Genomic DNA, 57,671 nt, shown 5'->3' on the forward strand with positions numbered 1-57,671 from the left:
CAATGATCCAAACTTTGATAATTATTACCGTTTTCAAGGATATCAGGTTTATCAGTTGTTGAATGATGATGTGTCTTCTACTGATTTGGGTGACTTGAGTTTGGCGCGTTTGGTTTTTCAATGTGATGTAAAAGATACTATTTCAAAATTGGTAAACTATACCTATGATAGTGATATGGGCGCTTCAATTCCTACCGTAATGGTTGATGGAAACAATGAAGGAATTCGTCATTCATTTAATGTAACAGAAGATTTGTTTGCTACCGGAGACCGAACTCTGGTGAATTTCAAAACCTATTATTACATGGTGATCGCGTATGCTTCAAATCAATTTAAAAAATATGATCCAACAGATCCTCTTTATCTGAACGGACAAAAAATTCCTTATCTCGCAAGTAGAAAAGCATCCATTGGAGAAATTAAAGTATATGAAGCCATGCCACATCATCCTGCATCAGAAAATGGAGGAACAATTTTTAGCGTGCCTTATGGATATGAATTGCCTGTAACACGCATTGATGGTTGGGGAAACGGTGGTTTATGGACGAATATCACACCAGAGTCAGAAGCTGAAATTTTAGAAAATAATCAAGTGAATGAACTGAGTTATACCACCGGTGCGGGTCCGGTTAAAATTACGGTGATTGATCCGCTGAATTTACCTGCGGCTGATTTTGAATTATATTTTCAGCATGATGCATCCGGAGATTTAGATTCTGCCAATTGGTACATTATTCAAAGCGGTACAACAGATACTATTCATTCTGATCATCCAATTCATTTTGCTAATGAGCAAATAATTCCTGAATGGGGTATTTCAGTTTCAATAGAACAAATTGCTTATGAAGATGGAAATATGTCTTACATGAATTGGAAAACAAAACCCATTGATGCGCGCATAGAATTTGCAGACTCATCAAAGCGGTGGTTGATGGGGGTGCCGGATGATGATCAATATTATCCAACAAACTGGATTAGGTCAGGCACCTACATTCCGCAAGATGATGAATGTATTGGAGGTGAGTTGTACAATCCATGTTACTACAAAGACAAAAATTTGGACGCAGATGAAAACTATGAAAAATTGTTGGGCGGCACTGTGGCGCCCTTTAAACTGGTAGGGTCTGAATTCATTGGTATGCCACTTGGATATCCTGATGTGTCTTATGATACAGAGGTGAATCCAACATCTTGGTTTACGCCGGCTGTTGCACAAAATCAAACCAGTTTTGCAGATGTGCATGGTGTAGACATTGTGATCACAGCAGATAAATCAAAATGGACCCGTTGTCCGGTGATTGAGACTTGTCATGTTTCAGGTCAGGCTTATGGAGGCTCATCTATTTGCAAACTGCGTTATTCAAATTCGGTTGATCAAAATGGAAATCAAGAAAGCGGAACAGGTATGGGTTGGTTTCCCGGTTACGCGATTGATGTTGAAACAGGTCAGCGCCTCAACATGGCATTTGGTGAAAATTCGTGGCTCAATGGATCAAACGGAGAAGATATGATGTGGAACCCAACAGATGAATTTTTTGATAATATAGGAGAACCACTTTTTGGTGGCAGTCATGCCATTTATGTTTTTGGCGTTGATGTTGGCGGTAGTGATATGCCGGTTTATGATGAGGGAGAATGGCTTTACGCGCAACTACAAAATGAAACGGCATCATCCTACATTAAAGCATGGAAAAATTGCCAGTGGATTATGATGCCAATCGTGATGCCCGGACATGATTTGCTTGAAACTGACGTGAGAATCAGTTTGCGTGTTGAGCATCCTTATCAGGAAAAAAATTTCACCGGTATAAATGATGGTCTTCCTGCATATCGTTTTTCTACTAACGGATTACAAACCCTCACTGATCAAAATCAAACAGCCATTGAATCATTGAGCAGAATTAAAGTTGTTCCTAACCCATATTACGCGTACTCATCTTATGAAAAAAGTGGAGTAGAAAATAGAGTGCGTATCACCAACTTACCTGAGGTATGTGCAATCACTATTTTCAACATGAGCGGGCAATTGGTCAAACGCTTTGACAAAGACAATGAACTTTCATTTATTGATTGGAACTTGGTAAATCACGTCGGTATTCCGATTGCAAGTGGCGTGTATTTGATTCACGTAAATGTGCCGGGTGTTGGTGAAACAATCATCAAATGGTACGGCGCCATGCGTCAGTTGGATATTCATAATTTATAATGGAGTTGTTTAGCCAAAACTTGTGCGCTGCCTGAGCCAATTGGGGGTTGGCTGAAATTATTCTTTGAGAAGCACGGTAACTTCTGATTTTAATTTTGGGATATGGTTGATGATAATGCTCCAGATGAGTTCATCTGAGATGGTATCATAACCATGAATTATTCTATTTCTGGTTCCAACAATTTTCTGTGCATTTTCCAGATTAAAATTCTTGTCTTTTTTTAATATTCTGTTCGCGGCTTCACCTATGATTTCCAGATCTCTTTCGATAGCCCTTTTGGTTTTAATATCGGCTTGATAAAACTCAAAAGTTTTTGGTCTATCAGCAAAGTAGCTTTCTATTTCATGAATTGACTGTAGTATATCATAAAGCAGCGCTTTAATTTGATTATCCATAGATTAACTTTTTTGTTTCATCAATGGATTTTCTGAGATACGGATTTTTAAGCGCTTGATTCTCTAACAAGTCAACGTTTCTATTGAAAATTTTTTCTAATGACATTTTCAAATCAAAATAATTATCAGCATAATCATGTGGGTTTATACTTGAGAAATCCACAATTAAATCAATGTCGCTTTTATTGTTAAATGAACTAGTTAAAACAGATCCAAAAGCGAATAGTTTTGCCACCTTATGCTTAAGGCAGAGCGCATTAATTTGATCCATGTTTTGTTCTATTAACCTCACAAATCAAAAATACGATATTTTGCTGTTATGTGTACGCGTTTGTGTAAATTCTCTCTCTCGCACATTGTTCTGCATCCCCAAGTTTGTGTTCAACTCATGTGTGACGTATGGAGGAATGCAATTGAATTGGATCAACAACACAGTATTTTCAACGCTGAAATAGACACAAAACTAAATAGGATTCATACCAAACCATCAGAACAATTTGAAAAAATTTAGTGTATAATCGAGCCATGGAGTTAATTCAAAAGGCTTCCCTGTTAATTTTTAGTTAAAAGCCTAAACGGTTTAGAATTGAAGAATGTCGTCCTAAACCGTATAGCCTGACCCATTGCAAACTGTTTATGGCATAAGATTTGCGACTTGAATAATATCCAATTAAAAACGCAAAAAATTTAGTTGGTTACTCTCTAAAAATTACAACTATGAAAAAAACATTACTTCTCTCTGTTTTCGGTGTTGCTTTATTGAGCGGTTGTCAGAAATATCGCGATAAAGAAGTTTACGCCAATGTTCCCATTTATATGGATTATGCTGCATTTCGTGAATCATTCACGTTTGAAAAAGATGTAGCTATTCAAGGTGCGGGCAATATTTATGTGTACAACAATTACATTTTTTTATCTGAAGAAGATAAAGGAATCCACGTAATTAACAATTCAAATCCTGCAAACCCAATTGTTGAGGGTTTCATGAATATTCCCGGCAACACGCAAATGGCGGTGAAAGATCATTACCTCTATGCTAATAGTTTTATTGATTTGTTGGTGATAGATATTTCAACTATTCAAGATCCGAAATTGGTAAACCGGATTGCTGATGTTTTTGCTTATGCTACACCAGCCACTGATGATGCTTATCCGGTTGCAGATGTACATAAAGATAGAGGAGTTGTAATTGGCTGGAAAATTGAAAAAACAAAAGATGTATCAGGCTGGGGTGCAAAATTTTTTGTGTCTGATTGTGCAGATTGTGAACAAACTGAAATGACTACTAAAAGCGCAAGTTCTGTGCCTACTACCTTATCAGGTTCAATGAGTAAATTCACTATTTATGATAATTATCTCTACGCAGTGGATGATGATCATTTGGTAAGTTTCAATATTTCATCTCCTGAAAGTCCATCATTCCTTGCAAGCCGACCAACATGGAGAGATTGCGAAACACTCTTTGAAAAAGACGGATACTTGTATATGGGAACAACTACCGGTATGGTGATTTACAATGCAAAAAATGCGCCTTCAAGTCCTGAAGAAATTTCTGAAATTGAACACGTACAATCATGTGATCCGGTTTTTGTTGAAGGTGATTATGCTTTTGTAACACTGCGTACCGGAACTGAGTGTGGGGGAGACATCAACGAATTGCAGGTAGTAGATATCAGCAATAAATATTTTCCAATGGTGAAAAGAAATTATGACATGAATAATCCACACGGGTTAGCAGTTGATAACAATTTACTTTTCCTATGTGATGGTACGGATGGATTAAAAATATTTGACGCATCAAATCCAAAAGATTGCGGCGAAAACTTGTTGTATACTCATCCCGGAATTAACGCGCAAGATATTATTTTGAACAACGGATACGCTGTGTTGATTGCTGAGCATGGTATCTATCAATATAATTATTCAAATGTTTCTGATTTACAATTTGTGAGTTCGCTTGAATTCTGATTAACTGTTTGATTTTTTACGAAGAGGGATGGATGATTTCTATCCCTCTTTTTTTCTACGTTGTAGGTTCAGGTCGCGACCTGAGCCTACAATGTAGGAATGTGAATTTCAAATATAAAATTATCTATTATTGCTCATTCTACTTTGATTTCTTCATGCTTGTTTATATTTTGTACTTTTGAGACTCAATAGAAAGATTATGCTTGAATCCATGACCGGTTTCGGAAAGGCGTCCGGAACGTTTCACCAGAAAAAAATTACCGTTGAAATCAAATCACTCAACAGCAAGAGTCTTGATTTATTTCTGCGCCTTTCATCGGTCTATAAAGAGAAAGAAATTGATTTGCGCAAGAAAATTGGTACTGCACTAGACCGAGGTAAAATTGATTGTTTTGTTACTATTGAAAACAGCGGAGATCTGGGAAGCGGAATCATTAATCAGGAACTTGCGACCATGTATTATCAGGATTTAGAGAAAACAAGTAAAAAAATTGGAGTCAATCTGCATGACCCTATGAGTTTAATTTTGCGCATGCCTGATATTTTTGCCAATCAAATGCAAGAACTCAATGACGAAGAGTGGAGTTTTATTGCAAACCTGGTTGATCAGGCGTTGGAGCAACATCGTTCATTTAGAAAAAATGAAGGACAAGGGTTAGAAAAAGAATTCAGTACCCGCATTGATAATATCCGAAGACTATTTCTTGAAATTCCAAAATATGAGTCTGCGCGCATTGCGGGAATCAAATCACGTATTGAAACAAATCTTGAAGAATTTATTGGTGGAGCCAAAGTAGATAAAAACAGATTTGAACAAGAACTCATTTATTACATTGAAAAAATAGACATTGCTGAAGAGAAACATCGTCTTGAACAGCATTTGGATTACTTTATGCAAACGCTTGCTGAGCCAACATCTCAGGGTAGAAAATTGGGTTTTATCACACAAGAAATTGGTCGTGAAATAAATACCCTTGGTTCTAAATCATATCATTCTGAAATGCAAAAAATTGTAGTGCAAATGAAAGATGAATTAGAAAAAATAAAAGAGCAGGTGTTGAATACGTTGTAGACGTATTTTTAGATTAGAACTTATTTTTCAGAATCCAAATCACCTTCCGTTTCTTTTTTCTTATAGATGTACTGAATAATCAAAGGATCATGCTGAAGGGGCGGTATTGGATTTTCTTCAGTTATTTCAGGTGTTGAGTTTTCAGGTTTTTCATCATCAATTTTCCAATATTCATCTTCAGGTTCAATGCCTTGTTCTTCTTGAATTTCATAGAGTAATTTCTGTGGCTGAGGTCCTTTGTTTTTATAGATGACAGCAAGAATAATTCCTGAAAAAAATCCAAGTGCATGCCCTTCCCAAGAAATATTTACGGCAGTTGGAAAAATTCCCCAGATCATACTACCATAAATAAAAATGACAAAAAGAGAAACTGCAGCAACGCGCATATTTTTTCTAAAAAATCCACTTAGCACCAGAAAAGAAGTAAGACCATAAATTACCCCACTCATACCTATATGATAAGAGTCTCTTGCGAGCATCCACATAGAAATTCCGGTTAAAAAAAAGATCAAAAGAAAAACCTGTGTTGCAATGGTACGGTAATGATAGAACAGCAACCAGGTGAGAACAAATGCAGGAATGGAATTGTTGAAGATATGCCCAAAATCAACCGGGCTATGTAAAAATGGCGCCGCAATAATTCCAACTAACCCTTCTGTCTTTCTCGGTAGAATTCCATATTTATATAAGTGCAATTCAAAACCCACATCAATCAAATAAACCATCCACATTACAAACAACATGGTAAGCGCAATGCGAAATGCAATTCGGGAGATGTGAGATTGAAACATGAAACCGAGTTGAGCAAATAGTGAACCTAAAAAATAATTGTGACGGATTGGCAGAATTTGAGTTTAAATCTTATTATTAGGTTGTCTTGTAGATCATCGTAGGTTGGGGTGAAACCGGTTGAGCAGAGCATGACTTTTCTACCGCTATTTTATCTGTGGGATGTCAAATTATCTGTGATATCATGTTGCTTTAAGTGATTGAGCAAAATCAATAAAATGGAAAAAAATGGAGTGTGATTCCATAAAAAGACATATATTTGTAATCATGATCCAGCGTCAGGCGATAGAAAAATTAAAAGATTTGAGTAGAAAATTCAAAGCAATTGCTGTTATTGGCGCACGCCAATCAGGCAAAACGACTTTGGTAAAACAGGTTTTTAAAAACAAGAAGTATGTATCGCTTGAAAACCCTGACACCCGGAATTTTGCCCTGAGTGATCCGCGTGGATTTTTAGCAACATATCCGGATGGAGCAATACTGGATGAAGTGCAAAGAACACCGGAAATATTTTCTTATTTGCAGGAAGTGTTGGATAGTTCAAAAACCAAAGGACAATTTATACTTACGGGTTCAAATAACTTTTTGTTGCAGCAATCCATTTCACAATCTTTGGCTGGTCGTGTTGGGTATTTGCAATTACTGCCGTTTTCGCTTGCTGAATTAAAAAAAGGCAAGGTACTACCCTCATCAGATGACGAGCTGATGTTTAAGGGATTTTACCCCCCGGTATATGATCAAAAAATTCCGCCAGCTGATTGGTGCCCGAATTATATCAGAACGTATATTGAACGTGACGTACGCCAGATTAAAAATATTACAGATTTAATTGTTTTTGAAAAATTCATGCGTTTGCTGGCAGGCAGAAACGGTCAGGAACTCAATAGTACGGCCATGGCTACAGAAACAGGAGTTGATGTAAAAACTATTCAAACCTGGATTGGAATTCTGGAGAGCAGCTATATCATCTATCTACTAAAACCGCATTTCAAAAATTTCAATAAAACCATAGTCAAAAGACCGAAAATCTATTTTTACGACACATCAATAGTCTGCAATTTGCTGGGCATACAATCAGCACAGCAACTTGCTACGCATCCGTTGCGCGGTGCAATTTTTGAGTCTATGGTGATTACAGAAATGACAAAGAACCGCACCAATGCCGGCATGGCAGTAAATCTTTTTTACTGGAGAGATAAAACCGGATATGAAATTGATGTGATCATTGACAAAGCCGGAAAATTATTACCCGTAGAAATTAAATCAGGGCAAACCATGAATACAGAATTTCTCAAGAATCTAACCTATTGGAGAAAACTGAGTAAGGTCAACAAAGCGCAACTTCTTTATGCCGGAAAAGAAAATCAAAAACGATCAGACGGAACCTCCATTCTGAATTGGAGAGAGGTGATGAAAGAGGAGATTTAATTGAATATTAGTTACATTTAATCGCTTCCGACATTCATTCTAAAGCTGATTTGATGAGATTTCAATTAATTGCGTTTTGGTTTTTTTGTTCATGTAGTGCAATTGCGCAGGATACGCTATTTTTTTATTTTGACATCAATAGTTCTATTATTTCTGATCATGATCAGTCGGGTTTAAGAAATCTTGCAACCCAATATGATGCAGCATCCGTTGATTCAGTATTATTTGTGGGTTATGCAGATTCAATAGGAAATATGAGATCAAATCTCAGGTTATCTGAACGCCGTGCGGAACATACCTACAAAATGTGCAGGAATTTTTTGACGGATGAAATACCCTATCGGATATTAGCAAAGGGTGAAAACGTTAGACCTGAAAACTGGCAAAGCAGAAGAGTTGAAATGATCATTTATCATGAGCCTACTTTGGTGAATGAGGAGGAGAAAGAAGAAATAAAAGAGGCAGATCCACGATGTTTTAAAGTAGATTTTGAGGCACTTGAATATTGCCATATCCGTGAAATAAAAAAAGGGAAGCAGAAATATGTTCAAATTGAAGCTATAAACATTCCGCTTTTCAAAGAGAGAAAACATTACTATGTGATTGCAGGTGCTTCAGGTAAAGTTACCGTACAAAGATTGAACTGGAAATTAAAATCTACCGGTCGCTCTTGGTGGAAAGAAGAACGCTTGGTTGCAACCATGCCAAAAAGTAGTTTTGACAAATTCCAATTTTTCACACTGCAGGATGCACCATGCTCAGGTTGTTCAGAAACAATATTTACAAAGGATACTATAATCCGTGTTATTCCGCAATATTATCCGGATGTTTTTTTAATGGAGAACATGCAAGTGAATATCGGTTTGTTCGGCAGAAAGATCAAATTGCGTGTGCCTAAAGAATACGTGAATTTAGATGAAAATTATTTTTTAGGTACTGATCCAACTGGTTCGGTTATAAATTATCCAATTGAATGGACAGATAAAAACGGGAGAAAAAAAGAAGACTACTATTTTTCAACCATCAGAACACCTCTATTGCTCCCCTTTTACATTAAAAAAATGGGCTATACCACAATCTGTCTAAATGATTACAGTTATATGAATTATCGCACCCCCCCTTTTTTTTGTGGGTTTAAAGGAGTGGGCGGACTTTCATTAGCAACATCTCTTCAGGCCGGCGCATTCTATCACAATGATTCGCTGACATCCTATCTTACTGCAGGTTTTTATTTTAAAGGATTGAATTTGAGTGCCGGCATAAATCAGCACGCAGGATTATATAGTTCTCTTGTTTACAACCGATCTTTTTTATCAATACCATACAGTGCACTTAGTTTTAAAAACCATTGGAGAAGTTTGAGTGAGATGCCAAAGAAATACAAATTCATTCATTTGTATGCCGGAGCTGATGTCAGAACCAGTTTCAATAAAAAATATCAATCATTTCTTGAAACTAATATTCATCTTGGTACAAATTTGCTCAACTCGTATTTCAGAAAAGCAGATATTGCTTTTTTTATTCAAGGCGGATACGCGTATGATTTTCTCAGAGTAATCAATAAAAAACCATACCCTTATGTTGAACTGGGCTTACGATTTGATTTTATTTGGTTTTGATAATAAGTATTCTGTAATACTTCGTAAGTGTTGAATCAACGAAAAATTAATTCCTCACCACCAAATACCGATAAACCCTCTCCCCATCTTGAATAAGCAAGGTATAAACTCCGTTAGCAATGCTTTCATCCAGCGGAATTTCTGATGTACTTTGCGGTAAAAAAATTTGATTGCTGAAAACTAATTCTCCGGTTGCGCTTAGTAGATTTATCTGAATGGTATTTTGAGATGATAATCCACTGAGATATATTTTATCATGGAACGGATTTGGATAAATGGTCAAAGCATTTTCATTTTCAGAAATGGTGGTATAATCAATTACCGAAACATTGAGATACATGGTGTCATTTGGGCAGAGACTATTTTCTGCAACCAGCATAACCAGCCAGTTTCCTGTGGTGGTATAATCATGCCATGGATTGGTATCGGTTGAAGTGGATCCATCTCCAAAATCCCAAAAATATTGATCAGCATTGGTTGAATTGTTTGTAAAAAACACCGCTGAATTTGGCCATGCCACCGGTGAATTACTTAAAAATTCAGCAAGCGGAGCCTGTGCAACATTGATGGTGATAAACTGAGATGTTGTGCTGGTGTCTGAGCCGGCAATGGCATGCAAAATAACTTCAAACGATCCTGAACTGGTGTACGAAATTTGAGGATTAATATCAGTACTTGTTGCAGGACTCCCGTTTTCAAATTCCCAGAAAAATGAATCAGCGTTGGTTGACAAATTGGTAAATAAAACTGATTCTCCGTTGCAAACAACAACGCTTGCAGGTGCAGTGAAATCAGAAACCGGCGGAATGGTGCCTGATTGTAATTCTTGTCCATCTGAACTAGTTACGGCTGATTCAAGTCCGGCTCCATTTTCTGCTTTGATATTCACATAATACATTTGACCAACTATTAATGAGAGTCCGCTTTGTGTGAACGAAGTATTTAAGGCGTTGTTTGTCCATGCATAAATATCCGTTGAACCGGCGCTGGTTCCAATAGAATACCAATACGTCGCTATATCTGAATGCGTATCTGTTGAAGCAGCATAATTAGCAGAAATTTCTGTAGCTGTATTGAAGAAATCTTCATCACCGGCATTACCATCATGAACGGTTAGAATATTGTCAGGGGCGGTCCAGTCAATGTTGATGAGGGTGCTGTCAAAGAGTGAAAAATTATCTGCACCGTCCATGCTCAAACTTGTGACACGTGCTGAAGGTGTTAATGGATTTTGATTTTGATATCGCACTTCATCAGCGCTTGAACCAATAGAAATGGTTTCTGCATTTCCTCTGCTCTTATATACTGTTAGATTGTCAAAAGTGCCCAATGAATTTCCGGTGCGTGGTGAAATGGAATTCCCCGAAGTGAAAGGCGAGGGATCAATCCATGATGATACCAATACATCATCTAAATATGCCTTAATTTCTCCGGTTGAGGGATTGAAATAAATTTTAAAATCATAGGTAATATTCGGATCAACAATAGCATCATCATCGGTCATGAGTACAATAGAATTTCCGGTTGATTTATAAATCTGACATTTATTTTGATCAGCCCGCCAGAACACCATGTATGAATCACCACGTTGATCAAGTGTTGGATCACTGCAAAAAAAGTGGAGACCGGATCTTCTGTTTGTGCCTGTGCCATTAATTTGACCTTGCCAATGATAGAGATAAACATGTTGATCATCTTGTAAAAGGTCAGCGTAAATATTTGAGTTGTTTATTGATTCATCGTTGTGCTGAAGAGCCTCGTTGTTATTGATCCATGTGCCAGTTTGTGAAGTCCATTCGGGGTGAATGGTGGTTCCTTCAAATTCATCCGTAAAAAAACCAAAATCAGTATTAGATCTCCATGCTGTTCCATCAAAATCAGATACACAATAAAACTGATCAGCAATTCCAATATCATCTGTATCTGTAAAATTTGCGGTGAAATCAGCAGTTTGCCAAATACCGGTTGTATTAACTGAACTCAGCGGAGGATTTGCATCCGTCACGCAAGAATAGCTTGCTAAAAATCCGGATGAAACCGTGGACACATCCGATGTAAACCGAAAAGTTACAGACCCGCCACTTGTACTAAAACTGCCCGGTGAGCTTGTGCCGGTATACACTCCAATCAACGGAGATGCGGTAGATGGGCCATCATAGATGTACAGATAATCATAATTATTTTCCACGCTAAATGACGAAAATGAAATATCAATACTTGTTGCATTGGGTGGAGCAATGGTCCATGTATAATCTTCATTGTTATAATAATTTTTATAAGGGCCACCAAAATCATGAATCATTCCGCTGCAAGAATCGGTATAACATTCCGTCATAAAATCGCTGATGGCATTCCACAATTCTGAATAACCGTCATCATAACCAAGCGCCCAGATACCAATGCCTCCGATGCCTGCTGTGTTCATGTGTTGTAATCTTTTTCTGAATGCATCTTCCAAAGAAATAAAGCACTGTTTATTACCTCCGCTATTGAATGCAAAAATATCGGTATAGCTATCTTGATCCCAGCTGTAATTTCCTGCAGAATAGTTTCCTGAAGCGTTGTCCATCACATATTCATACGTGCGCGCGGTTCCGCTTCCTGTTGTTGATGATGGAATACTCAGACTACTTGTTGGCCATTCATATCCGTAATAAGGCAGACCCATGACAAATTTTTCAGGCGGACATCCGTCATCAATATAATCAGTAATTGTTTTTGAAAGCGTGTAATTATAACTTGAACCAAAATGGTAAAGTGGATCACACGGACCGGTGCTGCTGCTGCCTTGATAATAATATGCATAGCCCATGCAAATGTAATGATCAACTTCAGGTTCCATGATAGAGAAATCAAAAACATCACTCCAGTCAACGGCATACAAAACGGTGCTCACATGTGACCCCGGAATGGCGCTATGCATTTGATTGCTGAGGTCAACCATAAAATTGGCAAAGTTGGTAGTTTGAGATGCGGGCAATCCTTCAAAGTCAATATTCACTCCATGCGCCCCGCGAGACTGAACAAGATTAATCAGATTATCAATCAGATTTTGTTTTGCAGTTGCATTGGTGAGAAAAGTTGCGAGATCAGAACTGCCAAAAAGCGTTACGCATAAAGTTACTTTCACTCCATTAGCCAGCGCAGCATCAACAGCTGTTGAAGTCGCCCAGCCATGTGTAGTTAGCGGATCACCCGTTGCAGGATCTACTTCATAAGAAAAAAATGAAAAATGTGTGAGCAATGACCAATCGTAATTATTGTACGCTGCACCCACCCAGTATGGATGCCAACCATACACAATTTTGTTAGGCGTACATCCAATTTTTGTTTGACTCGTTGTGTGAATTTCAGTATTTACATTTTGTTCATACCACTCGGTTGTTTGACCTTGTGCGTTGTAATATTCCAATTGTTGCTGATGAACGGATGGCTGATCTTGCGCAAGTAAAACTTGACAGCAGCATGATACAAAAACGGTAGAAATTAAGTGCAGTATTTTTTTCATATTCAATCTGTATTACTGATAAAATGCGGTAATAGTCAGCCAAATATAAGGTATTCAAAAAGAAGATTTGCCATGTATAATTTGAAGAAACATATTGTTAATCTTCCACATGGCGGTTAAATCGAATTACGCAGAAATTTAATAAATTCAGATTAAGCGATAGAAGAATATTGTTGCTTGTGGGTTGCTAAAAATGATCGTTCCGTAGGCGCAGGTCGCGACCTGCGCCTACGGGGTGAAGGTAATTTGCAACCAGAAGGTCTATGTTTCATATTCCATTGCCAAATCAAGGATAATTCACAGTGCAATTGAAAACATTCGTAATTTTGTAGTTCATGATAAAGCACATTCATATTACATCACCGGCAAAGGCAATTGACAAGGAGTGTATAGATTATGCGGAAAAATATTTACGTGAGCGGAATTTTGAAGTGAGTCTTTCAAAACACGTCACAGGCAGACAAAATTATTTTTCAGGATCAGATGCTGAACGTTTGGCCGATTTTCAGCACGCGTTAGATGATAATAGTATTGATGCTATTCTTTGTGCTCGCGGAGGTTATGGTTCAGTGCGCATAATTGATCAATTAAATTTTGACAAGCTGCGCCATAAGAATAAACTCATTATTGGCTTTAGTGATATAACAGTTTTTCATAATCACGTTTTCACACATCTTGGTATTCCAACCTTACATGCAACTGTTCCCTTGAATTTCCAAACTAACTCTCGTGCGGCTTTGGACTCATTGGTAAATACACTTCAGGGAAAAGATATACAGTATCAAATACCATCTGCAGTGTACAACCGTGTGGGTGAAACTGAGGCTATAGTTGTTGGTGGAAATTTATCAATTTTGCATTCGTTGATTGGCACCAATTCAGATATTGATACGCAAGGAAAAATTCTGCTGATTGAAGATATTGGTGAAGCCATTTATGCGATTGACCGCATGTTTTGGGCGCTTAAAAAATCAGGCAAATTAGAATCTCTCGCCGGTTTAATTGTAGGCGGAATGACCAATATCAAAGACACGGAAATTCCTTTTGGTAAAAAAGTGGAAGAGATCATTGCTGAAAATGTGTCTTCGTATTCATTCCCTGTTTGTTTTAATTTTCCCGCCGGACATATTGATGATAACCGTGCAGTACTTCTTGGAAAAAAAGCAAAGCTACATGTATCAGTAAATGACGTGAGATTTTTTCAGCACGGGTTGGGAACGGTATAGATTACGTCAGTCCCTATCTCTTCCCATGCCTCTTCAACGAAACATAAAACGTAGTTCCTTCACCGGGTTTTGATTCAAACCAAATTTTGCCACCGTGATTTTCGACAATTTGTTTTGACATGGCTAAGCCTAAACCTGTGCCTGTTGATTTAGTGGTGAAATAGGGTACAAATATTTTTTCTTTTTCTTTGTCTGAAATTCCGGCTCCATTATCTTTTACTGCAACAATAAAATAATCGGCAGTTTCTTCCAGCGCAACTACCACTTTGCCATTGTAGGTGTCTTGCTCATCTTGCGGTTTCACAGCTTGCGTAGCGTTCTTAATCAGGTTATTGAATACACGCAACATTAAATCTTTATCAGCCCATACAATGGATGGTTTTGAACGGTCAACCTGCAATTCAAGTTCGTATTCATCATTCTCTTCAAATACAGTTGCCGCCGCGTAGAGTAGTTCAGCTAAATTAATTTCATTCTCTGCGGCTTTCGGCATTTTAGCAAAGTTTGAAAATTCGTTGGCAATTTGTGTAAGGGCATCAATTTGATCAATGAGCGATTTTGTTACCCGTTCAAGTTTTTCTTTTGAATCTTCATCAGCTAATTGAACTGAGCGTTTCAAATGTTGAATGGATAATTTCATTGGTGTGAGCGGATTTTTAATTTCATGCGCAACCTGTTTTGCCATTTCTCTCCAAGCACTTTCACGTTCACTTTTTGCTAATTGTTCAGCGTTAATTTGTAATTCTTCAACTTTTTTATTGTACTCTTTCACCAGCTCACCAATTTCATCAGAACCTGCATATTCAATAGGTTTGGATACTGCTCCAATTTGAATGCTGCGCAAACTATCCTGAATATATTTCAGTGGACGCGTGAGGCGATTAGATAAAGTAATGGCTAAAATAGTTGACAAGGCAAGCATTAAAACCATGATGTTGACAATAGCCAATAAGAAACCTGAAATTTGATTTTCAAGTTCGCCCTGTCGTGAAATGTACTGTACGTTTAAATAGGCAAGCATTTCTCCCTTATTATTAAAAAACGGCATGTAGGCTGACAAATAACTCAAGGCACCAATGCGCTCGTCATGGATAAATTCACTGCGGTGCAAATAATGAATTTGACGATAAGCTTCAGGATTCATTTTGCGTGAAAGAATTCCTTTAGAATATATTTTTGGTTGTGATGATGCCAGCAAATCTCCATCCAACGTGTACAAGTTGATGTCAGTTAAAAATATCGTGCTGAATTTTTTGAGAAGATATTCAAGATAATCTGAAAGTTCATGCCGCAGCTCTTTTTCATCTTTTAATTTATTTTGAAATTCAGTGCGTACTGAGGTGATTTTTTCATTGATCAATCCTTTGTTATTTTCATGATACTGCTCAGCCACAAAGGTTCCGGCACCAATACCAAATGCAACCAGTGAAATCAAAATGAGACCAATCATCACGGCTTGAATTTTCACATTCATTTTCATACTGCGAAATGAAAATCCCTTCATGAATTGTTGGTAACCAAGCGGAATTAAAAGCAAGACACCAAAGATGATTAGCAAATACGAAAAGGAAGTAAAAAGGGCGTATGCAGCGCTTACTTTTTTGCTCATCACCACGGTGTGTCCGTTCTCATATTCGTAGGTGTAATGGCTATATCCATCAATGATTTCAAATTGATTTACCTTTTTGAAATGATCTGTGCAGTGTAATGGATAAGCATATTCTCCTTTATGGTTCACCAACTTATCATCTACAAATTTTGCAATAGAATAGTGCTTGAGTTGATCTGAAAATTTTACCGGTTCTTCAAGTAACAAAGAGGGTAACCCAATGTCTTCCGGGAATTTTTTAGATCGCATTTCAGTGAATAGGTGCCCATGCAGCGAGTCGCCTGATGAAACAAGGTAATGTGCCAGATAAGTTAATTTATCACGGTAATCTCTGATGTAATAAATATGACTTGCAGAGTCAGTACGAATGCCTGAATCACGAATAATTTCAACCAGTCGGTCATATCCTTTTACATCATAATTTTTAAAATCATCTACAATAGATTTATCGCGTTTGAAGAGCGAAAAAGTGAGATCATATTTATTTCGGAGTCGTCTGAATGGCCCGGCTTCTAATTCTTCACTCAATTTTTTCTGGCTAAATTGACCAGAGAAATAGGGGAGTAGAAAATTAGTTTTGCTTAATTCACGTTCAACTTCGCTGTAATCAAATTCGGCCGTTTCATCACGGTCATCAGCAATAATTTCTGCGAGTTTTTGCCGTATTTCAGTCTCTTTTGCGTCATTATATCCTTTCAAAATAAATGAGGCGTAAAAAGAAATAAATGCAAGTGCTGAAACTACGTGTACAAATTTATACTCGCGGTCTTTGTATTGAAACAGCAGTAGAATGCCGCTCAACAAAACCGGCCACACTGAGGTTAACAAAGAATGCTCTGCGTAAATCTGATCTAGTCCTATATAACAAATAGAAATAATGAACCAGGCAAATGCCAGCCGATTGAGTTCAAATGCTGATTTTCTTAATTGTATAACTACATATTGGATGAGCAGAAAATAGGTGTAAAAAGCAATACCTATTAAGGCAATACTCACAAATGAATAGATGTCAAGATCAAAAAGATATTCAAGATCAAAATTGATTTGTGAATCATTCACCAAATCACGTATGAGTGTATTGATTTCAAATGCTACGTAAAATGAAACCAGAAAAAGCGGAAGCAGAAATACAGCAAGCTTCAACTTGATATTACCTTGTTTAAACCAGTTGCGAGTGCGCTTGAGTAAAAAATTTACCAGCAAATAAAATATGGAAAGATTGACGATGAGATCACCCAATGAAGGCACACTTTCTGAAGCAAAAAGTTCGGGCATAAAAATTTCAAAGTCAGACAGCGGTCCCAGCCAGCCTAACTGAATCCATGCATAACGCAAAACTACCAGCGCAATTGGAAATATAACCAGCAGGTATGATTTGCGAATGAGTAATTTCTGAAAACTATTAATGAGCAGTTGAATCAGAATTAAAAATGAAATCAGATAACAAAAAAAGATGACTAATTCTATGGAACTGTTGCGCTCATAGGTTTCAAGCGGGGCAATGTTGAAAATGGGTTTGTTGTATTTATTGTGCACCGGAAAACCTTCACCATCTAAAACAATACGCCCTTTGAAATCAGGCATCAGGTGAGGAGAAAACATGTTCACCAGTTCATCATTTTCAAAATCATATTCATATTTGATGAGCATGCAGGCAACATATCGCTTATTGCCCGCAGTAAGGTATTCAAATTTGTACCATCCGTTTGAGAGCAGCACAATATTTCCATCTTGAATATAGGTGTCCCATTCGTTGGCTAAAGGAATACTGCTGGATGTCCACAAGGTAAGCGTGTCATCAGTGTAAATGAAATAATCAGTATGTGTTTCATCAGCAAAGTAGCGTGCGTACTCAAACTGCTCAAGTTCGGTGTTTTTTGACTCAACACCGGTGACAAGATTTTGAAGATTTATTTCAAGTTCAGCGCATTTATTTTGAAAGGCTACTTCAAATTCTTGCACATCTTCTTCCGTGACGGTGTACTTGAGAAAATTTTCATGGAGAATAAAAGCAATGATCCAAAGCAGAAATCCCGCAATGGCTGACCAGATAAATTTGCTTTTATACTTTTGGTTCATCTGTTAATTCCAGTTTTTTAGCAATAACGGAGGTGAGTATATGAATATTTTCATCAAATGATTCATTATTGGTAATTACCAAATCAGAGGCATCTTTATGGGGCAGAATGAAATGGTGAAATGATGGCAATACATGATTTTTCCATTGATATAAAATCTGCGCTTCAGTATAATTGCGTTCATTCATATCTCTGCTTAGACGTCTCTTCAACTGCAATTCAGGTTCAACAGAGAGAAAAACTTTATAATCAAGCAGATCTTTTACAAAGGGATAGTGCATCACAAAAAGACCTTCAACTATTAGCAGTTCTTTAGGTTCAATGCGCGCTTTGTTTTTAGGTGCTTCAGGATTATTGAAGCCGTAAATATCATGTTCAATCACGTTGCCTTCAAGCAGATATTCAAGATCCATTTGAATGCGGTTTTGATCAAGTGCGGTTGGTAAATCAAAGTTGATCACACCATTTTCATCTACCCATTGATGTTCTTTTGGCAGGTAATAATTATCCAATGAAAAAGTAGAAACCCGGTTCTGGAATTCATGGTATAATTTCTGAATGAGTGTAGTTTTACCAACTCCGCTTCCGCCGGTAATACCAACTATAAATTTTATTTTTTGCTTATTCACAAAAATGCAGGTGATTAAAGAGTTCCGAAAAATACGAAAAATCGCCCATTGAACATTGGAATCACGTAAATTTGAGCAAATGTCCAACCACCGCCATTTATGACAGAAAATAAAGTGAATCTTGCCTTGCAGGTGCTGCCAGTTTCAGAAACCAAGCATCCTTATGCTATTGTTGACAAGGCAATTGGGGTAATCCAAAAATCAGGTTTGAAATTTCAAGTTTGTCCCTTTGAAACCGTTATTGAAGGTACTTGGAATCAAGTGATGCAAGTTGTGCGTGAAGTGCATGAAACTTGTTATGCCAATGAAACTGATAAGATGATGATGTATATCAAAATTCAATCAGACAGCAAACGTGATGTGACTATTGATGATAAGATGGAGAAGTATGGGTAAACGACCAATGGCAATGGATACAATTTTGCATTACTCATTGCTTTTTTTTCTCAATAGACGCAGTAATTTTTTAGGATTTTGCCGATTGTCCCAGAAAGCGGTTATAATGATATTGGTTTTCACTATTGTCCGGGGAAAAAGTAAAATATTCAGATAAAGCTTCCCCGGCCATCAAAAAAGATAGGTGAATTGCGATTCTTAGTAAGGACGGGCCGCAGATACGTTCCTTCAATTACAATGTTCCGGAGTCCGCACTTAGAATTTGCAAGAAGTATTGCCCTGCTTTTTGCGGGCCTGATTTTTCTTTGGGTCAAGCCAAAGAAGAAAACATAAAACCGAAACCAGTAAGCCCCACGGTTGATTATTTATTGAAATCAATTGGTGCCATTGGTTTCAAAGTCGTTCTAAAATATTTTATCGGACAGTAATGATTGGTTTTGGTGATTTTATAAAAAACACTAAAATGACCAAGGACAGACACATGCGTGTCAGGGTAGTTTACACTCTTGAATGAATAGGGATTTTTGTGAATAACGGAGATTTGCTCTGCAATAAGTTTGATCAATTTTTCGGCGTATAATGTTGTACCATTTCTTTCAATCCAGTATTTCAATATTTCCCTTCGCTGTATTACAGCTGTGTTGGTCCAAACTACTGTTCTTTTAACCATTTCAAATCTGATTTATCAAGTTGAGATTGAGAAATCACATTTCTCTCTGCGATATCTTTTTCGCTCATATTCAACATGACAATCTGTTCATTGGTGAGTTTTACTTTATCACTCTCTGCAGCACTGTTATTAACCAATTGGAATAATGCGTTTAGGTAATCCTTATTGGAAATGGTCATAAGTTTTTCAATAATGCCATTGCGGATGTGATCAACTGAAGTCATGACGTATTATTTAATTAGTAAAGGTATGAAAAAAAAGTGATTTGAATTTTGTTCTTGAACTTTCCTATCATCACATTAGCACCTATTTCAGGACTTTTGTTTTCTGTTGTACTTTGTGCTTAATATTTGAGTTCAGGGGATACCATTTATACACAAAAGACTGCAGGGACATGAATGACCGTGAGGACAGTTTATTGTCCCTCCATGTCCTTACTGTCCTTATTGCTATTACCCCCTATCAAAATTTACAAATCCAACTTCTCTGCAACAACTTTTCTCTTTATCTTCATTGCCTGTTATTAATTTAAAACTCTGATGGCAAAAACTACATCCAAATCATTATCAGAAAAAGATCAACGTGATTTACTGGAAAAACTTGAACAGCGTTTCACAAAAAACATGCAACGACACAAAGGCATTGAATGGAAAAAAGTAGTAGATCAATTGAAAAAAAATTCAGCTTTTTTGATGACCCTTCACAAGATGGAATCTACAGGCGGAGAACCAGATATTGTTCTGCTAACTGATAAAAAAGAGGAACTCTTTTTTGTTGATTGTGCGGCTGAAACGCCGGTGGGAAGAAGAAGTTTGTGCTATGATCGTGCAGGCCTTGAATCACGAAAAGAAAATCGTCCGGTGAACAGTGCAATGGATTTGGCAAATGAAATTGGCATTGAAATGTTGGATGAGGATCAATACAGAAAATTGCAATCGGTTGGAAAGTTTGATACTAAAACGTCAAGTTGGTTAAAAACTCCTGCTGAAATCAGAAAACTGGGCGGTGCTATTTTTGCAGATTTTAGATTTGGACGTGTTTTTGTTTATCACAACACCGCCCAATCATACTATGGCAGTAGGGCATTCAGAGGATTTGTAAAAATTTCACATAACATAAAATGAAAGAAGCAATGAATTTTTCAGAGATTAAAAACCACTGTAATCACGTATCGAAAATAAGTGCTGAATTGATTGATAAATATCTTTTGTATTATGCTGCTGAGCGTGAAAATTTGGAACCATACATGAATGCCCAAATAAAAAAATATAAACAGGCATCACGTGAATTACATCCAAGCTCATTGAATATTTTTAAATCAGAATTTATTGCGCATCGCATATTTAAAAAAGACGGACTTGTTCATCGGTATTTGCAACAAAGTGAAATTAAAAAAATTCCTGCTGAGCAATTTGAATTCCTTCAAGCGAACGCTGCAAAACCATGGAGATATTGTTTTGCTCAATTACTGGACAATCCTGAGAATGAATTTTTCAAGATGATTGACGTTTTTACCGGTGAAGAATTTCTGCTCTATTCAAGAAGTATTCAGCAAACTCTGACTGAAATGAATCCGCGCTTGTGGTTTTTGTTGATTTCAGATAATGGAATGTGCTATCAAACATTCGGACTTGTTGTACCACTGAATTCATTTTTACCGGATGATATTTATTTTTTTGGAACTGAAATAAACCCTGATATTGACAGTGATGAAAAACTCATGAATGAGTTAGAGAAAAATCCATTCCCTTTCTTTATGTTGACAATCGTGGCTTCTCACCCTGTGGTTTATTCGGGTGATCATGAGATGAGAATTTGTCAGGCATACGATGATTATTTGAATTTTGATACCAAGAAACTGGAAAAAGATTTTGAAATTGAATTGCGCAATGGAGTTTACAAATTGTCTCTGCGCCATTGGACCGAAAATCCACATTTTGCTATTGCTTATTTTGATACGATCGAAAATTGTTTACTCAGAACTGCCTTCACCTATGAAGGTTTTTACAAACTCACTGAAGCTATGGAACAATATGGATTGGCACTAAACGCTGAACCTGATATTAGCGTCACTCCTACCATCATCAACACCGGAAGCAAAATTCTGAATAAAAAAATTCAGTATAATCCGTATGACAAATTGTTTGTTACGGACAAAAAACAAGAGAATGATGAATCCCTCAAAAAAATGAATCAGTTTACACAGAAACTTGTGCATGTAATTAATTCAGGCAAAGAAATTGACATTAAAAAATTGGCTGACGATGCCGGCATTTCTGAGGAAACAGCAAATCAACTTTACTCCAGCTTTAAAGAAAATTTAGCAAAAAAGAAGGGTTAAAAGGAATAATACAGTTATCCAAATATTACATTTTCTTTCATGCGAATACAACTCGCCCATCCAATTTAATTCCTCTCTCTCACACTCATTCTCGCACTGTCATCCTACGGAGCAAACTTCAACGGTTTTCCATCAGGGCCTACTTCAACACCATCAATGAAATTTTTCTCTTTCAACACACGGCCTTTTTCATCGTAGATAATTGTTTTTCCGTGTTTCTGTCCGTTTTTATAATTCACTTCAGAGGATACATAATGTGGACGCCATTCGTAGGTAAGCATCTTGCCGTGTAACATGCCATTTTTGTACTCAATTACCTGAAAGGGTTTGTCTCCACCGGGGAAATAATATGTCCACGTACCGTCTTCTTTTCCTTCTTTGTAATACCCTTCATGGGTGCGCTTGTGATCTTTTGGACTGAAAAAAACCCACAATCCGTCTTTCACACTTTCTTTCACCGTGTGATTGGCAAGCGGACCGTAATTGATGTGTTGTTTTTTTACTTCAATTACTTTATAAAATCCTGTCTCCAGTAAATTTCCTTTTTCATCGTAACGCGTCCACAGTCCTGTTTTTAGATCATCTTCATATTCTCCGGTCAGTGTGAGTTTACCTTTTTGCGAATAGGATTTCCAGGGTCCGTGCAATTTTCCCATGTTGAAATTCGCTTCATTTTTCAACTTACCATTATCCCAATATTGCTGCCAGTATCCGTGTTCTTCTCCTTCAACAAAATCTCCTTCATTCAAAATTTTTCCATTTTCATACCAGGTAGTCCAATGTCCGGTTTCCAAATCATTTTCGTACGAACCTTCTCTCCACTTTGCGCCGTTTTTATAGTAAAATACCCATTCTCCGTTTCGCAATCCGGCTTTGAAATATCCCTTACTTTCAAGATGCACCGTATCACCGGGATAATAATATTCCCAATATCCATCTTGCAATCCATCAACAAAATCACCGGACATATCAACGGTTCCTACATTGGTGTACCAGGTCCAGTGTCCTGTTTTTAATCCGTTGGAAAATTCTCCGGATACATTTACTTTTCCGTTGTCATAGTTTTTCAAATAAGGCCCGTTCAGTTGACCATTTAGATAATTTACTTTGCGGTCTAATCCTCCCAGATAATAGAAATACAACCATTCTCCGTGTTTTTCTCCTTCAAGATATTGACCAATAACAAAAGGTTTTTTATTGGGTGTATATTCTTCAAAATCTCCGTCTTTTATACCGTCTTTGTAGGTGTAAAATTCATTGAGAAAACCACTTTCATAATAAATGAATGTGCGTCCGTTCCCATCTTTCAGGGTTTGGGTGCTGTCAGTTTTCCAAAAATTCATCACATAGGTAACTGAGTCTAATATTTTTTCTTCAGACATGTGGTATCCGTTGTAGTAATAATATTTCCACTCACCTGATGGTAAGCCTTTGGTGTAGTACCCTTGCACGCTGAGTTTACCATTATCATGCCATTGATAATAGACACTATCTTGAATACCAAATTTGAAAAATCCTTGTTCTTTTTTTTTGCCGTCAGAATAATAAGTTGTTACTGAACCGTGCAGTTCACCTTTGCGGTAATTTTGTTCTTCTTCCAAATTTCCGTTTTTATCCCAGTATCTCCACCGTCCGTGTTTGAGGGTAGTTTTACCATAAAAATCATCTGCAAAATAATAACCTTCACTTTGCATTTTGGTGCTGTAAAAATCCCAGTATGTGCGCACTAGATAAGGTTTGTTTATTTCATCCTGCGCATGTGAAAACAGGGGTAATAATAGCAGAAGAAAAATTAAGCGGGTATACATGTTTCTTTGTGGTTTGCTCTATAACTAAAAAATGTCCGGGTGGTTACGGACGAATTATCTGCCAAGTGAAATAACTCCTTGTAAAAGAAAAAGGGTACCAAACACCAGCAGCACAATTCCAAGCACCAAATTAACAACATACATCCATTGTGGGGTAAGAATGTCCTTGAGTTTTTTTGCACCAAATATTTTTAATATATCCAAACTAAAAAACGTAATGAGGATGATAGAAACGTGAATGATAAGCCCCTGCGTGTGATTCAGACCTAATTCAGTAGGCGCCTCAGGCAAAAGTGACATAAGGGTTAACCAATAAAATAATACCCCTGGATTAACTGCGTTGATCATGAATCCTTTTAAAAGTGTCATGAAATAATTACTGGCTGACAGTTGCAGCGGCTTTTCCATGTTATGTTTAGAGAGAAATAGCGCCTTCTTTTTAAGTACATGCACCAAGCCGAGCACAATGAAAAATCCTCCGCCAATTATTTTGAGTAGAAAGCGCTTATCACCGGACATGATTTCAGTCACCTCATTAAAGAATACAAATGCAATGGTAACATACATCAGGTCACTGATCAATACCCCCAAATCTAGAAATAGCGCAGATTTTATTCCTTTGCTTATGCTTGTTTCAATCATGATAAAGAAAGACGGACCTACCATAACACTTAGTAGTAGTCCGTATCCAATGCCTATCATGAGTACTTCTGTCATGTTTCAAATTTACTAAGTACAAATTGCTTGTACGTAAATTGAGCACTGATAGTTATCAGTTATTTAAGCTAAAAAACATCAAGTTCTACCACAATTGGACAATGGTCAGAATGTACGGCTTCACTTAGAATAGAAGCATTTTGTAATTGAGGCAAAAGATTTTCAGTGATAAAATGGTAATCAATACGCCAACCTAAGTTTTTCTTGCGGGCGCTGAAACGGTATGACCACCAGGTATATTTGCCGGGTTCTTTGTGAAGATGTCTGAAGGTGTCAACAAAACCGGCTTGCAAAAATTGGGATACCCATTCACGTTCTTCAGGTAAAAATCCACTTGAATTTTTGTTTGAAACCGGGTTGTGAATATCAATTGGTTGATGACAGATATTGACATCTCCTGAGATCAATAATTTTTTTCTGGTCTTTTTTAGTTCCTCAATATAGACAGAGAAGTCCTTTAGAAATTCCATTTTAAAATCTTGCCTTTCTTCACCACTGCTGCCGCTAGGGAAATAACAGCTCAGCACTGAAAAATCACCAAAGTCAGCACGTAAAATTCTCCCCTCATCATCATATGCTTTTATACCACATCCCACTTCAATATGATCAGGTTTTTTTTTAGAGAAAATTGCTACCCCACTATAACCTTTTTTTTGAGCAGAATGCCAACAGGTATAATACCCCAGTTTTTCAATTTCCGTGATGTCTATCTGATCTGTATGTGCTTTGGTTTCTTGCACACAAACTACATCTGCATTTTGTTCTTTCAGCCAGTTTATCCAGTCTTTTGACATGGCTGAGCGGATACCGTTGAGGTTATATGAAATGAATTTTGCCATGGGGTAAAGATAGCGTGATTTGGTATTCATTTTTAATCTATCACAGCAAAACAATTTTTGTATTCATGCGTTCTGTTTTGGTATGAATAGATTGTTATTATTGTTTTTCATCATTCCTGCTTATGCTTCAGGTCAGGGGCTGGTTGATGGATTTTTTAAAGGAAAAAACAAGCTGGATTTGGCTATCAGCGGATTCTCTCAGAATTCTGATAAATTTTACGATGGTATCGGATTAATAAATTACAAAAGAAGTTTAACAGGTATAGGATTATTTGCTGAGTATGGATTGCGTGATAATTTAGATTTCATTTTGAATATACCGTTCATCAATGGTTCATTTCAAGATGGTTCAGTGGTGATGAAATATGGTATTCCCTTTAACCGATCGGCCAAAGAAAGACGGATAACTCTAATGCCGGCATTGGGCGTCAGTTTTCCACTCACTGATTATAATACTGAATCAGGTCAGGCAATTGGACAGCGTGCTTTGCAAATTCAGCCCAAATTTCTTTTTCAGTGGAATACAACGAAAGGATTATTTTATCAGGTTCAGGCCGGTTATAATTATGCTTTTAATCCGGTTCCTTCATCATTCATTAGTTCAACCAAAATTGGTTATTCATTTGGCAGATTTTATTCTGACGTGTGGTTTGAGTATCAGCAAGGCATTGGCGGAAAAGCCTGGCACGTTGACGCCATTTCAAGTTTCAGAGAACTCTTTGTGACATACAGCAGATTGGGTGGAGTTTTCTATACACAATTGAATCAGCGATTTGGTATTGCGGCCGGAGGTTCTTATGTACTTAGCGGTGTGAATACTGCAAAGGCGTGGACAGTGAATCTTTCTCTAGTAATCAAATTTGATTTGAAGAAGAAATAGCAAACTCAATACAAAAAACTATGATACGGATACCTGATTTGGTGAACGCGTTTAGCCTCTTTATAAATGAGTGATTTTAATTCATCAACATTGGTTTTTTCTGTGGCTGAAATAAAAATGCAGTGATCACCGTCAAGGCGAGCCATCCAGGTTTTTTTCAATTCTTCCAATGCAAATTTTCTACCTTCAGGGTGATATCCTACTTCTTCAGGTTTTGGGTTGTAAGCATCTACTTTATTGAAAACAACAATCATGGGTTTGTCTGTGCCTTTGGGGCGTACAGGCTCATTGTTATGTTTTGGCTCAGCGGATAATTGTTTCTTTTTACTGGTGTAATCTTCCGGTTTTTTAACCGGGGTTTTTGTTTCAATTTCGGCAATAGTTTCATTCACTACGCGGTATTGCTCTTCAAAATTTGGGTGTGAAATATCTACTACATGAATCAGCACATCTGACTCGCGCACTTCATCTAACGTTGACTTGAATGATTCTATTAATTGAGTAGGTAGTTTGCGTATAAATCCCACCGTGTCAGAAAGTAGAAACGGTAAATTTTCAATCACTACTTTTCTTACTGTAGTATCTAGGGTTGCAAACAATTTGTTTTCAGCAAATACTTCAGATTTACTCAACAAATTCATCAGGGTTGATTTACCAACGTTAGTATAACCTACCAGTGCCACACGTACTAGTTGTCCTCTGTTACCACGCTGCGAAGCCATTTGCTTGTCAATTTTTTCAAGACGATCTTTCAGCAAGGAAATTTTTTCTTTGATTACCTGGCGGTCACTTTCAATTTGTGTTTCACCCGGGCCACGCATACCCACACCGGCTTTGATACGGTCAAGGTGAGTCCACATGCGGGTAAGCCTTGGTAAAATATATTCGTATTGTGCCAATTCAACCTGTGTTTTGGCATGGGCGGTGCGCGCACGACCGGCAAATATGTCAAGTATTAGATTGTTGCGGTCAAGTATTTTAATATTGAGTTCTCTTTCAATATTGCGCAATTGTGAAGGGGATAATTCATCATCAAAAATGGCAACATCAATTTTCTCAGCATCAATATACGCTTTAATTTCTTCAATTTTTCCTGAGCCAATATAGGTGCGCGGGTTTGGGTGATCAATGCGTTGCAAGAATTTTTTACGCGTGATTACACCGGCTGTTTCTGCCAAAAATTCCAATTCATCTATATATTCTTTTGTCTGCTCTTCAGTTTGGTTACCGGTAATGGCTCCAACCAGAACAGCGGTTTCCTGCGTGATATCGGTGGAATGTGATTTGAGATCTGACATGCGGTATAATGGACAACTGATTAAAACCAGTTAGCGCCCAAATAAGTAAGAAACGGCCATGGAATAGTAGCTAATACGGCAAGTAGGGCAAGTAAGTAAAACACAAATATTTTGCGATGTTTACCTGCTGATTCTGACAGTTTTTTTGATTTACTGTAACCCATGGTGATCAATACCATCGCCAGAGTCATACCGAAAATGTGTTCTACAGCAAAAAATCGCAAAGTAGGTGATTTCATGAAGCCCTCAACAAAAGCAACTTTTGGTGAGGTGAAGTATAAAATGAATCCTATCAAGTATTGAATATGAAAACTGATCAAGGCGAAGAGATATATTTTTTTATCGCCTGCGGTGAACTCTTTTTTTCCGGTATATCCTTTGAAAGATTTAAAAATTGCCGCTAATAACAAGATTAATACCACCCAACGTAAACCTGAATGTGCGTGAACCAATGTCTGCATAATTGTTTATTTTTGACAAATGTAGTTGATTATCCTGACCCCTTGTTTATGCTCAGACGTATTTTTCTGTTCAATTTTAGTTTACTTTTTTCATCCCTTGTTCTGGCGCAACATATTGAGCCGGAAAACGGAGTGCATGATCCGCATAATACTATTTATGTTTTGCAAAATGCACGGCTCGTGATCAGTCCTGATCTCACGCTGCCTATAGGTACCTTGGTGGTGCAAGATGGTATCATTTTAAGTGCGGGTATTGATTTTGTAGCTCCATCAACTGCTGTGAAAATTGATATGAGTGGGTACACCATTTATCCTTCATTTATTGAACTGTATTCATCAGCCGGTGTTGCAAATCCGGTTTATGCGTCAACAGGTTGGGGTCCGCAATTAGAAACGCTCAAAGAGGGCCCTTTTTACTGGAATCAATCAGTGCATCCGGAAACAAATGCTTACGAATTATATAAGGATGCTGAATTTAAAGACAAAAAAGATTTTCTTGAGCAAGGCTTTGGCACTATAGCTGTTCATCAGGGAGATGGTATCATGCGCGGCACGTCGGCATTGCTCACGTTGTCATCAAATCCAACTGTTGACAATGTAATTCAGGCTGAAGCTGCTAATCATTCTTCTTTCTCTAAAGGAAGCTCTAATCAAACTTATCCATCTTCTCAAATGGGAATTATTGCCTTGTTGCGTCAGTTTTATTATGATGCAAAATGGTACGCTGCTTTGACTGATCCAAATAAAGACAATGTTTCACTTCAACAGGGTCTTGCAAATTTTAGTCTGCCTCAAATTTTTGGAGTAGCTGATAAATTGGAAATTCTGCGTGCTGCTAAATTGGCAAAAGAGTTCAATATTTCTCTTATTGTAAAAGGCGGTGGAGATGAATTTGAAATGGTATCAGATATAAAAAATTCAGGAACGCAATTGATCATTCCAGTGAATTTTCCTGATCCGTATGATATGACTGATCCTTATCTGTCAAGATTTGTTTCTCTGAGACAATTGAAAGAATGGGAAATGCGCCCATACAATGCCTATATCTTATTTAAAAATAAAATTCCTTTTGCTTTTACGACTGACGGGTTAAAGAAAAAAAACCAATTTCTCACGAATGTTTCTGTTGCGGTAAAACATGGTTTACCTGAAGATGAAGCATTGCGCGCGCTCACCGTTAATCCTGCCAAATACTTGCGTATGGAAAATAAATTAGGAACGCTGGAAAAAGGAAAATTTGCAAATTTTCTTGTTGTAAAAGGAGATATTTTTAACGGCGGTGAAATTTTTGAAAACTGGACTCATGGTGATCGTATCAGATTGAAAGATATTAATCAGCCTGATTATCGCGGAGAGTATTCATTAACCATCAGTGGTATTGTGTATGACCTTATAATATCAGGTAAACACGCATCACCAACTGCAGAAATTATTGCTTATAAGTTTGTGAAAGATTCAAAAACCGGTTCAACTACAATTGATACCTTAAGGGTGAAACCTGAGTTCAAAGTTTCAGATATGCAATTGAGTATGATGTTTGAATTGCATGATGATAAAATTGATGGCATTGTTCAGTTGAATGGCTCGTATTATCCTAAATTAGGCATTATGGAAGGTACCGGAACATTGCCTTCAGGGGCTTGGATTACTTGGGCAGCTAATCGCAGTGAAAAATTTAAAGAGAAGGATAAGGCAGAAAAAGTTCAGGTTGATACCTCTGGTGTAAAAAATGTGCGTTACCCGAATATGGCCTTTGGTTTTGATACCTTGCCAAAACAACGTCCGTACTATATTAAAAACGCAACACTTTGGACTAATGAAGCCGAAGGTATTGTGCGCAATGGTAATTTGATTATTGAAGACGGAAAAATAAAATCAGTGAATGGTACAGCATCAGTTCCTTCAGGCGCGGTTGTAATTGATGCTACTGGAAAGCATGTAACGTGTGGTATTATTGATGAACATTCGCACATCGCTATCAGCAAAGGGGTAAATGAAGGAGGTCAATCCATTGCTAGTGAAGTGTCAATTGCTGACGTAGTGCGTAATGATGACATTAATATTTACAGACAACTAGCTGGTGGTGTTACTGCTGCGCAACTTCTGCACGGCTCTGCAAATCCTATTGGTGGACAATCTGCCCTAATCAAATTGAAATGGGGTTTTGCGCCTGAAGAAATGTTGATTGATAGCACCGATGGATTTATCAAATTTGCTTTGGGTGAAAACGTAAAACAATCTAATTGGGGAGATCAAAGTGTGGTTAGATATCCTCAGACAAGAATGGGTGTAGAACAAATTTTCTACTCTGCTTTTATCAGTGCAAAAGAATATAAAGCAGCATGGGAAAAATATTATAATAGTTCTGAACGGCAGCAAGGCAAAATGGATCCTCCAAGACGTGACCTTGAGCTGGAAGCTTTGTGTGAAATTTTGGATAAAAAAAGATTTATCACCTGCCACTCCTACGTGCAAAGTGAAATCAATATGTTAATGCACGTTGCAGATTCTATGGGATTCACGGTGAATACCTTTACACACATATTAGAAGGATATAAAGTGGCTGACAAAATGAAAGAGCATGGCGCAGGCGCTTCTACTTTTGCTGATTGGTGGGCTTATAAATATGAAGTGAATGAAGCCATCCCGTACAATGCTGCATTACTTGACCAAATGGGCATTGTTACCGCTATCAATTCTGATGACGCTGAAATGGGTAGAAGATTAAATCAAGAAGCCGCAAAGGCGGTGAAATATGGTGGAATTTCGGAAGAAAGTGCCTGGAAAATGGTGACACTAAATCCTGCAAAATTATTGCATTTGGATGATCGTATGGGAAGTCTGAAAGCAGGGAAAGATGCAGATATTGTTATCTGGTCAGATAATCCTCTTTCAGTAAATGCAAAAGTGGAACAAACTTTTATTGAAGGAATTTTGTTTTATGATGTGAACCGGAATTATAAATTGAAATTGCGCGATGAAGAAGACAGAAAACGAATTACCGGGCTGATGCTTGTCGCAAAAGCAGGCGGAGCTGAAACACAGAAGCCGGCAATGAGAAAACATATTTTATATCATTGTGACACCATTGGTGAAGAAGATACTCACGAAGAACTTGAATAAGATGAAAAATTTAATTCTGATACCGCTGTTTTTAGCTTGCATTGCTGATGCCCACACACAAGTTCCTGTGCCGGGTGAAGATCAGTATACAAAAATTTTATTACTCAATGGCAGCGCGCATATCGGTAACGGTGAATTTGTTTCTAACGCGTGTATTGGTATCAACAATGGAAAAATTGAATTCGTAAAGAATACGTTAACATACGAGTTGGTAAAATCCGAATGGGATACCATCATTGAATTAAATGGCCAACACGTTTACCCCGGTTTTATTGCACCCAATGTAACTATTGGGTTAACTGAGATTGATGCCGTTAGGGCTACACGTGATTTTGATGAGACCGGTGAATTTAATCCTAATGTACGTTCGCTCATTGCTTATAATACTGATTCAAAAGTTATGTATACTGTGCGCACCAATGGAATTCTTTTAGCTCAGCCAACTCCACGCGGCGGTGTCCTCTCAGGCACATCTTCGGTCATGTTTTTAGATGGCTGGAATTGGGAAGATGCCGTTTGCAGAACAGATGACGGCGTGCATTTGAATTGGCCTGAAAAATATAATCGTTATGGTTGGTGGGCTGAGCCCGGTGGAAATAATTCAAACGAAAATTATGGGAAAATAAAAAACGCTATCTGGGATTTTTTCACAAAAGCTCAGGCATATTTGAATGAAAAATTTCCAGATGAAACAGATATTAAACTTGAAGCAATGCGGCATCTTTTTAATGGGAGTCAGCGCTTGTATATTCATGCAGATTTTGCTCCTGAATTAAATGATATTGTAGATTTTGTCAGACATTTTGCAATTCCATTTCCTGTTATTGTTGGCGGGTATGACGCGCCTATGATTGCAGATAGGCTGAAAGAAAATAAATTCTCTATAATTATCAGACGCCCTCATTCCTTACCTGAATTTGAAGATGATTTTTCTTCAGTTTATTACGAATTACCGTTTAAATTGCAAGCTGCCGGTTTGTTGTTTGCAATCAGTTCTGAAGGTGATATGGAGGTGATGAATACAAGAAATTTACCTTTCCTTGCTGGTACCGCTCGTGCTTATGGCCTCTCTGAAGAAGAAGCTGTCGCTTCAATCTCCTTAAATACTGCAAAAATTCTGGGCATTGATGATAAAGTGGGATCAATTGAACCTGGCAAAGACGCTACTATCTTCGTTTCAATCGGAGATGCGCTTGATATGCGAACCAATAATCTCACCATGGCAATGGTATCAGGTAAGTTTATTGACCTGACTAATCACCAGATTGATTTGTATCAAAAATATTGTAAAAAATATAGCCTCCCAATAGATCAAAATTGATCGGCCTTTATTCATAAATGGTTTATTTAACGATTAAGTCAAATAAGCCGTCATAACTGTGATTGAAAACGATTCATGTTTGTTTTTTATCACCATTTAGTATTATCGTAATTTTTGCGTATTATTGAGTTAATAAAAGCAACGAGTCCAGTTCGCCATCGTTGTCACCCTGAAGGGTTAGTCAAATCTTGTACATTAAGCGTTGGTTTTTCCCTCTTCGTTGTCTTTAAATAAGTATTTGCCTATGAATCGTCAACTATCAAAAATCCATTTTATTTTCTGCCTAGTGCTGGGAATCATGATCTCTAGTACAGGCAACACACAGGTCAAAACTACAGACGAAAAAATCATTGAATTTTTTGGAACAGTTGAGCAATTTGAAATGCAAAAGCAAAACAATCCGGGCCTTATACTTTTTTTACAAACTCGGGTTACCAAGGGTTTTGCGATAATGGAATACAACGAAGAGCGACATCTTGATGCGGTATTAATGGATGATTTTCAAATAAAATCAGGTGGAATTGAAACTACCATTAGTTCAATTGAACTCATGCAGATGTTCGAGCAGGGAATATTGAATATTCTTTTACTAAAGATTGATATAAGCCAAAAAGAAGATGTTATAATAAAATTGGCAGGAACTGAATTCGTGTTGGTATTATATTCAGTTGATCACATAAATGGCCTACTTCAAAAATAGTGTAGCGGGATTAAAAAAAATTTGGATTTTGACTCAAAAAATTTACTTCATATGAGAATAAAAAACTGGATACTAGCTGCAGTTATAATTTTTACAGGAGTTAACTTTAACTATGCTCAAACCTATAACATGGGTAATGGAACAATTACTGCGTGTTCAGGTACTTTTTATGATAGTGGTGGTTCAGCAGGAAATTATTTGAGCTCAGAATTCTATACTCAAACAATTTGCTCTGGTACCCCTGGTAATCCGGTCATATTGACTTTTACTTCTTTCAGCATTGAAAGTGGATATGATTTTTTAACTATTTATGATGGACCAACAACTGGTTCTCCTATCGTTGGAACCTACACTGGTGCTGCCAGTCCCGGAACAATTACGGCGAGTGGTGAGTGTTTAACCCTGGTTTTTTCCTCGGATTTTATAATAGGGTATCCAGGATGGGCAGCAACAATTTCTTGTTCCACGCCACCTCCTCCACCGTGTGGGACTCCCGTAACTTTTAATTACACGGGAGGTGTTCAAAGCTATACAGTTCCTGCCGGTGTAACTAGCCTTACAGTTGTGGTGGAGGGAGCACAAGGTGGTGGTCCTGGTGGATTGGGTGCAACTGTTACAGGAACAATTACTGTTACTCCAGGTCAGACTTTGCAAATTGTTGTTGGAGGTCAGGGTGGATGCCCTGCCGCAGGTTATGGAGGAGGAGGTTCAGGTCAAAATTCAAGCATTGCAGGATATCAAGGTTGCGGAGGAGGGGGAGCATCGTACATTTCCGCACCTCCGGGTGGAATGGCTAATGCGTTGATCGTCGCCGGCGGCGGCGGCGGAGACGGTGGCGGTGATGATTATGGTGAGGGGGGTTATGGAGGATGTGCTTCAGGTGAAGCGGGGACAAGTCCTTTTGGTGTTGGTGGTGGTGGTGCAACAACTTCTGCAGGCGGAGCTGCTGGTCCGCCTTGGACTGCAGGAGGTGGATGGGGAGGCGCTGGAACTTTTGGTCAAGGTGGAGTTGGTGGAGTTGATATTAATTATGGCTATGCCCCAGGCGGCGGCGGCGGCGGCGGATACTATGGCGGCGGCGGCGGCGGTAGTGATAATATCAATATGACTACTCTTATTGGCGGTGGCGGCGGCGGTGGCGGTTCAAGTTTGGTTCCTTCTGGCGGGGGTTGTAATCCTGGTTCTAACACGGGTAACGGCTCAATCACAATCTACATTCCTACGCCAAACACAATGACCAGTCCAAGCACCGCTGCTATTTGTAGTGGCGGAACTGTTAACATTCCTCTTACTAGCACTATTCCAGGTTCAACCTTCACTTGGGTTGCAACAGCAAATGGAAATGTTACTGGTGAAAGCACTACTGTTCAAACTGCTTCAACACTAAACAACACCCTCACTAATACAACTTCATCAGTGCAGACAGTTACTTACACGGTTACACCCAGTTTCGGTGGATGTCCTGGAACGCCACAAACTGTTACAGTTACGGTGAATCCAATACCAACAGTAACCGACCCAGCCAACCAGACACTCTGTGCGAACACGGCAACTACAGCAGTAACATTCACGGGTACAGCAGGAGCTACATTCAACTGGACAAACAATACACCTTCAATCGGTCTTGCAGCAAGTGGAAGTGGAAACATAGCATCATTTACAGCTATTAATGCAGGCACCACCCGGTAACAGCAACTATTACAGTAACACCAACCTTGGGTGGCTGCACGGGCACTGCGCAAACATTTACTATTACGGTGAATCCAATACCAACAGTAACCGACCCAGCCAACCAGACACTCTGCGCGAACACGGCAACAACTGCGGTAAACTTCACAGGCGCAATTGCAGGGACAACATATAACTGGACAAACAATACACCTTCAATCGGTCTAGCAGCAAGCGGCAGTGGAAACATAGCATCATTTACAGCCACCAACGCAGGCACCACCCCGGTAACAGCAACTATTACAGTAACACCAACCTTGGCAGGCTGCACGGGCACTGCGCAAACATTTACTATTACGGTGAATCCAATACCAACAGTAACCGACCCAGCCAACCAAACACTCTGCGCGAACACAGCAACTACAGCAGTAACATTCACGGGTACAGCAGGAGCTACATTCAACTGGACAAACAATACACCTTCAATCGGTCTTGCAGCAAGTGGAAGTGGAAACATAGCATCATTTACAGCTATTAATGCAGGCACCACCCCGGTAACAGCAACTATTACAGTAACACCAACCTTGGGTGGCTGCACGGGCACTGCGCAAACATTTACTATTACGGTGAATCCAATACCAACAGTAACCGACCCAGCCAACCAGACACTCTGTGCGAACACGGCAACTACAGCAGTAACATTCACGGGTACAGCAGGAGCTACATTCAACTGGACAAACAATACACCTTCAATCGGTCTTGCAGCAAGTGGAAGTGGAAACATAGCATCATTTACAGCTATTAATGCAGGCACCACCCCGGTAACAGCAACTATTACAGTAACACCAACCTTGGGTGGCTGCACGGGCACTGCGCAAACATTTACTATTACGGTGAATCCAATACCAACAGTAACCGACCCAGCCAACCAGACACTCTGCGCGAACACGGCAACAACTGCGGTAAACTTCACAGGCGCAATTGCAGGGACAACATATAACTGGACAAACAATACACCTTCAATCGGTCTAGCAGCAAGCGGCAGTGGAAACATAGCATCATTTACAGCCACCAACGCAGGCACCACCCCGGTAACAGCAACTATTACAGTAACACCAACCTTGGCAGGCTGCACGGGTACTGCGCAAACATTTACCATTACAGTCAACCCAACACCAACAGTTACAGATCCGGCTGACCAGAGTATTTGTGCAGGAGGATCAACCACGGCGGTGAACTTTACCGGATCGATAGCCGGTACAACATATAACTGGACCAACAATAACACCAGTATTGGCCTTGCGGCAAGTGGTACAGGAAATATTGCATCATTTATAGGAGTTAACGGTACTGGAGCTCCAATTACAGCAACAATAACGGTTACTCCAACCACAGGCGGCTGTACGGGAACACCACAGACTTTTACGATTACAGTTACGCCAAATCCAGTGATTGCAGTTGCAGGCACCAACCCAACCATTTGTACCGGCACAGACGGAACCATAACGATCACGGGATTAGCAGCCAGCACGGCATATAGCGTGAGTTATACAGATGACGGCGTACCTGTTGGACCATTAGCGATGACCTCTAATGCGGGAGGTTCGATCGTGATAACGGGTCTTAATGCCGGAGCGTACACTAACTTCCAGGTGAGCATGGGATCATGTGTGAGCACGAGTGCGACGTTGATCACTTTAGTAGATCCAAACCCTCCAATGGTGAACGACCCAGCTGACCAAACACTCTGCGCGAACACGGCAACTACAGCAGTAACATTCACGGGTACAGCAGGAGCTACATTCAACTGGACAAACAATACACCTTCAATCGGTCTTGCAGCAAGCGGCAGTGGAAACATAGCATCATTTACAGCTATTAATGCAGGCACCACCCCGGTAACGGCAACTATTACAGTAACACCAACCTTGGCAGGCTGCACGGGTACTGCGCAAACATTTACTATTACGGTAAATCCAATTCCAACAGTAACTGATCCGGCAGATCAAACTTTGTGTTCAGGCAATGCTACTACAGCGGTAAACTTTACCGGAACAGCGGGAGCAACTTTCAATTGGACGAATAACAATACAAGTATTGGTCTTGCAGCAAGCGGCAGCGGTAATATAGCATCATTCACAGCCACCAATGCGACAGCGCTTCCCATAACAGCAACTATTACTGTAACTCCGGTATTGGGTCCATGTACAGGCACTCCACAAACATTTACTATTACGGTAAACCCAACACCAACGGTGACAGATCCGGCGGACCAGACTTTGTGTTCTGGCAACGCAACGACAGCGGTGAACTTCACAGGTACAGCGGGAGCCACGTTTAACTGGACGAACAGCAATACAGCGATAGGTTTAGCAGCGAGTGGCAGCGGTAATATAGCATCATTCACAGCCACCAATGCAACAGCGCTTCCCATAACAGCAACTATTACTGTAACTCCGGTATTGGGCCCATGTACCGGCACTCCACAAACATTTACCATTACAGTCAACCCAACACCAACAGTTACAGATCCTGCAGATCAAAGTGTTTGTGCAGGAGGAACAACAACAGCTGTAAACTTTATGGGTACAGCCGGAGCGACATTTAACTGGACAAACAACAATACAGGCATAGGTCTTGCAGCCAGTGGCACAGGCAATATTGCATCATTTACGGGAATCAATGGCACAGGTGCGCCAGTAACGGCAACCATTACCGTGACTCCGGTACTTGGACCATGTACAGGTACCCCACAAACATTTACCATTACAGTGAATCCAAATCCGGTGATTGCAGTTGCAGGCACCAACCCAACCATTTGTACCGGCACAGACGGAACCATAACGATCACGGGATTAGCAGCCAGTACGGCATATAGCGTGAGTTATACAGATGACGGCGTACCTGTTGGACCATTAGCGATGACCTCTAATGCGGGAGGATCAATAGTGATAACGGGTCTTAATGCCGGAGCGTACACTAACTTAAGTGAGCATGGGATCATGTGTGAGCACGAGTGCAACGTTGATCACTTTAGTAGATCCAAACCCTCCAATGGTGAACGATCCAGCTGACCAAACACTCTGCGCAAGCACGGCAACTACAGCAGTAACATTCACGGGTACAGCAGGAGCTACATTCAACTGGACAAACAATACGCCTTCAATCGGTCTTGCAGCAAGTGGAAGTGGAAACATAGCATCATTTACAGCTATTAATGCAGGCACCACCCCGGTAACGGCAACTATTACAGTAACACCAACCTTGGCAGGCTGCACGGGTACTGCGCAAACATTTACTATTACGGTAAATCCAATACCAACGCTAACCGATCCAGCGGATCAAACCCTTTGTGCAAACACGGCAACCACAGCAGTAACATTTGTAGGTACCGCAGGAGCAACTTTCAACTGGACGAATAACAATACAAGTATTGGTCTTGCAGCAAGCGGCAGTGGTGATATCGCTTCGTTTACGGGATTAAATCCAACACCTGGAACAACAGCAACCGCGACTATCACAGTAACCCCGGTATTAAGTGGATGCAGTGGTACTCCACAAACATTTACCATCAGTGTAATTAATACCCTTCCAACGCTGACATGTCCGGGTAACCTCACGGCTGTATGTTCAATTACAGAACAACCGGCTTATGCAAACTATGCTGCATTTGTGGCAGCGGGAGGTTCATCCTCATCGGTGGGAGGCACCATCAATACGGCAAGTTTTACTTTGGTGAGCGAAGTATCAGATGGCAATACTTGTCCTGAAACAGTAACAAGGACATATAGTATACAAGATGATTGTGGCAGTACGGCAACGTGTACTCAAACTATTGTGATTAATGACAATATTAACCCAACAGCCACGGCCCCGGCAAACATCACGGTTGAGTGCATAGGTGATGTTCCGGCCGCAGACCCAACGTTGATTACCGATGAAGCGGACAACTGTTCAGTACCGACAGTAGCTTTTGTAAGTGATGCAAGCGATGGCAACACCTGCCCCGAGACCATAACAAGAACTTATTCAATCACGGATGCATGTGGAAACACCATCACGGTAACACAAACAATCGTGGTAGATGATACAACTAATCCGACAGCATCAAACCCGTCAAGTATAACAGTTCCCGGAGGCCCAGCCCCGGCGCCGGATCCAACGGTTGTTGTAGATGAGGCAGACAACTGCACACTGAACCCAACGGTAGCCTTTGTAAGTGATGTAACGGACGGCAACTTGTGTCCTGAGACTATTACAAGAACGTATAGTGTAACGGACAATTGCGGGGCAATCAAATTACGGTAACGCAATTAATTTTGATTACTGATCCAATCATGCCAACGGCGTCAAATCCGGCTCCTGTTACAGTAGAATGTATAGCAGATGTACCAGCACCGGACCCAACGGTGGTGATAGATGAGGCGGACAATAATGGAGTACCGACCGTTGCATTTGTGAGTGATGTATCAGATGGATTAACTTGTCCAGAGACGATCACAAGAACGTATTCAGTAACGGACAACTGTGCCAATGTAATCACAGTAACACAAACTATTACGGTGAATGATATCACTAACCCAACGGGGACAGCCCCGGCAAATATTACTGTTCAGTGTATAGCAGACGTACCGGCGGCTGATGTAACGTTGATTAACGATGAAGCAGACAACTGCACAGCAAATCCGGATGTACAATTTGTGAGTGATGTGTCAGATGGTAATACTTGTCCTGAGACTATTACAAGAACGTATAGCATCACGGACGATTGTGGCAACAGTATCAACGTAACCCAAACAATCGTTGTTGATGATACCACCAACCCAACCGCCACCGCCCCGGCAAACATCACGGTTCAATGTATAGCTGATGTACCTGTATCTGACCCGACATTGATTACCGATGAAGCGGACAACTGTTCAGTACCGACAGTAGCTTTTGTAAGTGATGCAAGCGATGGCAACACCTGCCCCGAGACCATAACAAGAACTTATTCAATCACGGATGCATGTGGAAACACCATCACGGTAACACAAACAATCGTGGTAGATGATACAACTAATCCGACAGCATCAAACCCGTCAAGTATAACAGTTCCCGGAGGCCCAGCCCCGGCGCCGGATCCAACGGTTGTTGTAGATGAGGCAGACAACTGCACGCTGAACCCAACAGTAGCCTTTGTGAGTGATGTAACAGATGGCAACTTGTGTCCAGAGACGATTACAAGAACGTATAGTGTAACGGACAATTGTGGTAATCAAATCACGGTAACCCAATTAATTTTGATTACCGACCCAATCATGCCAACGGCGTCAAATCCTGCCCCTGTAACGGTAGAATGTATAGGTGATGTACCGGCAGCGGATCCAACGGTGGTGATAGATGAGGCGGACAATAACGGAGTACCGACAGTAGCCTTTGTGAGTGATGTATCAGATGGCAACACATGCCCAGAGACTATTACAAGAACGTACTCAGTAACGGATGCATGCGCCAACGTGATACTGGTAACACAAACTATCACGGTGAACGATATTACTAACCCAACAGGAACCGCACCGGCGAACGTTACGGTGCAATGTATAGCTGATGTACCAGTGTCGGATGTCACCTTGATAACTGATGAGGCAGACAATTGCACGGCAAACCCGGTTGTAGCCTTTGTGAGTGATGTATCAGATGGTAATACCTGTCCTGAGACCATTACAAGAACGTATAGTATCACGGATGATTGCGGAAACACGATCAACGTGACACAGACCATCGTGGTGGATGATACCACCAATCCAACAGCGACAGCACCGGCAAACATTACCGTTCAGTGCATAGCAGATGTCCCTGCAGCAGACCCGACCTTGATTACCGATGAAGCGGACAACTGCTCAGTTCCAACAGTAGCTTTTGTAAGTGATGCAAGTGATGGCAATACTTGTCCTGAGACAATCACAAGAACGTACTCAATCACGGATGCATGCGGCAACATGATCACGGTAACCCAAACAATAGTTGTAGATGATACAACTAACCCGACAGCGTCAAACCCTGCAAGTGTAACAGTTCCCGGCGGACCTGTCCCGGCCCCGGACCCGACGGTGGTGATAGATGAGGCAGACAACTGCACGCTGAACCCAACGGTAGCCTTTGTAAGTGATGTAACGGACGGCAACTTGTGTCCTGAGACTATTACCAGAACGTATAGTGTAACGGACAATTGCGGCAATCAAATTACGGTAACGCAAACCATTTTGATTACTGATCCAATCATGCCAACGGCGTCAAATCCGGCTCCTGTTACAGTAGAATGTATAGCAGATGTACCGGCAGCAGACCCAACAGTAGTGATAGATGAGGCGGACAATAATGGAGTACCGACCGTTGCATTTGTGAGTGATGTATCAGATGGATTAACTTGTCCTGAGACGATCACAAGAACGTATTCAGTAACGGATGCCTGTGCTAACCAAATCATGGTAACACAACAAATCATGGTGAATGATATTACTAACCCAACGGGGACAGCCCCGGCAAATATTACTGTTCAGTGTATAGCAGACGTACCGGCAGCTGATGTAACGTTGATTACCGATGAAGCAGACAACTGCACGGCAAATCCGGATGTACAATTTGTGAGTGATGTATCAGATGGGAATACTTGTCCAGAGACTATTACAAGAACCTATAGTATCACGGACGATTGCTCAAATACGATCAACGTAACACAGACCATCGTTGTTGATGACACCACCAACCCAACCGCCACGGCCCCGGCAAACATAACGGTTGAGTGCATAGGCGATGTCCCTGCAGCAGACCCAACCTTGATTACCGATGAAGCAGACAATTGCACAGCAAATCCAACGGTAGCCTTTGTAAGTGATGTAAGCGATGGCAACACTTGTCCTGAGACCATTACAAGAACCTATAGTATTACGGATGACTGTGGCAATACGATCACAGTAACGCAAACTATTGTTGTAGATGATACAACCAATCCAACGGCATCAAACCCGGCAAGCATAACAGTTCCCGGCGGTCCTGCCCCGGCGCCGGATCCAACGGTTGTTGTAGATGAGGCAGACAACTGCACGCTGAACCCAACGGTAGCTTTTGTAAGTGATGTAACGGACGGCAACTTGTGTCCGGAGACTATTACAAGAACATATAGTGTAACGGACAATTGCGGCAATCAAATTACGGTAACGCAATTAATTTTGATTACTGATCCAATCATGCCAACGGCGTCAAATCCGGCTCCTGTTACAGTAGAATGTATAGCAGATGTACCAGCACCGGACCCAACGGTGGTGATAGATGAGGCGGACAATAATGGAGTACCGACCGTTGCATTTGTGAGTGATGTATCAGATGGATTAACTTGTCCAGAGACGATCACAAGAACGTATTCAGTAACGGATGCCTGTGCTAACCAAATCATGGTAACACAACAAATCATTGTGAATGATATCACTAACCCAACGGGAACAGCCCCGGCAAATATTACTGTTCAGTGTATAGCGGACGTGCCGGCAGCTGATGTAACGTTGATTACCGATGAAGCAGACAACTGCACGGCAAATCCGGATGTACAATTTGTGAGTGATGTATCAGATGGTAATACTTGTCCAGAGACTATTACAAGAACCTATAGTATCACGGATGATTGCTCAAACACAATCAACGTAACACAATTAATTATTGTTGATGACACCACCAATCCAACGGCGTCGAATCCGGCATCAGTGACGGTAGAATGTATAGCAGATGTACCGGCAGCAGATCCATTGGTAGTGATAGATGAAGCAGACAACTGCTCAGTTCCAACAGTAGCTTTTGTGAGTGATGCAAGTGATGGCAATACTTGTCCTGAGACCATAACAAGAACCTATAGTGTAACGGATAACTGTGGAAATACGATCAACGTGACCCAAACTATTGTTGTAGATGATACAACTAATCCAACAGCATCCAATCCGGCAAGTGTTACGGTAGATGTGATAGCCAATGTACCAGCAGCAGATCCATTGGTAGTGATAGATGAGGCAGACAACTGCACACTGAATCCAACGGTGACTTTTGTAAGTGATGTGTCAGATGGATTAACTTGTCCAGAGACGATTACCAGAACATATAGCGTAACGGATAACTGCGGTAATCAAATTACGGTAACGCAAACCATTATTGTATCAGACATCATTTTGCCAACGGCATCGAACCCGGCAGGGGTAACGGTAGAATGTATAGCAGATGTACCTGTGCCAGATCCATTGGTTGTGATAGATGAAGCGGACAATGGAGGAGTACCGACAGTTGCTTTTGTGAGTGATGTATCAGATGGCAATACCTGCCCTGAAACTATTACAAGAACATATAGTGTAACGGACAACTGTGCCAACCAAATCATGGTAACACAGCAAATCATTGTGAATGATATTACCAACCCAACGGGAACAGCACCGGCGAATATTGCGGTTCAGTGTATAGCCGATGTACCGGTGGCTGATGTAACGTTAATTACAGATGAAGCAGACAACTGCACGGCAAATCCGGATGTACAATTTGTGAGTGATGTATCAGATGGGAATACTTGTCCAGAGACGATAACAAGAACGTATAGCATCACGGACGATTGTGGAAATACAATCAACGTAACACAATTAATTATTGTGGATGACACCACCAATCCAACGGCGTCGAATCCGGCATCAGTGACGGTAGAATGTATAGCAGATGTGCCGGCAGCAAACCCTGCAGTTGTTATCGACGAGGCCGACAACTGCACGGCATCACCACTTGTACAATTTGTGAGTGATGTATCAGATGGCAATACGTGTCCTGAGACGATTACAAGAACGTATAGTGTAACGGACAACTGCGGAAATCAAATCACGGTCACACAACAAATCATTGTGAATGATATCACCAATCCAACGGCATCTAACCCTGCCCCAATCAATGTATCATGTGCATCAAGTGTACCGGCACCAAACGTATCGGTGGTGATAGATGAGGCGGATAACTGCACGGCATCACCGGTTGTAGCGTGGGTATCAGATGCATCAGACAACAACACCTGCAACGGAGAAATCATCACGCGAACATATAGCGTGACAGATAACTGCGGCAATCAAATTACGGTGACCCAACAAATTATTATTGGTGTAACCACACCGACAGTAAACGCAGGAGTTGATGTTACATTATGCGAAGGAGAAGTAGTCACCCTTACAGCAAGTAATCCGGATGCTGCGGTTATTAGCTGGGATAACGGAGTAATCAACAGCACTGCATTCACGCCACCGGTGGGCACAACAACCTATACTGTAACGGCTACTCAATGTGGTGGAGAATGTTCATCAACCGATCAGGTAGACGTGGTTGTTAATCCGCTTCCGGATGTGGTGTTTATGGGGGATGTTTTGATAGGGTGCGATCCGTTGACAGTAAACTTTACCAATCAAACAATACCTGCAGGTGACAATTGTACTTGGAATTTTGGAGACGGTAATGCAACGTCAGGATGTGGCTCGGTGAGCAATACTTACCTCACCCCAGGTGTTTATGATGTGAGTTTGACAGTGACAACACTTGAAGGATGTACTTCATCAGCAAGCTATGCAGATTATATTACTGTAATAGCACAACCAGAGGCAAATTTCACCATGGATAATACAACAGTAACGATAGACAGCCCGGTGGTACAATTCACCAATGAATCACTAAATGCAGATAATTATGTTTGGGATTTTGGAGATGGATCAGGTTCATTGCAAACAGATCCGGAGCATACTTTCCCTCAAATTGGAAACATGGAGTACACTGTAACACTGGTTGCATCAAACTATGCCGGATGTTCAGACACTGCAACAGCAACTATTGAAGTGCAGGATGTGTTGATTTTCTATGTTCCAAATGTATTTACACCTGACGGAGATGGTAATAATAATACGTTCTATCCGGTATTTACAGCAGGCTTTGATGCGTATGATTATCACCTAACCATTTTCAACCGCTGGGGAGAGATTGTGTTTGAATCATACAACTCAACTGTAGGCTGGGATGGTACTTATGGAAGTCAAGGATTGGTGGAGGATGGAGTGTATGTATGGCAGATTGAATTTGGAGATAACAAATCAGACAAACGTCACCGTCACAGAGGACACGTAACAGTATTGAAATAAAAAACAAGCACAAAAAAGTTAAGAGGCTGCAGTTAAGTGCGGCCTCTTTTTATTTTATATTTGAGTGGCGTATTTTAACATGAGATTAGAAAATTATAAGAATGGATTTTACGAATTAAAACTCGGGGCATATTTCAGAGGTTTTTTGCCGACATTTTCTGGATTTTTAATTATTGGTTGCGGTCTTTCATTAATTATCATAGCAAAGAGTAATTCAATTGATTTTAACTCGAAAGTTTATTCTTTTGTATTCATAGCGATTCTGATTGGCATATTAGTCAATTTGTTCATGGGCATTGAGGGAATAGAATTTGATATGAATACCCGACAATTCAGAAGATATAAAAAGCGATTGGGTAAAAAAATAGGCGCGTGGAAATCACTTGAGCCATACAAATATTTATGCCTTTCAGCACAATACAATTCCGTTGGCGGTGTGCCGCTATCAGGTGGCGGACACAGGCATCGTTCAATTGAAATAAACTTGGCCGGTGAAAATGTAAAATCAATTCTGCTGGCAGAATGCGAAAATTATAAGTCTGCATTAAAAGATATTCAAAAACTACACAATGTATTGAATATTGAAGTAAAGGATTTTGTCATTGATCAGTATACAAAAGAGAGCCCACGATAAAAGATTTTTATTAGAAAAAGTAGTTGTTACTATCTCCGCTATCATGCTAAAACGAATCATCTGACAGCACGTTACAAATTTCTGACAGAAACCACAAACCCATTTTCACGTACAAGTCACCACCGGGTTGGTGATTTTGAACTGAAGAGAGAATGAGCGATACCCGTCAAATTACGATTAAAAAAACGTACCTTTGTAATACACATGCAGGATCTGGATCATCATATTATTCATCTTCTACAACGACATGACTGCGTTATTGTGCCGGGTTTTGGTGGTTTTATAGGCAGCTATGAACCGGCGAGTTTGCATGAGGTTTCAGGAAAAATATTCCCCCCGTGTAAAAGAATTATATTTAACAGTAGTTTAACCCGACATGACGGGCTATTGGCGCATGAAATAGCAAGTGCAAATGCAATTAGTTACGAGCAGGCCATTGAGCAAATCACAGCTACCATCGTTCATTGGAAAAGCAAATTACAACATGGTGAACGAATTGAATTATCTGAAATTGGTTTTCTTTATACACATATTGATAAAATAGTATTTGAGCAAAGTATTGAAAGAAATTTGTTGCTCAGTTCGTATGGTTTAATTCCGGTTACATATCATGCAGTAAGCAAGAAAATCTTAACAGAAAAATCTGAAGAAATCACAGCTAAAAAAGTACATGATTCAGCAATTTCAGTTGAGAAAAAATCATCTTCAAGTGCTGAAGAAAAATTGCCAAAGAAAAAAGAAACACCGGTGATTACCATGCGTGTGTCTGAGCCAATAGTTGAGGTAAAGAAAGAAGAAGACAAGGTAATTCCAATTCAAAAACAGGTAATAAAAAAGAAGAAAAACTGGAAGTATGCCTTAGCTGCTGCAGTAGTTTTACCTGCCATGTTCTACTCATATTGGATACCTATGAAAACGGACATGTTATCTACCGGTAAAATACATTTATCAGATTTTAATCCCTTTCATAAAAAACAGACTGAAACATATCAGCAACGTGATCATCAATTTACAATTGATTTGAGTACTGATTGGAAATCATTAGACGAGTTAACATCAAGTTTACCTGACCACGTTTCAGTATATAGTCTTGAAATCAACGAAGAAATATATATTCCAGTTGAACTTGAGAAGCAAGTTGCAAACACTGCGGAAACCTCAACACCCGTTTTGGCAAGTGGAGATTTTCACGTGATTGCCGGCTGCTTTTCTGTTGAACAAAATGCTGAAAGACAAGTTGAAAAATTAAAATCAGGCGGTTATTCTGCGTTGATATTTGATCATGAAAATGGTTTGTATCGAGTAAGCGCGGGAGATTTTACCACTGAATCTGATGCTGAAAGTTTTCGAACCAAACTAGAATCTGAAGGTTATTCTACCTGGATTTTAAAACCCTAAGCGTCCCGTTTGTCTCTGAATTTGGTCTTTTGTAAGGCAAAAACCGACCTTAAACGCTTTCGTTGATTGTCTTTCTCATCTATATTGCTAATTTTACTTAACCAATTTAATCCTGTTGCTTTCAATAATGAATTGCAGGCATCAGATTTAATAAACAACGTATTGCCTGAATTCATTTTGATGGGTTGAATAGCTAACCGGAATTATTTTACAGGCAATTAAAAATTAAATTACATGAAAAGAATCGTTATTATTCTGGCGCTGTTTTTTAGTGCATCGCCATTTGCGCAAGAGTTCACTACCAATACTGAAGGCAGTGAATACAAGTTTGAAAAACTGGTTCATTTAGATGCAACACCGGTTCAGTCTCAAGGATGGACAGGAACCTGCTGGAGTTTTTCAGCCTTGTCATTTTTTGAGTCTGAAATAAAAAGATCAGGTAAAGGTGAACATGTTTTGGCTGAGATGTATATCGTGTATCAGGCATACCTTGGAAAAGCTGAAAAATATATTCGTACAGATGGCAATACTAATTTTGATGAAGGTGGTGCATTTCATGATATTCCTTGGGTAATATCTCGTTTTGGAATTGTACCTAATGAAGTTTTTACCGGGTTGAATTACGGAACCAAAGGACATAATCATTCTGAACTCACTTCAGTATTAAAAGGTGCAGTGAATGGCTTGCTTGAGCACCGTAAAAATCTTGGGGAAAATCAAGGATTGACAACGGCTTGGTTAGATGCCGTGCGCGGAATTTTGAATGCCTACTTAGGATATCTCCCTGAAAATGCTGAAGAATTTAAATTCAAATACAATGGTAAAGATTATAACCCTTTAACATTCCGTGATGAACTTGGTTTAAACATGGATAATTATTATTCTCTGACTTCATTCACTAATCATGAATTATATCAAGAATGTCGGTTGGAAATTGCAGACAATTGGGTTTGGGACAAATCATACAATGTTACTATGGATGAGTTATGGGCAGCCGCTGAATATTCGTTGATGCAAGGTTATACTTTTGCTTGGGCAGCTGATGTGTCTGAAGATTATTTTGATTTCAGAAATGCCATTGCCTTAGTACCAAAAGATAAATCAACCATTTTTGTTGAAGGTGAAAACAATAAAAATTTCTCAGATGCAGGTTCGGCTAAAAAATCATCTTGTTTTACAACACCTGTTGAAGAAGATGTGATCACAACTGAAATGCGTCAGTTGGCTTATGATAATAAACGCACTACAGATGACCACGGTATGCATGCAGTAGGTTTGTATAAGGATGCTGCCGGAAAAAAATGGTTGCTAATTAAAAATTCTTGGGGCACATCGAATGACTGTGATGGGTACATGTTTATTTCTGAAGCATATTTTAAATACAAAACAATCAATATCTATTTGCACAAAGAAGCAATTCCAAAAGATTTGAAAAAGAAAATAGGAATTGAATAAATATTGACAATCATTCAGAAACCTGTCCGCTGTGGCAGGTTTTTTTTTGTTGAACAGAATGGCTTATTAATTGTAGACTTGTTTGCATAGTGTTGAGATAAACCAATAAACTCCATTTATGGTTTTTAAGATTTTTCAGATATTAAAAATAAATACCCTTTTTATTTGTGGCTGGTCACTATTTGCAATTAGTGCAAATGCGCAATACAATAAGAAAACGGTTGAAGCAGAAAACGGAACCTTTGTTTATTGCTATCATAAAAATGGCAAAATATCAACGGAGGAATTTCATAGCAATTCAATGCAATATATGGCTGGGGGATATGCAAGAGCCTATGATAGTAAGGGCACAGAAATTTATTACATGGGAACCTCAAGATCAGGTTTGATCAGTTCAGTTAATTTCAGTTACTATGAGAGTGGTGCAATAAAAAAAGCTGAATATAATTCGCACCCAGATGCAGGTATTCAATGGTATCAAAAAGTGACTGAATTTGATGAAGACGGAAAAGTGGTGCGCGAAAGTGAAATGCGTGATGATTATACTGTTACCGTGAGTTTGCCTGACACTTTATATCACCGTTTGTTGAAAGAAGAAGAGGAGCGTCAAAGACAGAAAGAAGCCGAACGTCTGAAGCAAGAGAAAGAGAATGAATGCGCTGATTCTGCCAATTTCTTTATCAATGAAAAAGTGGTACTTGATGACAAAAACATTCAAGAGTTTAAACCAAACGCTGAAGACGGATATCGTGAAATCACAATTAAATCGGCTAAAGGAAAACTCATTTCTTATACATTGGAATACTATAAGCGGAATGACGGCGTGATAAAAATTGTGAGGATTTATTATAAAAATGGTCGTGTGCATGAGGAATATATTTACGAGAAACTGGTATGGCATCACAGGGTTTATTCAAAAAAGGGCATTTTGATTTCAGAAAAACTCAACCAATCAGGTCAGCATCCGTAGAATTGTAAAAATGGTTATCTTAGACTAATCAACTGTTTTGCATTTTTCAAATTGTTCATGCAATTCAGTTAAAATTCAATTCATCAAAAAAGCAATTCGTATGAGAAGATGGAGTTTGATTATGGTATTATGCCTAAGCAGTGTTTTTGTATTGAGTCAAGAAGACACCGTGCGACACGGGGATGTAGGATTGAGATTCACCACATCAGAATTTAATCGTATACAGGTTGAATTCAGGTTTCCGGCGGGTACATATTCATATCTTAGATTGGGAACTTCAATGGGTTTTCAGTACAATTATCCTGGACGAGATATTTTTGCTGCCAATGATAGTATAGTAACTACCCGTCAAAAAGATTTATATGGCAATCATTATGATTTGCGCTTTGGTTTTGAAAGACAAATATCTTACGATTGGCTTTGTTTTCACGCCGATGCGATGGTGGCGTATAGTTCTTTGACAAAACGCAACTGGAGTTATTATCATGTACTTGATTCAAGTGGTACTGATTGGAAATTTGAACATACGAATCCTTATTCGGGGGTTGGACAGGATTCAGCTATGGCGGTCACTTCGTATATTGGTGCAGGTGTGGTTCTGGGTCTTTCTTTTAATTTTAATATCACAGAGAATTTTATTCTCAATTTCACCGGCAACTATGCAGGTGTTATGCGTTTTGGAGTTTCAGAAAAAGAGCAAAATGATATTTACAATGAATTTGATTTTGCAAAGAGCGCAAATTTTGAATTATTTCCTACGGCCGGTATTGGGTTGAGATATGTGTTCAAATCAAATACTGAACCGGTGCCTACAAATTAATGTTAGGCTTCTTGATTGATGTCAGTAAAAAAAATTAAAATGCTGACATGTATTGGTTTTTTGAACTGTATTAGATAGTCCAATGATCGTTATCATGGTAGTGCTTGCCACATGGCAGACGTAAAAACTGACACCAATAATTCATTCCTTTCAATTAGCTGCACCGCGCAATAAGGATACGGTTTCTGTATTGGGAAGTCCAATTCCCTTTCATGTTTTGGGACTCAAACAGCAAATCAATCGCCAGTAGCCAAAACGAAAGCTGAATTCAGATAATTGATTAAATCAAATTGAGTATTGGAATAATGTGGAAGAAGTTGTTACCAACCATTTAAAATAGTTATGCGTAATTATGAATATGCTGCGAAAAAAATATTTTTATCATAAAATCATATTTTCAATTTATTCAATATTGATTTTAGGTTCTTGTAATAAAGATACTCCTTCAGACGTAATGACAATAGGGGATAAATCAAAGATGAAAATTGAAAAACCTGAGCTAACATTGTCTGCAATGAATGGAGAGAATAGCAGCTTCTTTATTGATATTGATAAAGACGACATAGACGATTTTGAAATTATTCATGGCCCTACATCTACGCCAAATTATCCCAATGTACTTCATCGTTGGATTCAGATTAGATGTTTGAATGAGACATCCTTTGTGGGTATCAAAGAAAACTCTGACACCATGTATCTTTATAACACATATACCTATCACGATGGCCCGCCCATGGTTGAGGAGTATCAGCTCACCCATCATGTATGTGACAATCCTTTCCCTACTTCAGCCACGGTTTATATCAAAGATGAAATCAATTATTGCTCCACAGGTGATATTATTACACTAGATGATAATTGGAGCAGCACTGATATGTATGTTTATCAGCAATCCTATGAGACGGACAACGGTGGGATGAGCAAAACTGACACATTGGTTCATTTTTCAAATGTCTATGAATTTAACTGTATCAATATTTCAAATGACATAGCAACGTATATCCCAATTAAAAAAATTGTAGGAAGCGAAGAAAAATTGGGTTGGATTCTGGTGACAAAACGCAGTGAATATGACATCACCATCAATCAATTTGCCATTCAGAAATAATTCTTGTTAAACAGTTTCCAGGTTAATCAATTTTTATCGAGCATGACTGTGTCTAAGCATGAACAGTTGAGATCAATTTTTTTATCATGCTGATTCGAGATCAGCATTTGGTATTATATGATTAGGGTGCCATTTAACAAACCCACCACGATATTCCTTGGCATTGCGTCAGAGAGATCACCCTATCGGGTGAAAGAAATGAGAGTTATTCCAGTTTTTAACTCAGGTAAATTTGGGATATGACCGTTTTCAGTCAGAGATGTATTCTAACTCTGGTTAATTGATGGGAATGCATCTAATAAAATCAGAACACAGTTATATAACAAATGAAAACCCATTAAAATAAAAAAGCCGTCCCAATTGGAACGGCTTTTTTGTAAGTGCATTGTACTCCTTATTTTTTTGCAGCAGGTGCAGCAGGTGCAGCAGCTTTAGCAGCAGCTTTTTTAGGAGCAGCTTTCTTTTTAGGAGCAGCTTTTTTAGCAGCAGCTTTTTTAGGAGCAGCTTTTTTAGCAGCAGCTTTCTTTTTAGGAGCAGCTTTTTAGCAGCAGCTTTTTAGGAGCAGCTTTTTTAGGAGCAGCTTTTTTAGCAGCAGCTTTTTTAGGAGCAGCTTTTTTAGCAGCAGCTTTCTTTTTTGGAGCCGCTTTTTTTGCTGCAGCTTTCTTAGCTGGAGCTTTCTTTTTGGCTGTTGTTTTTGCCATAGTTGAAAAAATTTTAAGGTGAGTATGGGTCAAATGTAAGGCGAATTTGTTTCCATGCTTATATATGAAAATCATTTCTCCAACAACGCATTGTTGAAAATGTGAATTACTGATACACATTTTTTATACGCATCTGCAAAATTATTTTTTTCGCGCACCTTCTGAAACTATTTATTTTATTCATGTTTCAGCGCATAAAAATATTTTTATGCAAAAAATATTTGGTATTTTTTTGGCTTGTGAAATATTATTTTTTCCTGTGGATAACTCATCAAAAATATTTTAAAAAAGTTTTCTGAAAGGCATTTTTATAACCCAAACAATTTCATTTTTATCATTTTCAGAATTCAATTTTAGATGAATTGACGAATTGAAATTTTCGTTGTCGCAAAAAAATCAAACTGGTTTTTCAGTCACGCAAATAGAATGCAGGAATAGTTTTTAAACTCTCAGAATGCCTCACGTAAAATCAATTGATGTGATCTGCAGTGATGATAAACAGTGGGTTTAATGAAATTCAGTAATTAATTCAAAGACGCTACCACACTGATTTTAAAAACTGAAATTTGGTTTTGATGTTTAACATGTAGGGTATAAATTCCGGCTGGAATATTTGAAACATCTATTTGAGACATCTGATCAAAAGCAACGGAACTATAAATTAATTGCCCTGTCATATTCCTTAATTCCATTTCAATACCGTAATCAGAAATATCATTTGAGTATGCAATTGAAATATTCAGATATTCAGATACCGGATTAGGCCAGCAGCTAATCAAATAATTTTCTTGCAGCCCCGGGCTTTCTATTCCGTTATACCCCCCAAATAAATACCAGGCAATATTGGTCCACGGACCCAGCACGGTGGCATAATTACTATAAATATATATGGTACCATCATCAGCGACGGCTGCACCCAGATCGGCAATTTTTGGATATGATGATTCTGTCAGGGTAGTTTCATCTTGCATAAAATAAATGGTATCAGCCGGACTTGTCCAAACCACTCCGTTGGTTGAAGTAGATGTTCTGAATCCTTCATCAAGGTATGTGAAGTACGCGTGCCATACTCCGCTTGAATCTTCAATTACAACCGGATCATGTGAATTGTCAAAGAGGGGAGTAAAATTTGAAAAGGTCAAACCCTCATCAAAAGAAACTGCGGTGTAAATTTTATCTGGCCCTGACGACATGGTGGTGTCTTTACCGGTTAATAGAGCTGAAACATTTCCGCCCTGATCAAAATAAAATTCTGAATGACCCACGTGGGTAAAATAACTTCCGGCAGTAAAAAACTCATTTGAGATGCGAACACCTTCTTTTGTAAAGTTGATACCATCATTAGAAATGGCAGAGCGAATATGATATTGCGGTTCAGCCGGTGGAATGTATTGTGGTGCGCACCGGTAAAACATTCTGTACTGTCCGCTGGTAAGTTTAATTACGCGTGCTCCACCAAGAACATATTCCGGGTCTGTAGTTGTTGATGACCCGGTCATGATCGTATCTTGGATAACCCAGGTTTCCAAATCAGTTGATGTTGCATACGCTATGGCATCTTCATTGGTTGCGGCAAATTTGGTTGTATAATACATATAGTAGGTGCCGCCTATTTTTATTATTTCAGACATGTAAGCTTCATCACACACTGCTGTTCCTGTTGTGGCATCTTCACCAATAGAAATTCCCTGATAAATATATTGTGGGTGTTGGGCAAAGTTGAGTACTGGTAAAAACAATACCGTAGTCAAAATGAGTTTATGTAAATAGTTCATAGGGCAATCAGTTGATTGAAGAACCAATGTACTAAAGTTTGCGATAAGTAAAAATAATTACGTTGAAAAATGAGACATCAACTCACGTTATGCATGTTTCATTCCCTCACGCACGCTGAGTGGAGATAGTTTGTCACGGTTGGTTTCAATGAATGTATAGATTAATTCTTGATTAGTTTTAGCATATTCTCTCAATATCCAACCAATGGCTTTATTGACAAAAAATTCTTTCGTGTGATTCAATTTTAAAATGGTGTTGAACAAAAATGGAAAATCTACCTGTTCTTTCTGCTTGAGTTGAAATAGAAGAGCCGACCTCATGAGCCAGATATTTTCTGAATGAATCCATTTTTTCACCAGATCATTTCTTTTTTCAGGAAACTCTTTCATGTAGCGTGCAATCAGTTTGGGTGCTATTACATCAACAGTATCCCACCATGATTGATGAACAATAAACCACTGCATCCATTCAATATCGGAAGATGAAAAATTCTTTTTAAAATTTTGAAGTAAAAGTTCTTGCGCAAAATAGTGTAATTCTCGCTGGGGTTCATTCCAAAGTGATTTTGCTAAATTCAGTGTTTCTTTTGATGAAAGAGTTTTTAATTCATGCAAAAGGTGTTTGCTTATGGCTCTTCGTTCAGGAGTTTTAATGCCAAAAAATTCAAATTTATTCTTCATATAAGCCGCCATGGGTTTGGCCATTTCTTTATTGCCGGCTTGTTTATAATGTGCAATGATTTGTGACTTAAGCATGGAATAGTATAGTTTTCAGCAAGCAGAATGGCTAATTCATTGTTCACCGCAATTATTTGTCCTCTTTTTTTTGCGCTTCTTCATTCTCATCTTCCACCTCATTCACCCTAAATGCACTGGGCACCAGATCAGGAATAATTTTCAATACAATTGGCAAGAGCAAACTACCGCCGGGCAAAAGAAATAATCCAAGCGAAGGAATTGTACGCGCCAAGTCTTTGAATTGTTTTTTTACTTTTTCGCGTTCGTCTTTTGACAGATCTGATTTGGTAGATTTTGCAATTAAACCAACCAGTTCTTTGCTTTGCGATAATTCTGCCGCCAGTTTATCTTTGCTTCGGCCAAGTATTTTTGCCCATCTATCGGTTGCGCCGCTCATGAGCATTCTGATATCTCCTTTATCTTGCAGAAACGGAATTTTATTCTGATTTTTATTGACGAACGATTGAATGGCAACAAATGATTTGTCTTTTTCTTCTTCTTCTATTCCCAGTTTTTCAACCAGTTTATTGAGGAATTCATGCTCTGAGTCTACCACCTCATGATCACTCCATACGGTGAGTATGGCAATTTCAAGAATGTAGCGACAAAGCAGCCACGACTTTTCATATTTAAACGAAATGTCATTCAGCGTTTTTCTGTTTTTGAAAAACTCCTCGGCAACTTGATGTCTTTCATCATCCAGATCAGCAGAAGCGATAAAGACTTCAAAAATTTTCTCTTCTTCTTCTTCAGGTTCACCGTCAACATTTGCAGCTGATGCTACAACTTTTACCATGTCCAATAAAACTTCTGCGCGTTTTTCGCATAGCAAGGCCACGTCAGCCCCTTGCATATATTCATAGTACAAAAGCAAATCATGAAAAAGTAAACTATTGTAGAGGTAGCTTGTCCATAATTTATTTGAAAAACTTGCCTTGATATCAACGCGCTGATCAATGATAGATTCAAGCTTCTCGTAAATGGTCAGTCCTTTAAAATTTAACCAGCTGCGTTTGGCTTTTTCAAGTTCAGTGCTTTCATAGAACTTTACAAATTTCTCCAATGATTTTTCTAGCGATGCGTGATCAAATTTTCCGGTGTGAATGTGATCAACCAGAATTAATCCTTCAAGCAGCAGCACCTTAAAAGTTTCTTCACTAGTCCATTTTGAAAGATATTCATCTTCTAAAAAAACAAGTGAAGTAGGGTAGCCATACATAATTCCGGTGGGCTGAAGGTAACCGTAAATCAACTCTTCAGGACAAAGAATAGTTCCCGGATATTTATCCAGATACTGCTCATAATTCTCCATGAGAGAGAAATATTTTCTAATCCAACCTTTGCTGCCCGGGTGTAACATATTACAAAGGTAGAAATTTTACTAATCTCAGTGTTTTGAATAGGTTAAGATTTGCTTTTAATGGAAAGCCTTCATAGGGGTGCTTACAACTAAATTACAATGCTTTCCTATCTTTGTATCATGCGCTGCTCAAGCTTGATTTTTTATCTACTCGTCATATTTTGTCAGAATTTGTCTGCGCAGTTAACGTGTACAAAAATCAGCAGTTTGCCTGAAAAAATGTATGAAACATCTGGCTTGATATTAATTGATGATAAATACTTGGTAACCCATAATGACGGGGGTAATGCTGCTGAATTATTTATCATTAGTCTCAAAGATGGATCATTCAAAACGGTTGAAGTTGAAGATGCAAAAAACAATGATTGGGAAGATATAACCCAAGACTCAGAAGGTAATCTATTCATTGGTGATTTTGGAAATAATTTAAACAAACGAGAACACTGTTCTATTTATAAAGTAAGTTCAGGTTACCATGAAAAGGAACAGGTTGAGTCAAAGAAAATAAGTTTCACGTATGAAGATCAAGTAAAATTTCCGCCTGAAGCCAATGAATTGAATTTTGATTGTGAAGCTATGATTTGGAAAGATGATAGCTTGTATTTGTTTTCAAAATGTCGCACTGAACCATTCACGGGTTTAACTAATATATATGTTTTGCCTGATAAGCCGGGTAAGTATACTGCCCGTAAAATTGGCACAATTCAATTGTGTTCGTCTGACTGGAGATTTTGTTCTGTCACAGCCGCAGATTATTCATCCAAGCATGATGTATTGATTTTATTAACCTATTCACGCCTTTATATTGTGTCAGATTTTGAAGCAAGCAAATTTTGGGAGGGAAAGGTAAAATCATACCAGTTGAGTTTTATCAAACAACGTGAAGCAATTTGTTTCAAAGACAAAAACACTTGGTATATGACAGATGAGTACCGCAAAGGGTTAGGTGGCGGAAATTTGTATGAAGTGACATTGAAAAAAGATTAAGCGTTCATCAGCTAAAAATATAAAATGAAAGCAGTAATATTTGATATGGATGGGGTACTGATAGATTCAGAACCACTATGGAAAATTGCAGAAATAGAGGGTTTTGGAAAAGTAGGCATCAACCTTACCAATACTGATTGTGAAGAAACCGTTGGTTTACGTATTGATGAAGTAGTGAAATTGTGGTATAAAAAAGTAGGTTGGAAAAATAAAACCGTGGAGGCCGTAACAGATGATATAGTTGATATTCTTATTCGTGAAATCAACACGCGCGGACAAGCCCTACCGGGTGTGATGCAAGCATTACAATCTCTCAAAGAAAGCGGTTATAAAATTGGGCTTGCAACCTCATCATATCAGCGCATTATTCATGCAGTGCTTAATAAGCTGAACATTGAAAAATATTTTGATCAAGTACATTCTGCCGAATTTGAAACCTACGGTAAACCACACCCTGCTGTTTTTCTAACGACCGCTGAAAAATTACATGTTCACCCTACTGAATGTCTCGTCATTGAAGATTCTTTCAACGGAGTGATTGCGGCAAAAGCTGCCCGCATGAAAGTGATAGCCGTACCGGAAAAAACTCATCGCTTTGATGAGCGACTTAGAATTGCTGATTGCATTTTAAGTTCATTGGAGGAGTTTAAGTTGGAAAAGGTGTATGAATTTTGGAATTGATTTTTATGGTCTGTAGAAATATTTACTATTTAACACCCGTGCAAAGAATACAGATCAGGCAAGCACCGAACCAATAATCAAAAAAAAATCCCTCACAAAGGAAAGGGATTTTGGTG

The 57,671-nt window shown here is 39.0% G+C and carries 43 protein-coding genes and 1 tRNA gene (1 of these 44 running past the window's edge); 26 read left to right on the top strand and 18 right to left on the bottom strand.

The features are described 5' to 3' along the window. The coding region (locus tag IPH66_17610; GenBank protein MBK7131154.1) for a T9SS type A sorting domain-containing protein at window positions 1-2,206 on the top strand (2,206 nt) is incomplete at its 5' end. A gap of 57 nt (window positions 2,207-2,263) precedes the next feature. Here IPH66_17610 and IPH66_17615 read toward each other — a convergent pair. Then, window positions 2,264-2,602 (bottom strand): DUF86 domain-containing protein, encoded by a 339-nt coding sequence (locus IPH66_17615; protein MBK7131155.1) that lies wholly within the window; start codon window positions 2,600-2,602, stop codon window positions 2,264-2,266. Then, window positions 2,595-2,894 (bottom strand): nucleotidyltransferase domain-containing protein, encoded by a 300-nt coding sequence (locus tag IPH66_17620; protein ID MBK7131156.1) that lies wholly within the window; start codon window positions 2,892-2,894, stop codon window positions 2,595-2,597. Before IPH66_17620 ends, IPH66_17615 begins: the two co-directional genes overlap by 8 nt. A gap of 425 nt (window positions 2,895-3,319) precedes the next feature. On the opposite strand from IPH66_17620, the gene IPH66_17625 reads away from it, so the two are divergent. Next, on the top strand, window positions 3,320-4,570 hold the full coding sequence (locus IPH66_17625; GenBank protein ID MBK7131157.1) for a hypothetical protein: 1,251 nt from the start codon (window positions 3,320-3,322) through the stop codon (window positions 4,568-4,570). A 199-nt stretch (window positions 4,571-4,769) separates the two neighbouring features. Next, entirely contained in the window at window positions 4,770-5,642 is an 873-nt protein-coding gene (locus IPH66_17630; GenBank protein ID MBK7131158.1) for a YicC family protein, read from the top strand. Between the two features lie 20 nt (window positions 5,643-5,662). Here IPH66_17630 and IPH66_17635 read toward each other — a convergent pair whose 3' ends face one another. Continuing rightward, window positions 5,663-6,433 carry a rhomboid family intramembrane serine protease gene (locus tag IPH66_17635; GenBank protein ID MBK7131159.1) on the bottom strand — a complete coding sequence of 257 codons (771 nt, stop codon included), beginning with the start codon at window positions 6,431-6,433 and terminating at the stop codon, window positions 5,663-5,665. A 265-nt stretch (window positions 6,434-6,698) separates the two neighbouring features. Here IPH66_17635 and IPH66_17640 point away from each other — a divergent pair, with 265 nt between their 5' ends. Further along, window positions 6,699-7,859, top strand: a complete 1,161-nt coding sequence (locus tag IPH66_17640) for an ATP-binding protein (GenBank protein ID MBK7131160.1) — start codon at window positions 6,699-6,701, stop codon at window positions 7,857-7,859. Between the two features lie 53 nt (window positions 7,860-7,912). Further along, window positions 7,913-9,478, top strand: coding sequence for an OmpA family protein (locus IPH66_17645; protein MBK7131161.1), 1,566 nt, complete (start codon window positions 7,913-7,915; stop codon window positions 9,476-9,478). A gap of 46 nt (window positions 9,479-9,524) precedes the next feature. Here IPH66_17645 and IPH66_17650 read toward each other — a convergent pair whose 3' ends face one another. Then, a complete protein-coding gene (locus tag IPH66_17650; GenBank protein ID MBK7131162.1) occupies window positions 9,525-12,986 on the bottom strand; it encodes a T9SS type A sorting domain-containing protein in 3,462 nt (1,153 codons plus the stop codon). A 335-nt stretch (window positions 12,987-13,321) separates the two neighbouring features. Here IPH66_17650 and IPH66_17655 point away from each other — a divergent pair, with 335 nt between their 5' ends. Further along, a complete protein-coding gene (locus IPH66_17655; GenBank protein ID MBK7131163.1) occupies window positions 13,322-14,212 on the top strand; it encodes an LD-carboxypeptidase in 891 nt (296 codons plus the stop codon). A gap of 13 nt (window positions 14,213-14,225) precedes the next feature. On the opposite strand, the gene IPH66_17660 is transcribed toward IPH66_17655, so the two are convergent. Further along, a complete protein-coding gene (locus IPH66_17660; protein MBK7131164.1) occupies window positions 14,226-17,900 on the bottom strand; it encodes a GHKL domain-containing protein in 3,675 nt (1,224 codons plus the stop codon). Continuing rightward, window positions 17,884-18,528, bottom strand: a complete 645-nt coding sequence (locus IPH66_17665; GenBank protein ID MBK7131165.1) for an AAA family ATPase — start codon at window positions 18,526-18,528, stop codon at window positions 17,884-17,886. The genes IPH66_17660 and IPH66_17665 overlap by 17 nt, the downstream gene beginning before the upstream one ends. A gap of 99 nt (window positions 18,529-18,627) precedes the next feature. Between IPH66_17665 and IPH66_17670 the strand changes: the two genes are divergently transcribed. Next, a complete protein-coding gene (locus IPH66_17670) occupies window positions 18,628-18,924 on the top strand; it encodes a thiamine-binding protein (GenBank protein MBK7131166.1) in 297 nt (98 codons plus the stop codon). A gap of 361 nt (window positions 18,925-19,285) precedes the next feature. Here the strand turns inward: IPH66_17670 and IPH66_17675 are convergent, their stop codons facing one another. Next, the gene (locus tag IPH66_17675) at window positions 19,286-19,594 is read right to left on the bottom strand and encodes a type II toxin-antitoxin system RelE/ParE family toxin (GenBank protein MBK7131167.1); all 309 of its coding nucleotides are present in this window, start codon (window positions 19,592-19,594) and stop codon (window positions 19,286-19,288) included. Beyond that, on the bottom strand, window positions 19,576-19,818 hold the full coding sequence (locus IPH66_17680) for a hypothetical protein (protein ID MBK7131168.1): 243 nt from the start codon (window positions 19,816-19,818) through the stop codon (window positions 19,576-19,578). The genes IPH66_17675 and IPH66_17680 overlap by 19 nt, the downstream gene beginning before the upstream one ends. A gap of 315 nt (window positions 19,819-20,133) precedes the next feature. On the opposite strand from IPH66_17680, the gene IPH66_17685 reads away from it, so the two are divergent. Continuing rightward, window positions 20,134-20,718, top strand: coding sequence for a DUF4256 domain-containing protein (locus IPH66_17685; GenBank protein ID MBK7131169.1), 585 nt, complete (start codon window positions 20,134-20,136; stop codon window positions 20,716-20,718). Beyond that, window positions 20,715-21,935 carry a hypothetical protein gene (locus tag IPH66_17690; GenBank protein ID MBK7131170.1) on the top strand — a complete coding sequence of 407 codons (1,221 nt, stop codon included), beginning with the start codon at window positions 20,715-20,717 and terminating at the stop codon, window positions 21,933-21,935. Before IPH66_17685 ends, IPH66_17690 begins: the two co-directional genes overlap by 4 nt. A 104-nt stretch (window positions 21,936-22,039) precedes the next feature. On the opposite strand, the gene IPH66_17695 is transcribed toward IPH66_17690, so the two are convergent. The 3 genes from IPH66_17695 to xth form a co-directional block, all read right to left on the bottom strand. After that, a complete protein-coding gene (locus IPH66_17695; GenBank protein MBK7131171.1) occupies window positions 22,040-23,743 on the bottom strand; it encodes a hypothetical protein in 1,704 nt (567 codons plus the stop codon). Between the two features lie 54 nt (window positions 23,744-23,797). Next, window positions 23,798-24,460: a LysE family transporter gene (locus tag IPH66_17700; protein MBK7131172.1), complete on the bottom strand. Its 663-nt coding sequence runs from the start codon at window positions 24,458-24,460 to the stop codon at window positions 23,798-23,800. A gap of 68 nt (window positions 24,461-24,528) precedes the next feature. Further along, on the bottom strand, window positions 24,529-25,299 hold the full coding sequence (gene xth, locus IPH66_17705; protein ID MBK7131173.1) for an exodeoxyribonuclease III: 771 nt from the start codon (window positions 25,297-25,299) through the stop codon (window positions 24,529-24,531). 82 nt (window positions 25,300-25,381) lie between these two features. Here xth and IPH66_17710 point away from each other — a divergent pair, with 82 nt between their 5' ends. Then, entirely contained in the window at window positions 25,382-26,179 is a 798-nt protein-coding gene (locus IPH66_17710) for a hypothetical protein (protein MBK7131174.1), read from the top strand. A 5-nt stretch (window positions 26,180-26,184) separates the two neighbouring features. On the opposite strand, the gene hflX is transcribed toward IPH66_17710, so the two are convergent. Together hflX and IPH66_17720 are read right to left on the bottom strand one after the other, a co-directional pair. Further along, window positions 26,185-27,477: a GTPase HflX gene (gene hflX, locus IPH66_17715; GenBank protein ID MBK7131175.1), complete on the bottom strand. Its 1,293-nt coding sequence runs from the start codon at window positions 27,475-27,477 to the stop codon at window positions 26,185-26,187. Between the two features lie 20 nt (window positions 27,478-27,497). Next, window positions 27,498-27,941: a cytochrome B gene (locus IPH66_17720; GenBank protein ID MBK7131176.1), complete on the bottom strand. Its 444-nt coding sequence runs from the start codon at window positions 27,939-27,941 to the stop codon at window positions 27,498-27,500. A 9-nt stretch (window positions 27,942-27,950) separates the two neighbouring features. On the opposite strand from IPH66_17720, the gene IPH66_17725 reads away from it, so the two are divergent. The 14 genes from IPH66_17725 (at window position 27,951) to IPH66_17790 (ending at window position 51,858) form a co-directional block, all read left to right on the top strand. Then, window positions 27,951-31,061 carry an amidohydrolase family protein gene (locus IPH66_17725; protein MBK7131177.1) on the top strand — a complete coding sequence of 1,037 codons (3,111 nt, stop codon included), beginning with the start codon at window positions 27,951-27,953 and terminating at the stop codon, window positions 31,059-31,061. A gap of 1 nt (window position 31,062) precedes the next feature. Continuing rightward, window positions 31,063-32,382 carry an amidohydrolase family protein gene (locus IPH66_17730; protein MBK7131178.1) on the top strand — a complete coding sequence of 440 codons (1,320 nt, stop codon included), beginning with the start codon at window positions 31,063-31,065 and terminating at the stop codon, window positions 32,380-32,382. Between the two features lie 244 nt (window positions 32,383-32,626). Continuing rightward, window positions 32,627-33,082 (top strand): hypothetical protein, encoded by a 456-nt coding sequence (locus IPH66_17735; GenBank protein MBK7131179.1) that lies wholly within the window; start codon window positions 32,627-32,629, stop codon window positions 33,080-33,082. A 51-nt stretch (window positions 33,083-33,133) separates the two neighbouring features. Then, a complete protein-coding gene (locus tag IPH66_17740) occupies window positions 33,134-34,771 on the top strand; it encodes a CUB domain-containing protein (GenBank protein ID MBK7131180.1) in 1,638 nt (545 codons plus the stop codon). Window positions 34,772-34,797: 26 nt separating this feature from the next. Continuing rightward, the gene (locus tag IPH66_17745) at window positions 34,798-37,824 is read left to right on the top strand and encodes a hypothetical protein (GenBank protein ID MBK7131181.1); all 3,027 of its coding nucleotides are present in this window, start codon (window positions 34,798-34,800) and stop codon (window positions 37,822-37,824) included. After that, window positions 37,805-39,058, top strand: a complete 1,254-nt coding sequence (locus IPH66_17750) for a hypothetical protein (GenBank protein ID MBK7131182.1) — start codon at window positions 37,805-37,807, stop codon at window positions 39,056-39,058. Before IPH66_17745 ends, IPH66_17750 begins: the two co-directional genes overlap by 20 nt. A gap of 11 nt (window positions 39,059-39,069) precedes the next feature. Further along, window positions 39,070-44,928, top strand: coding sequence for a gliding motility-associated C-terminal domain-containing protein (locus IPH66_17755; protein ID MBK7131183.1), 5,859 nt, complete (start codon window positions 39,070-39,072; stop codon window positions 44,926-44,928). Window positions 44,929-45,007: 79 nt separating this feature from the next. After that, window positions 45,008-45,562 (top strand): hypothetical protein, encoded by a 555-nt coding sequence (locus IPH66_17760; GenBank protein ID MBK7131184.1) that lies wholly within the window; start codon window positions 45,008-45,010, stop codon window positions 45,560-45,562. Window positions 45,563-45,766: 204 nt separating this feature from the next. Further along, complete coding sequence (locus tag IPH66_17765) at window positions 45,767-46,960, top strand: SPOR domain-containing protein (protein MBK7131185.1); 1,194 nt, start codon at window positions 45,767-45,769, stop codon at window positions 46,958-46,960. Window positions 46,961-47,194: 234 nt separating this feature from the next. Next, window positions 47,195-48,415 carry an aminopeptidase gene (locus IPH66_17770; protein ID MBK7131186.1) on the top strand — a complete coding sequence of 407 codons (1,221 nt, stop codon included), beginning with the start codon at window positions 47,195-47,197 and terminating at the stop codon, window positions 48,413-48,415. 118 nt (window positions 48,416-48,533) lie between these two features. Further along, a complete protein-coding gene (locus IPH66_17775; protein ID MBK7131187.1) occupies window positions 48,534-49,385 on the top strand; it encodes a hypothetical protein in 852 nt (283 codons plus the stop codon). A 100-nt stretch (window positions 49,386-49,485) separates the two neighbouring features. After that, the gene (locus tag IPH66_17780; protein ID MBK7131188.1) at window positions 49,486-50,205 is read left to right on the top strand and encodes a hypothetical protein; all 720 of its coding nucleotides are present in this window, start codon (window positions 49,486-49,488) and stop codon (window positions 50,203-50,205) included. Window positions 50,206-50,557: 352 nt separating this feature from the next. After that, complete coding sequence (locus IPH66_17785) at window positions 50,558-51,313, top strand: hypothetical protein (GenBank protein ID MBK7131189.1); 756 nt, start codon at window positions 50,558-50,560, stop codon at window positions 51,311-51,313. A gap of 380 nt (window positions 51,314-51,693) precedes the next feature. Next, window positions 51,694-51,858, top strand: a complete 165-nt coding sequence (locus IPH66_17790) for a hypothetical protein (GenBank protein ID MBK7131190.1) — start codon at window positions 51,694-51,696, stop codon at window positions 51,856-51,858. Here the strand turns inward: IPH66_17790 and IPH66_17795 are convergent. The 4 genes from IPH66_17795 to IPH66_17810 form a co-directional block, all read right to left on the bottom strand. Then, window positions 51,841-52,014, bottom strand: a complete 174-nt coding sequence (locus IPH66_17795; GenBank protein ID MBK7131191.1) for a hypothetical protein — start codon at window positions 52,012-52,014, stop codon at window positions 51,841-51,843. The genes IPH66_17790 and IPH66_17795 overlap by 18 nt on opposite strands. Window positions 52,015-52,538: 524 nt before the next feature. Beyond that, window positions 52,539-53,789, bottom strand: coding sequence for a T9SS type A sorting domain-containing protein (locus IPH66_17800; GenBank protein MBK7131192.1), 1,251 nt, complete (start codon window positions 53,787-53,789; stop codon window positions 52,539-52,541). An 87-nt stretch (window positions 53,790-53,876) separates the two neighbouring features. After that, window positions 53,877-54,545: a DNA alkylation repair protein gene (locus IPH66_17805; protein MBK7131193.1), complete on the bottom strand. Its 669-nt coding sequence runs from the start codon at window positions 54,543-54,545 to the stop codon at window positions 53,877-53,879. Window positions 54,546-54,597: 52 nt separating this feature from the next. Continuing rightward, the gene (locus IPH66_17810) at window positions 54,598-55,887 is read right to left on the bottom strand and encodes a hypothetical protein (protein MBK7131194.1); all 1,290 of its coding nucleotides are present in this window, start codon (window positions 55,885-55,887) and stop codon (window positions 54,598-54,600) included. Between the two features lie 120 nt (window positions 55,888-56,007). Here IPH66_17810 and IPH66_17815 point away from each other — a divergent pair, with 120 nt between their 5' ends. Together IPH66_17815 and hxpB are read left to right on the top strand one after the other, a co-directional pair. Beyond that, window positions 56,008-56,874, top strand: coding sequence for a hypothetical protein (locus tag IPH66_17815; protein MBK7131195.1), 867 nt, complete (start codon window positions 56,008-56,010; stop codon window positions 56,872-56,874). A 24-nt stretch (window positions 56,875-56,898) separates the two neighbouring features. After that, window positions 56,899-57,555, top strand: a complete 657-nt coding sequence (gene hxpB / locus IPH66_17820; GenBank protein MBK7131196.1) for a hexitol phosphatase HxpB — start codon at window positions 56,899-56,901, stop codon at window positions 57,553-57,555. A 111-nt stretch (window positions 57,556-57,666) separates the two neighbouring features. On the opposite strand, the gene IPH66_17825 is transcribed toward hxpB, so the two are convergent. Then, a tRNA-Ala gene (locus IPH66_17825) sits at window positions 57,667-57,671 on the bottom strand (it continues 72 nt past the right edge of the window).

This window comes from Crocinitomicaceae bacterium, from assembly GCA_016708105.1.
In the GTDB taxonomy this organism is placed as follows: Bacteria; Bacteroidota; Bacteroidia; order Flavobacteriales_D; family Crocinitomicaceae; genus JADJGJ01.

What these genes read in the sequence shown, in the direction of transcription:
- IPH66_17615 (MBK7131155.1), bottom strand. Translation starts at nt 2,602, where the DNA reads ATGGATAATCAAATTAAAGCGCTGCTTTATGATATACTACAGTCAATT.
- IPH66_17625 (MBK7131157.1), top strand. Translation starts at nt 3,320, where the DNA reads ATGAAAAAAACATTACTTCTCTCTGTTTTCGGTGTTGCTTTATTGAGC.
- IPH66_17630 (MBK7131158.1), top strand. Translation starts at nt 4,770, where the DNA reads ATGCTTGAATCCATGACCGGTTTCGGAAAGGCGTCCGGAACGTTTCAC.
- IPH66_17635 (MBK7131159.1), bottom strand. Translation starts at nt 6,433, where the DNA reads ATGTTTCAATCTCACATCTCCCGAATTGCATTTCGCATTGCGCTTACC.
- IPH66_17640 (MBK7131160.1), top strand. Translation starts at nt 6,699, where the DNA reads ATGATCCAGCGTCAGGCGATAGAAAAATTAAAAGATTTGAGTAGAAAA.
- IPH66_17645 (MBK7131161.1), top strand. Translation starts at nt 7,913, where the DNA reads ATGAGATTTCAATTAATTGCGTTTTGGTTTTTTTGTTCATGTAGTGCA.
- IPH66_17650 (MBK7131162.1), bottom strand. Translation starts at nt 12,986, where the DNA reads ATGAAAAAAATACTGCACTTAATTTCTACCGTTTTTGTATCATGCTGC.
- IPH66_17655 (MBK7131163.1), top strand. Translation starts at nt 13,322, where the DNA reads ATGATAAAGCACATTCATATTACATCACCGGCAAAGGCAATTGACAAG.
- IPH66_17660 (MBK7131164.1), bottom strand. Translation starts at nt 17,900, where the DNA reads ATGAACCAAAAGTATAAAAGCAAATTTATCTGGTCAGCCATTGCGGGA.
- IPH66_17670 (MBK7131166.1), top strand. Translation starts at nt 18,628, where the DNA reads ATGACAGAAAATAAAGTGAATCTTGCCTTGCAGGTGCTGCCAGTTTCA.
- IPH66_17675 (MBK7131167.1), bottom strand. Translation starts at nt 19,594, where the DNA reads ATGGTTAAAAGAACAGTAGTTTGGACCAACACAGCTGTAATACAGCGA.
- IPH66_17680 (MBK7131168.1), bottom strand. Translation starts at nt 19,818, where the DNA reads ATGACTTCAGTTGATCACATCCGCAATGGCATTATTGAAAAACTTATG.
- IPH66_17685 (MBK7131169.1), top strand. Translation starts at nt 20,134, where the DNA reads ATGGCAAAAACTACATCCAAATCATTATCAGAAAAAGATCAACGTGAT.
- IPH66_17690 (MBK7131170.1), top strand. Translation starts at nt 20,715, where the DNA reads ATGAAAGAAGCAATGAATTTTTCAGAGATTAAAAACCACTGTAATCAC.
- IPH66_17695 (MBK7131171.1), bottom strand. Translation starts at nt 23,743, where the DNA reads ATGTATACCCGCTTAATTTTTCTTCTGCTATTATTACCCCTGTTTTCA.
- IPH66_17700 (MBK7131172.1), bottom strand. Translation starts at nt 24,460, where the DNA reads ATGACAGAAGTACTCATGATAGGCATTGGATACGGACTACTACTAAGT.
- xth (MBK7131173.1), bottom strand. Translation starts at nt 25,299, where the DNA reads ATGGCAAAATTCATTTCATATAACCTCAACGGTATCCGCTCAGCCATG.
- IPH66_17710 (MBK7131174.1), top strand. Translation starts at nt 25,382, where the DNA reads ATGAATAGATTGTTATTATTGTTTTTCATCATTCCTGCTTATGCTTCA.
- hflX (MBK7131175.1), bottom strand. Translation starts at nt 27,477, where the DNA reads ATGTCAGATCTCAAATCACATTCCACCGATATCACGCAGGAAACCGCT.
- IPH66_17730 (MBK7131178.1), top strand. Translation starts at nt 31,063, where the DNA reads ATGAAAAATTTAATTCTGATACCGCTGTTTTTAGCTTGCATTGCTGAT.
- IPH66_17735 (MBK7131179.1), top strand. Translation starts at nt 32,627, where the DNA reads ATGAATCGTCAACTATCAAAAATCCATTTTATTTTCTGCCTAGTGCTG.
- IPH66_17740 (MBK7131180.1), top strand. Translation starts at nt 33,134, where the DNA reads ATGAGAATAAAAAACTGGATACTAGCTGCAGTTATAATTTTTACAGGA.
- IPH66_17750 (MBK7131182.1), top strand. Translation starts at nt 37,805, where the DNA reads ATGGTGAACGATCCAGCTGACCAAACACTCTGCGCAAGCACGGCAACT.
- IPH66_17760 (MBK7131184.1), top strand. Translation starts at nt 45,008, where the DNA reads ATGAGATTAGAAAATTATAAGAATGGATTTTACGAATTAAAACTCGGG.
- IPH66_17765 (MBK7131185.1), top strand. Translation starts at nt 45,767, where the DNA reads ATGCAGGATCTGGATCATCATATTATTCATCTTCTACAACGACATGAC.
- IPH66_17770 (MBK7131186.1), top strand. Translation starts at nt 47,195, where the DNA reads ATGAAAAGAATCGTTATTATTCTGGCGCTGTTTTTTAGTGCATCGCCA.
- IPH66_17775 (MBK7131187.1), top strand. Translation starts at nt 48,534, where the DNA reads ATGGTTTTTAAGATTTTTCAGATATTAAAAATAAATACCCTTTTTATT.
- IPH66_17780 (MBK7131188.1), top strand. Translation starts at nt 49,486, where the DNA reads ATGAGAAGATGGAGTTTGATTATGGTATTATGCCTAAGCAGTGTTTTT.
- IPH66_17785 (MBK7131189.1), top strand. Translation starts at nt 50,558, where the DNA reads ATGAATATGCTGCGAAAAAAATATTTTTATCATAAAATCATATTTTCA.
- IPH66_17795 (MBK7131191.1), bottom strand. Translation starts at nt 52,014, where the DNA reads ATGGCAAAAACAACAGCCAAAAAGAAAGCTCCAGCTAAGAAAGCTGCA.
- IPH66_17800 (MBK7131192.1), bottom strand. Translation starts at nt 53,789, where the DNA reads ATGAACTATTTACATAAACTCATTTTGACTACGGTATTGTTTTTACCA.
- IPH66_17805 (MBK7131193.1), bottom strand. Translation starts at nt 54,545, where the DNA reads ATGCTTAAGTCACAAATCATTGCACATTATAAACAAGCCGGCAATAAA.
- IPH66_17810 (MBK7131194.1), bottom strand. Translation starts at nt 55,887, where the DNA reads ATGTTACACCCGGGCAGCAAAGGTTGGATTAGAAAATATTTCTCTCTC.
- IPH66_17815 (MBK7131195.1), top strand. Translation starts at nt 56,008, where the DNA reads ATGCGCTGCTCAAGCTTGATTTTTTATCTACTCGTCATATTTTGTCAG.
- hxpB (MBK7131196.1), top strand. Translation starts at nt 56,899, where the DNA reads ATGAAAGCAGTAATATTTGATATGGATGGGGTACTGATAGATTCAGAA.